Origin of the sequence: Photorhabdus bodei (genome assembly GCF_003287735.1) — a bacterium.
Lineage (GTDB): Bacteria > Pseudomonadota > Gammaproteobacteria > Enterobacterales > Enterobacteriaceae > Photorhabdus > Photorhabdus kayaii.
The window spans coordinates 57,672-115,342 of record NZ_NSCM01000004.1 but is presented as its reverse complement, the minus strand read 5'-3'; the positions used below and the strand labels follow the sequence as shown (position 1 = coordinate 115,342).

Below are 57,671 nucleotides of genomic sequence, written 5' to 3'. Positions count from 1 at the left end.
AACTTTGTCACGGCCTAATGCCCAACCATTCGAACCAATGGAATAACCATTATTCCTTGATGTCTGTGAAGCCAACTGTTTTTGATCATCTTTATTGGGATCAGCAGCATAATAATCAGCAAGAAATTGAGCAGAACCAGGAAATACCGCTATAGAAAACACATATGCCAGTACATCCTCACGTTGAATAGGTACTACCCACTCCTTATCTCGACAAGCTTTTGGTAAGGTATAACGCCCTTCCTTTACATGGGACAGGTAGGTATTATAACCTGCAACAAACCCATCAATAATTACCTGTGAATCAGTACTTAATTGCGGCCATTTCTCACGCGCCTGTTCCACCAAAGCTAAAGTTTTATAACCGAAGTCCTGAATTAAATTCAGTGAATCCCCCTGCTTATCTCTATCAGCACCAAAGAAACGCGCACGCTCTCCCCGAATGCGTACATAATGATCCGCCATGATGCATATATTATCTTGTGCCTGAGCATAGGCATTGCCAAAACTCAGGCTTCCCAAGTCTTGCGCATAAATATGTGGGACACCATAATGAGTACGAACAATTTTCGCTTCAAATGCTGTCGTCGTCTTTTCTGAATAACTTTTAAATCCGCCACAACTTATTGTCAACAGAATAGTTGACAGTAATGTGATTGTTTTAAATAATACTGTTTTAAATGATGTCATTTTTATTTTGCCCTTAAAGTGCCTGTATAAAAGCAATCTCTGGCTTTGAATTTTGATTCCAATATTAATGCTCTGAGTAACCAACGATCATAACCATCGTATCGAGGTTCATATTCGCTACGCGCATGAGCGACTTTACGGTTATCAAATAGCAACATTTCTCCAGGAGATAATATAAAAGCCTCTCTATTTTCATTAATACACTGATTCAACTTTTCCAACGCGGCTTCTGCCTTTGGTGTTAAACAACGCATATAAGCTGGATCAAATATCATTTCTGGCTCTTTATGTTGACTTAATATGGCAACACGACGGCGACCACCAATATTCGACATAAAGGTCGGATCGACATCGATCTCAAAGTTTGGTTCTTGCAATTCAGCAATGGTTTCAGCATCCAAATGAATATTCTTTGTTTGAAATAAGTAGGTTTCGGCATTTTTGTCGCCACGCAAACAATATAAAGCAACCCAGTCTGCTTTTGCATCATGGAAACCATCTTCAACATGCCATTCCAAAAACTCTTTATTTGTGCCTAATTGCACATTCTTATATTGTTCCATTGGAAAAACATCATCGATAAAATTAAAGTTCTTTTTATTGACAAACGAATAAATATACCCAATTCGAGATAATATCGTTGATATCAAAGTACGAACACCCGCTACCTCAGAACTATTTGTTTGTTCATAAGATAAAGGCGTTAAGCCGAGATCATCAGGGACAGGCAATCCCTTTATCAACAAATAATTTTCATTTTCTAACGCTCGAAAATCAAATAGTTTTTTCTGTAAACGCACAGGTAAATTAAATGATTGATAAAAACATTTCCAATAAAAATATTCGAAATTATCAATGTCATATTTTAGAGAAGACTTTAAAAATGCCTGCTTTAAATATGTCTGTTCTGCTGAGTCAAGCTCAAAAATGAAGTCATCAAACTCCTGAATATCAGACACGATGCACTGCCCTTTTCTATTCATAATAGGCTGTCCTTTTAAACTGTGTTGCCAATAGCCAGCAACACATACCTAGAAAAATATACCCGTTATCTTTCAAGTTGCCTCTTTGTTGGCTGCACTCACCCCGGTCACATCGTTATCCATGCTCCCGGGGATTCGCTCCCTTGCCGTCGCGATCCATCTTGAAATCCATAGGGCATAAACTAACCAAAAAGTTTACGAATACCGGTAATGATCAAAACCAGTGCTTCTCGTTCTGCAAATGATAAATTGGGATGCCAGATATCCATTAATAAACAAATTCTATGTTTATCTGAACGGTTATAAGCTTCATGCTGATAAGAGTAATCAAAAAGTAAACACTCACCTTCTTTCCAACATCTGGCTTCATTCGCAACGATGATCTCACAATTGCTAGCAGGAATATCGACCGCAAAATGTAAATTAAGGGTGAAATTCCATAAATCACAATGCGGTTTAATCACCGTACCCGGTTGCAACACCGAAAAATGAACTTCCAATAGAGGACAATGCCAATCCCGTAATTCATTATTAAAAATATGCCATGTAGCGGGCAAAATATTGGCAACGGCGTTATTAGGTTGACCATTTTTAAATAAATATAATGCTTTCCAATCTTTTTGAGTTCCCAAATAGTGCTCATAATCGGTGATATATTGGGACTCACCACTGATGACTGCGTTAATTTCCTGTTTTATTTTACCCGCATTATTCATCAATGAGGTGACTAACGGCTGCAATTGCGGAAACGAATTCGTATCCAACCACGGCGTGGTAGAAAGACCGGGCATGATATATTTGGCATCTGCTTGTAATGGCGCTCTTTGTTGTAGTAAAGGATAAAACATATCCTCTACTCTTTTTAAACAGTCACTCCCATATTTTTCTCTAATTCCAGCCAATTGATCTTCAAATAGTTCCAACATTATAACCTCCTGATATTTATGCTTTATACCCGTCATCTTTCAAGTTGCCTCTTTGTTGGCTTCACTCACTCACCCCGGTCACATCGTTATCTATGCTCCCGGGGATTCGCTCCCTTGCCGCCGCGATGCATCTTGAAATCCATAGGGTATATTATGATTACATCTTAGCAATAGCGGGCTATAAAGCCGCATTTTCTACTTTATCGGGGTGTACATTGATTTCAATATTATCTACTAAACCATTATCCATCGTGATAACTCTGTCGGCGATATGAAAATATTTATCATCATGGCTAATAACAATGATAGTTTTTCCATTGCGCTTCATTTCAGGAAGTAATTCATGATAGAAAAATCTTCTATAATTAGGGTCTTGATCGGCTGCCCATTCGTCAAACAAATAAATAGGCGCATCTTCCATATAAGAGATAACCAGCGCTAAGCGCTTACGTTGACCATGAGAAAGCTTAGTTGTGGATAATTTGCCATCTTTAACCGTGACTTTTGCTGCTAAATCCAATTTTTTCAGATATTGACGAGTTAATTCATCATCGGCAAGTTCACCTTTTCGATTAATTACCGTATCAAATAGATAAAAATCCGAATGAATAACACTGTACATATTCAGATAATTCTCTCGGTTATCTTTATTAACCACCTTATCATCTATGAAAATATCACCTTCAGATTTATTCAATAAGCCAATCAACAATTTGGCAAAAGTTGACTTACCACTGCCATTACCGCCTTTAATAAGGATAATTTCGCCGCGCTGAATATCCAGATTAATCGGCCCAACAGAAAAACAGCTCCCTTCACCGGCATACTTAAAACTAATGGAACGCAGGGAAATTCGAGACCACTCTTTAAATTCTTCTGTGTTGGTTAACCTTGGCTCCATTGATAAGTTTTCAGAAAACCTCAAGCGATCAATCTTACGCAGAGATATAAGCGCTTTTACTATAGTTTCCTGGGATGATAAAATAAAATCAACAGGCCCCAGTAAGAATGTCATTATAAAGATAAAGGTAAGAATATCGTTACTTTCCCCTATTCCCCACATAATATGTGAAAATAAAATAGCCCCAAGAACCAAGAATAATAGTACTTGACCCCAATTTTCATTCAGTTTCCAGAAAATTTCCGATCTAAGATCAGAATCATTAATCTTTTCTAATGATGGTAAAACACCTCGATTAAAAAACGATTTTTTTCGTCTTTCATTGTTATTCAGCTCTTTAACCCCATCCACCAGACTTTTAAACTGCTCATGAAGATTATCATAATCATCACGATATATATCATCATAAGCTTCGGCTTTACTGATGAAATAACACGAAACCAAAATTCCTAATGGGAGAATAACCAAGATGACCACAAAAAGACCAATCGATTTGAATGCCAAAAAACCCAAACATGCAATCACAGTAATCACATGATAAATAAACTGTGGCATAGTAGAAATAGCCCTGGAAATATCACTGACATCAGATGTTAAGCTGGCCTGAACTTTATGTCCTCCAATCCTATCCAAAATGGCATAAGGGGTATTCAAGATTCGTTTTACTAAGGCACTACGAACCTCAAAAATAATTTTCACACTTAACTTTGTCATTAAGTAATTAGCAAAAGAACTTACAATAAATAAACAAACCAGCCCACTGAAGAACTTAACTGTCCATGATAATAAATCAGCACTAATCTGTTCCAATGCATCATCGGTAATTAAGGAAATTAGCCAAATACTAAAGAAAGCACTAAAAGCACCAACAATACTATTAAGAATAATTTTTAACCGATTGGCTTTAACCAAATCAGAGATCATCGAGATTAACTCCTAAATAAGATTTTACTATTGCCAGACTTTAACAACCTTCACTTTGCCATAAAGTGATATTCCACCCCCCCATAAAACCCTGGGCAATTTTTTTTGGCGTTAACCAAAGACAGTGCTGATAAATCGCATTATCACCATTAATTTGCAAAATAAAAACCTTATAGCCTTTGTCATAAATATCTGTTTTTAACCGCCCTAGCAGTTGTTTAAGCTGATCATCAAAAAAACGATCAAAATTATAAATAACCACATTGTTTTCATTAAATTGATAATTATTTACCTCGGTCTGTATTATCTCAATGTGGTTTTTTTTATTTATAACGTTAATATTTTTCTGTGCAATTAACGCCAATGATTCAACAATTTCTACTCCGGTAATCTTGCTAAAATTGTAATTAGACGCACATATAATCGCCCGCCCTTTACCACACCCCAAATCGACAAATTCAAAGTCACTGTACTCGATCGGCAGAGATATTAATGCCTTATGAATCACACTGTAATGAGCAGGCATAAAGTAAGTGCCATCGTAAGAATTGATATGACATTTATCGTCAAAAGCAATTCCATCAGTTTGAACACCTAAATATTGATCTTGGCTATCTTGTTGATCAATCCAGTTAAAAATTTCATCAGGTTTCGTGATGCCAAAAATAATCCATAATAAGTGATATAGCTCTTCTCCTTGTTGTACCTGAATTTTATGATCCAATATCGCCTTAGCGATAGCGATTGCGGGTTCCTCGCTGGTTACGCACGCCATTAATAAATCCGCGCTGATTTCAATCTCACTATAAAAATCATATTGTTCATACATTGCATCATCAGCGTTGAAATCAATATGTACACGGCCATCCGCTATTTCAATAAACCAACACCCGACCTGTGATATTCTCACTCGGTGACAATGATTGATGTCATTTACAGGCCGATAAATATCGGCCCGATATTGCACAATGTCGAGCAACTCTTGATAGGTTAAATTCGATTTTTTGAATGAAGGCTCTGGCCGGTAACGTTGTCGCAATATAGCCTCAGCCAGAGATTCAACGTCACCCGGTTTTAATACTGAATAATGATCACCACTTACCATGCCACAAATAATCGGTTGTGTGACATAATCTTGTAAGGATGCAATAATTTTCTCTTTTTCTGCCCGTAGTTGTATAGAAGTTTCGCAATAAATGAATGTCATCTTGCCCTTTAACCTAGCCGATGGCACATAATTGCAAACCATCATAGAGTTGCGTTTATAAACTTCAATAAAACTTTCCAGAGCGTCATCTTCAATGCCTTGAGCTAACTTGGCAGTCACTTCATCGATCTCCTCGCGGGTATAAGGCTGTTGCTCATAGGCGGTCAGAAAACTATCAAGCGTTATCAAGTCAACCGTTTTTCCTTCATTTTCCAACAATAAAGCGACCTCGAAAGCAACACATGCCCCCACACAATCACCCATCAATCGATAATGCGCTTGAGGATAAGTTTGCAAAAGCAATACCGCATAACGTTCAGCCAATGTTTTGACTGTCACTGTTTTCCCTTCCAAGAATAGGGAAGTTGCGTCAAATACCTTGAGGCAGAAATCGTTTTTTATTTCTCGGGCTAAATCAATAAAAGATGATACTGGAGCAGCTGCGCCAGGAACCAAAAATAATGGCGTTCGGTCAGCGCCCAATGACACCAATTTAATGGCGTCATTGGGCACTAAAAAAGCAATAATTTCAGCTTTATTGGCAATCACTAAGTTTTTTAGTTCAGGGGTAAAAACGCAACCTGACATGACTTTAAAACCTAATTTGCCGTGCTCAACAAATAACCGCACCCCCGCAGCCGAAGTTTGCCGAATAATATCAACGATTCGTATTATTCCACCTGATTTATCCGCGTCTATTTTTATCATCATAACCAGCCTTCTTCCGCCACAGCGTTATGTCCCTGATTGGCTTGTTCAACCTGTTGCAACTGCTTACGCTCAATTATCAATGCCAGCATGGCTAGATCACTGGCCGTCATGATATCGGCAACGCTTACCGCTACAGTAAAAGTCTGTTGCATCTGATGTAAAAGCCTCAACAAGGTTAAGGAGTTCCCTCCCAACTCGATAAAAGACGCGGTTAAATTCACCATGCTTAACGGTAATTTCAGTGCATCGGCACACAGTTGCACCAATTGTTTTTCAATTTCAGTTTCCGCAACACGCTCTAACCCACGCGTAATGCAAGGTTTTGGCTCAGGTAAGGCAGCAAAATTCACTTTACCATTAGCCGTGGTTGGTATAGCGGCTATCACGGCATATAGGGTTGGCACCATATATTCTGGTAATCGTGTTTTCAGTTGTTCTCTTATCAAGGGGATGACAGCATCCGTTTCGGCGCCCTCTGGCATCACTAGCCAAGCACATAGCTGTTTTTCGCCGGTTGCATCGACAGTCACTCGCACAATACTTGTCGCCACGCCATCAATCGCTGACAGTGCTGACTCTGTTTCGCGGGTTTCGATACGAAAACCTCTGATCTTGACCTGATTATCAAGACGACCGACATAAACCAGTTCACCCTCGTTATTCCAATAAACACGATCACCGGTTTTATATAAGCGTACTGTTTGTTCCGGCAAAATAGCCATTTCAATAAACTGTGCCGCATTTTGCTCTGGGTTATTCACATAACCTAAGCTTAAAGCATCACCCGCAATGTAGAGTTCACCTATAACATCTGGCGGTGCCAATCCACCCTGAGAATCCAAAACATAGGTCTGACAATGCGCCAAAGGACGTCCTATCGGCACCACTGAGTTTGTTGAGGTATCGAGCTGTGTAACATCGATGGCGGTTGCCACAATGGTTGTTTCTGTCGGCCCATACGTGTTGAATAAACGGATCTTTCCGTCTGTTTTTTGTTGCCATAGCGCCAATAACTCCATTCGCATGGCTTCACCACCCACGATGCATATCTTCAAATGCTCAACCAGTTGTTCAACATCGTCGGCAGTTAACTGATACGTCCACTCATGCCATAAGGCTGTGGGTACTGAAATCAGTGTGACTTTTTGTGCATCAATGATCTGACATAACTGTTTAACGCTATACGCTGTTTTATGGCTATCCAGAACCAGACAACCACCGGAAAATACCGACAACATTAATTCTTCGATAAAAATATCAAAACCAATGTTGGCAATTTGCAATACACGGGCAGAATTTGTCGGATAACAGCGTTGAACCGCCTCATAATAGCTCAGTAAATTGTGATGACTGATCTTAATGCCCTTAGGCGTACCCGTTGAACCCGAGGTATACATGATGTAAGCAACACGCTCTTGCGCTGATAATGCCACGTCTTGTGTCACAACCGCAGTATCAACCGATTCAATCTCATCAACCATAACAATACGCTGTTTATCAACAGGCAAAGTGTGGCTTTCAGAACGTTGTGAAACAATAAGCTGAATATCAGCATCATTAATAATATGGGCAATGCGTTCTGTTGGATAATCGGTTGCCAATGGCACAAACGTTGCGTTCGCCTTCAAAATAGCCAAGACACTCATCACCACCTCAGGACGACTTGATAAATAAATACCCACCGTATCATTTACCCCGATACCCCGCGCGGCAAGGAGTGCCGCCAGCTTGTCAGCCGCTAACGCCAACTGAGCATAATTCATGCTTCCCCAAGGCCCTGACAAGGCCACTTCATCAGGTATCTGATGCACAACTCGGGCAAATAATTGCGTCAGAGATGGGCAATCATTAGCAATAGATGACGGATTATGGGCTAATTGTTGCAAGTGTTGGATTTGACCTGATGCCAGATAATCCGCATGCCCCAAGCGATGATGTTGTGAAACTAACATCGATTTTATTGCCGTTTCATAATAGGCTAATATTTGACCTGCCTGATGTGCTCCAAACACCGATTGTGTCAACGCTAATTGCAGAACCAGAAAACCATTAGCTGAACTATGATGGCAAACAAAATCATAACCATAGTCAACTCGTTCATATTCATGATCATAAGCCTGCTCAGGCTCAACATCTTGCGTTGTCTGTAACTCATCAGACACATGAAAATCGACATAGTTAAACAAAGCGCCAGAGTAATCACACTTGAATTCCTCTTGCATCATAGCAACCGGATAATGCCGATAAGGCCAGCTTGCAGTGCTATATTCGGTTAATTGCTGAATCAACGATGCCCAGGTTTGTTGATGGATATCGGCATTAACCGGCGGCGTATTTAAGAATAATCCAAGACAAGATTCAGCGCCTTCTACTTCAAGTCTCCCGTGGCTTACCACCGAACTGGTTATGGAATCAGTGCCATTGACTTTCGCCAATACATAAACATGTACCGCCAACAGCAATGTGCGCAACGGCACTTTTAAACGCGTCGCAAGTTGTTGCAAATCGTCATGTAAATAAGATAGCTCAAGACGAACAGAATAATGTTGTGTTGACCCTTTGCCGGTCCAGTCAGGCAATACCGCAGCGTTGGCTATGTTCTGCCAATAGGCTTTGTGTTCAGGATCATCAATAGCAGCCAGTTCTTCAGCAATGTATTCACCGTAATGCGGTAAGTCAGCTCTTGGTGGAATAGAACCGCCAGACAGCACCGATAAATAGTTCTCCATAAACTCAACTTTTAGGTTGGCGACACTCCAACCATCAAGAATGGCATGTTGATGGGACAAAACCAGAGCAAATGTATTATTAGCATCAATAAATACATTAACTCGCCACATTAATTCATTTTCAGCAAAAAAGTGGCTATTTTCCTGTGCTAAACAGTGCGCTAATTGATGCTCAAATTCCTGCACGGAAAGGTGGCGACAATCATTAAGCGTAACCGGCAAAGCAATCGTTTTATGAATATATTGCAATGCTCTTCCTAATTCGAAGTTGTATGTCGCACGCAATAACTCATGGCGCTGTACTATGGCATTAAATGCCTGACGAAACGCTTGTTCACTCCATACAGCATTAATCGAGTAATGTTCTACAATGTGGTAACTTTCATCTTTTAGCTGATGATAAATAGACCCCATTTGCAAACTCGACAATGAATATGCATCATCCAATGCGGATGGCTCCTTTAATGCCGCCCGTTCATCATCTGTGAGTAATGAAAAAGCGTGATAAACATCTTTAGAAGAGACATTTTTGTTGTTTAAATCAGGTAGCTGCTGCGTTATTTCATGAATACTTTGATAGGCCAAAATATCTTTTACATTGAGTGCCAACCCCGCCTGTTTAGCCATTGCGACAACACGCACAATTAATATTGAGTCACCCCCCAAAGCAAAGAAATTATCGTAACGACTCACTTTCTCCTGCTTCAAAACAACCGCAAAAATAGAGGCTAATGTTCTTTCAACGTCATTTTGTGGCGCAACATATTCAGTACTGGTAAAAGCGCTGGCTTCCGGTGCAGGTAGTTTTTCTTTATCCACTTTTCCGGTAATAGTCATCGGGAAAGCATTCAGGCATACAAATGCACTGGGGATCATGTAATGAGGTAATTGATGCCGTAGCTGTTCTCTGATCTGTTCAACCAATAACGGTTGTGGCGTTTGCAGATAAGCAATAATTTGTTTATTACCCTGCTCAATTTCCCGCACCACGGCAATAGCATTCTGCACATCAGGCAATGCACGAAGCTTGGCATCAATTTCAGCCAGTTCAATACGAAATCCACGCAGTTTTATTTGATCATCATTACGCCCTAAAAACGCCAGCGTTCCATCAGATTTTAATTTAGCTTGATCACCTGTGTGATAAATGTAACCACAACGACCAGAAAGGTTGTCTTTAACAAATTTTTGTTGCGTTAATTCGCTATTGCGGTTGTAACCTCTTGCCAAACCAGGGCCGCCTACCGCAATTTCACCCACCACTCCCACAGGCACAGGCTCGCCATAAGCATCAAGGATATAGATGTGGGTGTTGGCAAACGGCGTACCAATGGGAACATAGGCATCATCAGGCAAAGAGAGATGGGTCACATCACTGTAACTGGCATCAATCACTGATTCTGTTTGTCCATAAATATTGAAACAACGGGCATCGGTATGCATCAGTTTTTGCAAACGGTTCAAATCACGACCATACCAAGCTTCGGAACCCACTAATATATGGCGCAGTGAATTCAATCGGACCCTGTTTTGTTCAGCATAATCGAGTAAATTTCTCAGAATGACCGGCACAAAGTCACCAAACGTCACTTGTTGTTGTTCGATAAGCTGATACAAAGCCTCTGTGGTAATTAAATCCGACTTGCGGCAAATCACCAAGCGGCCACCGGTGGTCAGACTTTTAACGATGTCTCCCAGAAAAATATCCACAGCCAAACCCGCCATTTGTAATACGGTTGGCGGCTTCTGGAATAAACCAAATACTGCATCCCAACCATACAAACGCGCAATCATCGCCGTGTGCTCAACCATCACGCCCTTGGGATGACCCGTTGTTCCTGAGGTGTAAGTCATGTAAGCCAAATGGGTCGCGGTTGAATGACTCTGCGTCGCCGCAATATTGGTCTCAATCCGTGACTGGTTTAATATTTCATCCAACCTCCAAACGTTGTACGCCGAAGCCACCTCAGTAGGCAAACGCTGAATATCATCAACCACAACCAATGGCGCACCGCTATTTTGAAGAATGTATTCAATCCGCTGCAATGGCTGATCAGCATCAAATGGCACATAGGCTAAACCCGCCTTCAAGATGCCAAGTACGGTAATCACCGAGGCCGCAGTTCGCTCCATACAAACCGCAATAAAGGAATCCGAGGTATAATCTTTGCCCAACAAAAAGTGAGCGACCTGATTCGCTTGAGCATTCACTTGCCGGTAAGTGAGATGAAGCTCGCCGTCAATAACCGCTGTTTGTTCTGGACTCCGTTCCATTTGTTCTTCAAACAATTGATGAATGCACTTATCAGCCGGATAAGGCTGCCAATTGTCATTAATATCGACCAACAGATATTGTCTTTCCTGCTCAGTTAATACCGGCAGTTTAGTCAAAGGAGCCGTTTGATATTGCTCACTCACTAATGCAGACAATAAAGTCAGGAACCGTTGGCTGAATCGGGTTATTGTCGACCGTTCGAATAGTTCACAGTTGTATTCAAAACTAAAATCAAGAGTGTCCTCACTTTCACTGGCATCTAAGGTCAAATCGAACTGAGCCGTGACATGTTCGCTATCAAGGTACTCAAATTCGACGTCGCTCAATTGCAATACCTTGGATTCATTGGTATCCATCGAGAATACAATTTGGAATAGCGGCGAATAACTTGTACTCCGCTCCGGCTGCATTTTTTCAACCAACAATTCAAACGGCAGTAACTGATGCGCTTGAGCATCAATATTAACCTGGCGAATATGTGACAGATATTCAGCAAAAGTGAGATCGGCTTGGTATTGGGTGCGCAGCACTAGCATATTGACGAAAAAGCCGATAAGCGGCTCAACTTCCGCCTGCAAACGATTCGCAACCGGCGTCCCGATGACAATATCCTTGCTTTGTCCATGACGGGCAAGTAACAGGGTAAATGCAGCATGCAATACCACAAACAGGCTCGTATTATGTTGACCAGCAAGTGATTTAAGCCCAATCAAAAGAGACTTATCAGCACTAAATTCAAATAGCCCACCACGGCTGCCAAGTTGTAATGGACGCGGGTAATCCAACGGTAAGTCGTGTACCGGAGGCAATTCATGAAGCTGAGTTAGCCAGTAGTTAAGATCCGTTTGTAACGTTTCACCCTGTAGTTGTTGCCGTTGCCAGACAGCATAATCTTTATATTGAATGGGTAGCAATGGCAAAGCCGGTTGCTGACTGCCCTCAAGCAGTTGGCTGTATATGTCGACAAATTCATCAGCAAGCACTTTGATTGACCAACCATCTGATGCAATATGGTGCATGTTGAAGACCATAACACATTGATCTTCGGCTATCTTCAGATAGGCCGCTCGCAGCATGACATCGTTAGCTAAATCAAATGCCTGCTCCGCGTGCTGCTGAATAAATTCTTGCACCTGCTGCTGACAACTTTTTTCTCCAAGGCTTTGATAGTCAATCCGGTCGATCTTCACGGTTACCTTGTCCAACACTTCCTGCCACGCACCGGCGGTATCATGCCGATAGACAGTTCGCAGCACCTGGTGGCGTTGGACAATCATGTTTATCGCACGTTCAGCAATAGCGAGATTGAAATCCCCTTTGACGGTTAATGCCAGCGGCATATTATATTGAGGCGTTTGCCCATCTAACTGGTCAATAAACCAAAGCCGTTGCTGGGAAAACGACAATGGAAGCCGCGCCATTTCAGCTACAGGCGTAATTGGCGCTATCGCTGCATTGCCGCGAGTTGCTCTTTGTTGTTCAACAATTAATTGTGCAAATTCAGCCAAGGTTTGGCTTTCAAAGACTGCCCGAACAGAGATCTGTACAGCCAAGGTTTTCTGGATTTCCGATACCAACTTAATCGCCAACAGGGAATGTCCCCCTAGTTTGAAAAAGTTATCGGTACGGCTCACTTTAGGATGGCCTAACAACTGCTGCCACATATCAGCCAGTTGCTCCTCCAGTTCCCCTTTCGGTAGGCAATAATTCTCAGGCAACGGTTCTTGCGTCTCTACACTCAGTAACGCTTTGTAGTCGATTTTACCGTTGACCGTCATTGGAATACTGGCTAGCGAAATAAAGGCATTGGGGACCATATATTCCGGCAAGGTTTGGCTGATTTGTTCCCTCAGCTCGGCTGGCTCCAGCGGCACATCAGCAACGTAATATGCAATCAGTTGTTTGTTGCCGTTAAGCTCATCAACCGTAACAACTGCCTGCCTTACCCCATCAATCGTAATAAGTTGATTCTCAATCTCACCTGGCTCAATACGGAAACCTCGAATTTTTATCTGACTATCCTTGCGCCCAATATATTCAATCTCACCATGAACATTAAACCTCACCAGATCGCCGGTTCGGTAAAGCCGCTCAACCTCACCGTCGAAAAAAGCAACCTGAATAAAACTTTTCTGCTGCTCCTCAGGTTTGTTTAAGTAACCCCGGGAAACGCCTTTACCGCCAACAACTAATTCACCAATGACGCCTTGTGGCACCAAATTCAAACGCTCATCAACAATATAAGCTTTAACATGACCACATACCTTGCCAATGGGAACCGATTGCTCAATCTGCAACGCAGATTCAATCAGGTAGTAACTCGCCAAGACTGTTGTTTCGGTCGGCCCATAGGTATTCATCACCGGAGGACGGTTTGCTGATGCGAACCAATGTCTGACAATTTCAGCATTAATTGCTTCACCGCCAACGATAACCAACCGTAGTGTGTCGGGCACCAAAGCGTCTCCACTACTCACCTGATGCCAAAAGGCGGTGGGTAAGCTCATTACAGTGATGTTGCGCTGACTACACTGTTGCCAAAATAGGTCAGCGCTGTCGAGCCAATCATCGTTCCTCAATACCAGAGTGGCCCCTGCACTTAGGGTGACAAAACACTCTTCAATGGAAATATCAAATGCAAATGAGGAGAACTGTAATATATTGTCGTCAGGTTTAACGGCATACATTGCCAATGCTGCCGCAACAAAATGGCTCAACTGCGTATGCTCTACCATGACCCCTTTAGGTTTGCCCGTCGATCCGGAGGTATACATGACGTAGGCAAGTTGATTCAAACTATGGTTGATATTTGGATTATCCGATGCAGCCCCTGAAAACTGTTCCATTTCCGCGGTTAACCGCTCAACAATGACATTCAGTTCAGCAAACTTGTCTGCATATGTGTTGTTGGTCAACACGACCGCCGGCCGGCAATCCGCAATAATGTGATTAATTCGGGATTGAGGGTTGTCAACGTCAATGGGGGTGTAAGCGGCACCTGCTTTCAGTACAGCCAATATACTGACAATCATCTCAGGGGAACGAGGTAAACATAACGCGACAATATTGCCCGGCCCAACCCCCTTTTCGATTAGGTGATGCGCCAATCGGTTAGCCCGCTGGTTTAACTCGCGATATGTCAGGGTTTGCTTTTCTCCTGCAACCTGCCATACCAAAGCAGTAGCATCAGATCTTTGTGCTGCCTGACGTTCAAACCGGCATTGCACAGATTCTGTCGTTGTTGCGATAGAAGACGGTATCGCCAATTGTTGACCTAAACGGCGCTTCTCGTCTTCATCTAACAACGCTAAAGAGTCTAATGTTTTATAAGGATTTTCGGCTATATCAATCAACAAGACTTCAAATGATTTGAGTAACCTTGCAATCGTGTGTTCATGGAATAGGCTACTGTTGTATACCACTTCAAACAGAATCGTGTCACTGTCATCAATCGCATCGAGTTCCAAATCAAATTTAGAGAATGATTCACCCGAAGATACCGGCGTAAACACCACGTCATCCAGTCGCGATTCACTGGCCTCAGTCGTATCCATTGTGAACATGAACTGGAATATAGGTGAATAAGCGATGTTCCGACTCACCGCCAATTTCTCCACGAGAACATCAAACGGCAAATCCTGATTCATTTGTGCTTCAATGTTGACTTGCTTTACATGCTGCATAAACTGCATGAAATCAACTTTGCCCTGATATTCGGTTCTCAGCACCAGCGTATTGACAAACAACCCAATCAGTGGCTGCAACTCTTTTTGTTTACGGTTGGTGGCCGGCGTACCAATGACAATATCCGTTTGCTGGCTATAGCGAGCAATAAATACTGAGAATGCAGCGTGCAATAACATAAACAGGGTCGCACCGGCATTGCCTGCATGCTTACGCAACATTGCCGAAGATTGCCGATCCAATCGGAATCGCACCTTAACACCATAGTTTGTCTGTTTTACCGGCCGCTGAAAATCTAATGGAAATTGGTGAACTTGCGGTATATCCGCTAATTTTTGTTGCCAATAATCAAGTTGCGCATCAAACACCCCATCAGCAATCCATGACTGCTGAGTGTAAGCATAATCTGCATATTGTACGGGCAATACCGGCAAGGATTCCGGCAGATTTTGCTTAATCGCTTGATAATGAGCGACAAATTCTTCCATCAATAGAGAGAAAGATAATCCGTCTCCCGCAATATGGTGCAAATTGATGATAAGGAATTGCCGTTGAATATCAGTGGTAAAAAAGTCGATCCGAACCATTAGATCTTTCTGTAAGTCAAACTGAGCAGAAACATACTGATAAAGTATCGCTTTGATCTCGGCAGGTTCACATGTCAAGTGCCGAACATTGATTTTTGCCTTAACATTTGACTGAATCTCCTGCCATACTTCTCCCTGTTCTTCTCGGTAAACTGAGCGCAACACTTCATGGCGTTCGACAATTCGTTGCATGACTTTTTCAGCAATCGTTAAATCGAATGCGCCACTCACTTCCAACACCGTCGCCATATTGTAATGTTCGCTGCTGCCAAAGAGCTGGTCGATGAACCACAGGCGTTGTTGTGCAAAAGAAAGAGGTAATCGAGTCAGCCCTCTGTCGACAATCTTGATCGGTAATGGATTTAATTGTTGCCCTTGCAGATACGCAATAATTTCTACCTTATGCGCTCTCAACTCAGTCAGCATATCTTGCGATACCGCGCCTTTAGGCGCGTTTAACTTAAGCGAATCAGATTCAAGGTATACCATAATGTCTTGCTGTTTTAAGTCAGCTAAAAATGCGGCGATATTCACAGTTCAACGACCTCCCTTTCTTCCCCACTCTGTTTCTGTTGTTCGGCAAGCTGCTGCTCAACATACTGTGCTAAAGCAAACAGCGTGTCATAGACGTAAAAATCCTTCACGGACAGTTCGATCTTCAATTCTTCGCTGATGGCACTGCCGAGTTTGATAAATTGCAGTGAGTGAATACCGAGCTGTACAAACCGGGCCCCAATATTGATTGGCGTCAACCCAAGCTCCCGATGGAACAATCCAGCTAACCGCTTTTCAGTTGCCGTTTCTGGTGATGTAAAAGGCTCCTTAGCGATATTTTCCATGCTTGGCGCAGGCAAGGCTTTACGATTAACTTTGCCATTCTCAGTCAATGGCATTTCCGGCAATAACACATAGAAGCTAGGCCACATAAACTCCGGCAAGATGCGCTCGACTTTATCGCGCCGTGCACGTATGTCGAGCATCGACGGAGCCACCAAATAAGCCACCAAGGATTGCCGCGGCTTGTCATCCTGTCTCACACAAACCACAACATCCGCCACATCAAAATTAGCGCGGATACAGTTCTCAATTTCACCCAATTCGAGACGAAAACCGCGCAATTTCACTTGAAAATCATTTCGACCAATGTAAGCAATTTCGCCTGATGGCAACACTTTCACTAAATCACCGGTGCGATATAGCCGTTCGCGGTTACCTTTAGAGTCCATATGATCAATAAAACGTTCAGCCGTCAGTTCTGGACGGTTCAAATACCCTTTTGCGAGTCCGACACCACCAACATGCAGTTCTCCAACTACACCAACCGGACATTGGGAGCGATCTTTTGCCAACACATAAAGTGACACATGGGGAGCGGGACGACCAATCGTGACTGGCTCAGTCGCCTTTTCAAAGAGTTTCAACGAAGACCATACCGTGGTTTCCGTTGGCCCATATTCGTTGACAAGCGTTGCCTGAGGCTGATATTGGAAATGTTTTGTCTTTACGTTGTCCGACAAATTTTCACCGGCGCAAATCACCTTACGTAGTGAATGTCCTGCAAGGTAATCAAGAATGGCATCGTAGAAACTGGGAATAAAAAGAGCGTGGCTAATTTGTTGACTGTCTATAATCTTCGCCACATGCGATGCATCTTTCGCATCCTGAGGGGCCATTAAATGCACCGCTGCACCGCTGCCAAGCCCCCAATATATAGCCGGAACCGATGAATCGAAAGCAAATGATGAAACCAGTAAAAATTTCTCCGGCACTATCGAGTATGAATTAAACCGCCCAACAGTGGATGCGCTCAACGCCCCATGCTGGATCATCACCCCTTTAGGATTACCCGTCGAACCCGAGGTATAAATGACATAGGCGAGGGACTCCGCTGTCACACTTGAGGTCAACATCGGTTCAGTACAGGACTGGGCGGCAATTTCAGTATCATCAAGCAAGATAGTACAAACGCGACCCGTTGGTAAATCGACCTTATCGATACTCTTGTTATCGACGATAACCAAACCAACATTGCTGTCAGCCAAGATAAAATTTAACCGCGCCACAGAATAAGTGGGGTCCAATGGCAAATAAGCACACCCTGCTTTCAATATCGCTAGCATGCTGACAACAAAGTCAATGCCAGGTGCCATCAAAATCGCAACCAACGGGTTGTTGTCGGCACCTTTAGTCAATAATAATTGGGCGATCTGATTAGCCCTTGCATCAAGTTCAGCAAAACTAAGGCTTTGATCCTGATAGCAAATTGCCACTCGCTCAGGATACTCAGCCGCCCGCTGTTGAATAAGCCGATGCACAAAAGGTTGCTCCTCAGGCAGTTGCCAAGCTGATTGATGAGATTTGTCCAACACAGCTTGTTCCTGCTCACTGACGATCGCCAATTGATTAATTGGCCTATCACCATTGAGCGCAATGTGCGCTAACAACAACTGCATATTTTCGGCAAAACGGGCGATTGTGTCTGGATTAAACAGCCCTTGATTAAACTCAAAAATCAGCGACAGTTCGTCCTTATCTTCTGCTGCGGTTAAGGTCAAATCAAACTGCGTTTGTCCCCTTTGCTCCATAACCTCTTCAAATTCAACATCAGCAAGTTCTAGCTGTTGAGATTCATAATTTTGCATTGAGAAAAGCACTTGGAATAAGGGAGTAAACGCAGTGCTTTGTTCAGCTAACAACTTCTCAACCAATAATTCGAATGGAATGGCTTGATTGCTCTGTGCATCAAGGTGCACCTGCCTTGCACTCTTCAACAACTCATTGAATGTCAGCGTCGATGTACAATCCAAACGCAATACGAGCGTATTGAGGAAACAGCCAATTAGCGACTCCAGCTTCTGTACCGGTCGACTTGTAATAGGTGTCCCAATAACCACATCCGGGTTATCACTGTAGCGAGCCAGCATCACCGCAAAAGCGGTATGCAACAGCATGAATAACGAGGCATTTGAATCCACGGCTAATCGCTTAAGTTTACTCACCGTCTCCATGGGTATCTTTTGCGTGTGCATTGCGCTACGCATATCCAATTTTTGAGGGCGAGCATAATCCAACGGCAATTCATGAACCAATGGCAAGTTGGCTAGCTGTTGTTGCCAATATTGCAACTGCTCGTCAAACATTTGCTGAGTTTCAGCTTGATTCTGCCAGTAGGCATAGTCCGAGTATTGCAGTTCAAGCTCAGTCAACAAAGCAGGTTTACCATGAACAATTTGCTGATAAAGAAGGGTAAATTCATCAACTAATATCGCCAAAGACCAACCATCAGCAGCAATATGGTGCAAATCAAAAAACAATACGCCGGCCAACGGTTTATCAGATGTATCTGATTTTAGATCAGATGCCAGATAAGCCACTCTTAGCGGCAAATCCCTACTTAAATCAAATATTCTCTGTTTCTGTCCCTCTAGCCAATCCTCTATGTGTTGCTGTTGGTCAACATCATCGGCAAGGGTGTCTTTGTCTATCTGGAAAACATAGTCGCCCAACACGACTTGTTCGAGCATGCCCTGCGATTCCCGATAAACAGTTCGTAAAATTTCATGTCGCTTAAGAATGGCATCTATCGCCTGGCTTGCGGCTTCCAAGGAAAATTGACCATATAAATTGAACGCGGTTGAAATCTTGTACTGACGTTCAACAGTAGAAACCTGTTCAACCAGCCAAAAACGGCGCTGTGCAAAGGATAACGGTGCCTTGGTAAGGTGCCGACATTGTAATAACGAAAACTTCTGTTGCCCCCCTACTTCTGCATGAGAGAGAAAATCAATAATTGCTTGTTTGTTTTGTTTAATAAATTTTCCCTGTTCAGGTGTGATGGCACCCGGAGCAGACTGAGATTTTAGCGTCCCATTTTCAACAAAAAGACGAACTTCCTGCTCGGACAATCTATCAATAAAGCCTTTTAGGTTCATAATCACCACTCGGTTACCTCATATTCTTCCACTACAGCCCCAATTGACTTGTTACGTTGAATAACCATTTCTTTTTCAAGCCAATCACATAACTGTTCTAATCTTGATCTCTCAAACACGATCGCAATCGGTACGCCAACGGAAAATGCCTGTTCAATTCGAGAAATTAGCTTCATAGCTAATAAGGAATGACCACCTAAATCAAAAAAGCTGTCGGCCATGCTTACCCTGTCTTGCTGCAACAACCCCTGCCAAATTTTCGCAACGCTTTGTTCCAGTTCAGTCACTGGCGCGATGTATCTGGCTTTTACAAAGTTTTCCGCTCCAGGTTGTGGAAGACGGCTGCGATCCACTTTGCCATTGGTATTCAGCGGAAAAGCCGCCATCCGCACATACGCAGATGGCAACATGTAATCAGGTAAGCTAGCCGATAAATAGGTTTTAATTTCGGATAAATCCAATGGGTTAGCCGCGATAAAATAAGCGATAAGCTGCTTATCACCGGCTTCTGTATCAATAGCAATGACTACGGTTCCGGTTATTCCATCGAACTTACTCAATTGGGCTTCGATATCACCGAGTTCAATTCTGAACCCACGGATTTTGACCAGATGGTCGTTGCGGCCAAAGTAGTTGATTTCACCGTTTTGATGAAAGCTGGCTAAGTCCCCGGTTCGATACACTCGTTTCCCAAGAACCCAATCGCAATCAAGATAACGCTCTGCGGTAAGCTGGGGCTGCTGATAATAGCCTCTTGATAAGCAGTCCCCAGCCAAATACAGTTCGCCGATGGCACCCATCGGGACAGGCTGCAAATACTCATCCAAAATATAACCGGCCACGTTAGGCAATGATCGGCCAATCGTCGGCAAATCAGGCCATGAAGCAGGTTCTCCCTGTAATGTCTTAGACGTTACGACATGAGTCTCTGCCGGGCCATAGTGGTTCACTAACGTACAGTGACGATGTGTCGTGAAAAATTGTCTGATGGCCGCCGTGATTTTGAGCCTTTCAGCGCTCGAAACAATCACCCTTAATTCGGGGAACTGTAGCCCATTGACACCGCTATATTCAGCCAAATTCTGCAATACCACATAAGGTAAGTTCAGAACTTGAAGTTGCGCCTGCTGGATTTGCTTCGCGAGCAGCCTAATATCCAACTGAGTCGATTTATCAATAAGCTGTACTGAACCCCCGGACAACAGCGGCATGAATATGTCTTCAAAACTGAGATCAAAACCGATTGATGAGAATTGTAACCAACGGTTCGGCCCCGCAAGCGCGGGTTCAAGCTGGCTAATACCTTGTAATAAATTGCTCAGCGCCCGCTGTGGCATTTCAATCGCCTTAGGCTTACCCGTTGAACCTGAGGTATAGAGCACGTAACCGAGGTCATCCAGAGAGGATTCGATAGCCAAATTACTGATTGACTGTTTGTCCAGTATCTCTGCTGTGCAAGGGTCATCCAATAACACCATTTTCTGGTGTTTTACCGCAATCCTATTATTCAAGGCGCACGTCGTTACTAAGATCTCATCAGACAGATCACTAAGAATGATGTTTAAGCGTTCTGTCGGTAATGAGGTATCCAGTGGCACATAACCGGCACCAGTTTTTAAGATGGCGATAACAGTGATGACCATCTCGAAGGAGCGTTCAATGAACATCACGACGGGAGTATTCACTTTCGCCCCACGGTTCAGGAGAGACTGCGCGAGTTGATTGGTTCGCTGATTTAACTCACGGTACGTCATCGTCTCGCCATTAAAATTCAACGCAATCTCATCGGGAGTCGCCTCAACTTGGGCTTCGAATCTATCAATCAGAGTTTGTGAGTTGTCATACGGTAATACCGTTTGATTTAACGAATGCAGCAGGAACGCTCGTTCCTCAGCATCAAGGATGTCGAGTGACAGTGCGGCAACCTGTTCCTGACTTTGTAAAGCAGCAACAAGTTGCCTGCTAGCATTGATGAGATACGCCACCAAGCGTTCAGCATCAAATCGACTGTCAATTTGGGCTGCAACAGAAAAATCATCACCAAAATCGTCAATGGATAGGGTAATCGGGTAATTGGTACGTTCTTTTACATTAACTAACTCAATGCCGGTTTTTTGCCAAAGCTGGTTAAGCTCACTTGTCTCGCCACTCACTTCGGAGTGACGGTAATTCAAGATACTGTCGAATAAACGGCTAGAACCGGCCAATTTGCTACACTGTTCAGCAATCGCAGTCGGTACTTGCTCGAATTGTAGCAAGCTAACCAGTTTCTGTTGCATTTCCTGCATTAACTGATCAACGCTCAACTGACTCAAATCAACACGCAGTGGCAAGGTATTGACGAATAAACCAACGACTCGCTCAACATGATCAACCCCCTGCAAGCGACCAGATAATACAGTACCAAATATGACATCTTTAGTGCCGCTGGTTTTTGCCAGAACCAACGCCCATGCCATGTGAAAAATAAGCGCAGGGCTTATCCGCCATGCAGAAGAAGACCGACGAATCTGTGCGGATAAATCCGCGGGCAAGCCAACTTGGATTTCAGTGAATAAGTTATTGTCAACCATTCCACTTGTGATCCCAAAGGGTGCCGTGATTTCATCAACCCCAGCCAACTGCTCGGTAAAAAACCGCCGCGCCGCTTTCGTGTCGGTTTGGCTGATAGCGTTTAGGACAAACTCCCGATAACTCAACGCTGCCGGCAGTGATTTTTCATCACCTGCCAAGATAGCCAGCAACTCTTCTTGAATAATCTCCAATGACACATGATCACTTATCAGGTGATGCTCCTGCACCATAACATAGCGCTGCTTTTGCTGGCGGTCGATAAACCGGGTTACTCTGACCAACGGTGCCTGGGTAACATCCATCCATTGTTGTGATGGTTCCATAAACTGCGCTAACTGCTGCTGGATATCAACATCATCCCCCAAATCGATGTCAACCACCGGCAATGGTGCCTCTTTGTAGATAACCTGCACCGGTTCATCAATGCCTTTCCAAAAAATTCCGGTTCGCAGCGCATCATGCCGCTGTATTATTTTATCCAATGCGCCAATAAAGCTTTCCATCGCGGTGTTTGACGGAAATGAATACAGCATCGGCGTCACATAAAGGTCAGATTGCTCACACATCATGTGATGGAACAAGATCCCTTCCTGTAATGGTGCCAAAGGATAAATGCCAACAATATTTTGCTCACCTCCCGGCGACTGAGATACGATCAAGGCCCGCTCAGTTTCCGACAGGGAAACTCTACTTTCCAGTGCTTCATGGGCTGTCAACAGCGGTGATTCCTGCTCAATTGCCTGTAGTTGTTTCGCCATATCCCGCAATTTCGGGTATTCAAATAAGGCTCGAATATCCAATCGATAACCCTGCTTTTTAAGATGGGATAGCATCTTCATGCTCAACAACGAGTGTCCACCCAACTCAAAGAAGTTGGCAACAGCACTGACTTGCACCAATCCAAACAGTGTTCGCCAAATTTCAGCTAGCAGTGTCTCCTGTTCAGTGGCCGGCGCGATATATTCAATTTCCCCCTGAGCAACAAAATCTGGTTTAGGGAGCGCTTTACGATCCACTTTACGGTTGGCGGTAAGCGGTATCTCCTCTAGCACCACAAAAGCGGCGGGGACCATATAGCTCGGTAATTGCTGACTTAATAGGTGTCGGATCTCAGCAATTTTCTGCTGACCATCAAGGGTGATATAGGCCGCCAGATACTTGTGAGCCGGCTCATCCTCCTGAGCAATGACAACCGCATCGCGAATCGTAGGCAGGCTGCGCAACCTTGTTTCTATTTCCCCTAGCTCAATACGGAATCCACGGATCTTAACCTGATGGTCATCACGCCCGTAATATTGGATATCCCCTGCCAGAGAGTAACGCCCCAAATCGCCGGTTCGATAGAGCTTTGGATAACGGCTTGTAAAAGGATTATCAATAAATCGTTCACGGGTTAATTGCTCTTTGTTGATATAGCCCCGCGCAACGCCGTCACCCGCGACACAAATTTCCCCAACAGCGCCAAAAGGCACAAGCTGTTGGTTTTTGTCCAACAAGAAGATGGCCGTATTTTGAATTGGCCGCCCGATACTGAGGGCGTCTCCCTGAAAATCGTAGGCAATGCAAGTATTGACCGTGTATTCCGTTGGCCCATAGGCATTGACTAAACGGGGTAAATGCCCCGGTCGCCGGTACCATGCAACCACTTTATCCGGCTTAATCTGCTCGCCTCCGACACTGATTTGGCGAATATGCTCAGGGACCAATACCGTCTCTTCACTGACTACTTCGTGCCAGAACGTGGTTGGCAAATTCACCGCGCTGATCTGGTATTCCCGGCATCTTTGCCAGAAAGTGGCGACATCCATCAACCAATCTTCGCCACGTAAGACTAAAGTACTGCCATTACCAAGGGCGCCAAATATCTCTTCGATAGACATATCAAAACTGAGGGCGGCAAATTGCAGTACCCGATCCTGCTTTGAATAAAGATAGGCATCCGCAAGCCCCACCACTAGATTCACCAATGCCTGATGTTCAATCATCACACCTTTCGGCATGCCCGTAGAACCTGAGGTATAGAGAACATAGGCCAAGTGGGTAGAACACAAACTTAATTCAGCGGCGGGAATATTATCGGTTGAGAGCCCGGCAAACGAGGTTGTCGTCACATCAATGCTAAATGGACTATTTTCAGGCAATAATTTCTTGTTATGGCTGTTGGTTATCACCATCAAAGGCTGTGCATCATCAATAATATAAGCAAGCCTTTCTTGCGGATAGGCAGGATCGAGCGGTAAATAAGCACTACCCGATTTCAAAATGGCAAGTACCGACACAATCATCTCAATACTTCGTTCAATACATATCGCAATCATTGAATCCGGTTTGGCACCCTGAACAACCAAATAATGTGCCAACTGATTGGCTCTGGCATTAAGTTGTGCATAAGTCAACTGTTGTTCACCAAAGACCAACGCAATGGCATCCGGCGTTTGTTCAGCAAACGCTTCTATCCGCTCATGGATACATTGGCTACGGTCATACTCCACTGCTGTCTGGTTCAAACGATGCAGCAGGTAATCCTGCTCTTCCGGTGGCAACAGATCCAAATTGCCAAGCTTTTCGGATGGTGAAGCCACTATGCTCATCAACAAGGTCGTAAAACGTACCACCAGCCGCTTTATTGTCTCTTCTGCAAACAAATCCGTGTTGTACTCGAAATTAAAAGTCAGACCTTCCTCTGTTTGGCTAGCATCCAGTGTCAATTCATACATTGCATTGCGGGTCTGCTCCGGCCTCGGACACAAACTGACCTCTTCCAATTGCAGCGCCACACTGTCATTCGTATTCATAGAAAACATGATTTGGAACAACGGTGAATAACGGGTGCTACGTTCCGGCTGCAACCGCTCCACTAATAACTCAAACGGGACATTTTGATGCCGCTGGGCAGACAGGTTTACCTCCCGGACCGATCTCAGGTAATCGATAAACGATCGCTCCAGCTCACACTCGCTGCGCAATACCAGCGTATTGATAAAGCAGCCTATCAACGGCGTTAATGATGTCTGCAAACGGTTAGCTATCGGGGTTCCCACCACAATATCTCGTTGCCCGCCGTGACGACCGAGCAGTACCGTAAACGCCGCATGCAACACCATAAAAAGAGTGCACCCTTGTGTCAGCGCCAGTTGCTGCAACCCTTTGCTAACCTCATTGTCCAGACTAAATTCATAACTGCGGCCATGACTGGTTTGGTTGGCTGGTCGCGCGTAATCCAGAGGCACTCCGTGTACCGGGGGTAAATCCGATAACTGTTGCTGCCAATATTCTAACCCTGCCGCTAATTGAGATTCTCCTTCCGCACTGTGTTGCCAGACCGCATAATCGGCATACTGAATCTCCAGCGCCGGTAACGGGTTAGTTCGGCCTTGACGATAAGCCAGGTACAAACTCGTAAATTCCTTAACCAATACCCCCATTGACCAGCCATCAGAAGCGATATGATGCATGTTAAATAACAGCACACCTTGCTCCATCGAGGTGCTGATGTAGTGACAACGCACCATCACATCCTGTGCCAAATCAAATCGGTAGGTCATTTCATGCTGAATGGCCTGTTCAATCCGCGCTTCTTGCCCGGCTTTGCCTATATCACTGATATCCGATTGAGCTATCCCAAACGACCACTCCGGCTTGATAATCTGCCAGGTTCCATTTTCATCGCTGTGGTAAACAGTACGCAGCACTTCGTGCCGATCTATGATGGTTTGCAGAGCCCGATTCGCGGCCGCCAGTTCAAATTGACCGCTTACCGTATAGGTTGACACCATGTTGTAGGCGGTGCTATCACCGCCAAACTGCTCAATAAACCAGATCCGTTGTTGAGCATAAGATTGCGGTAATAAATTTGTCTTGCGTTCAATAATAGGAATCGTCTGATAACGCTTATCCGACGCTGCATAAGGCACTCTTTCTGCAAGTAAAGCCACTGTTGCAGCTTCAAAGATATCTCTTACCTGTAAATGGCATTGACACTGCTCATTAATCTTTGTGATCACCTTAGTCGCAATTAATGAGTGGCCTCCAGCCATAAAAAAGTTGTCATCCCGGCCTATTTGCTCAATACCGAGCATTTCGCACCAAATAGCCGCCAGTGCTTCTTCTGTTTCGCCGATAGGTGGCGTACTGGCTTTAATAGCGATATCACTGTCTTGCGGTGCCGGAAGCGCTTTGCGATCAATCTTGTTATTTAACGTCAGTGGCAATGTTTCGAGCTGAATAATTGCCCTAGGCAACATGTAGGCCGGCAATTTCTGTTCAAGATGTTGACGTAGCGCATCAATATCAATTTGTTGCTCGGCGACCACATAACCCGCGAGATACTGTTGTGTTTGCTGATCGTTTAGCGCAACCACAACAGAACGGGTTATTTGTGGAAACAGGTTAATAACCTGTTCAATTTCGCCAAGTTCAATTCGGTGACCCCGTAATTTCACTTGGTAATCATTTCTGCCCAGATAGACAAGTGAACCCTCGGTAGTGTAACGGGCAAGATCACCCGTTTTATAAACCTTAGCGATTAAACCGTCAGAGAATGTCAGGTTAATGAATCGCTCAGCAGTCAGATCTACTCGTTTAAAATAGCCTTCAGCAAGCCCATCACCGCCGATGTATAACTCTCCCTCCGCCCCAAAAGGCACCGGCTTTAATTGTTCATCAAGTAAATAAATCGTGGTGTTGTTTAACGGTAACCCGATAGTAACAAGTTGCTGCTCAAGCCGTTGGGCGTCCAGTTTCGCAATGGTTGACCAAACCGTGGTTTCCGTCGGTCCGTACATATTCCAGAGCGCGTTGCCTTTGCTCAATAATGCCGTTGCTGTCGCTAATGGCAAGGCCTCGCCACCACTGATCATTTTTAACGACGAGCGCCCCTGCCAGCCTGATTCAAGCAACATATTCCAAGTCGTTGGCGTGGCTTGTAACAGTGAAATGTTATGTTGTTCGAGTAGCGCAATCAGCCTGGCGGGATCAGTCACATCCTGCTGCGCCGCCACTACACAAGCGGCACCAGACAGCCAAGGCAGATAGAGCTCTAACACTGCAATATCAAAGGAAATCGTCGTGATGGCTAAAATATTGTCCTGTGCCACACACTGCAAGTTATCTTGCATTGAGATCAAGAAGTTATTAACCGCAGAGTGGCTGACCATAACACCTTTGGGCTTGCCCGTAGAACCCGAGGTATAAATCACGTAGGCCAGAGCAGATGCTGCTAAACCAATCGACTGTTTAGGAATATTTGTGGTGGGTGATTGGCTAAGATCAAGGTGATCCAGTAAGCAGGTGAGTTCCGCAAAACCGACTAATCGTGATGCACATTCGCGGTTGCTTATAATACATTGTGGCTCCGCATCCCTCAGCATATACCGCACTCTGTCGGCAGGAAAGCTGGGATCAACCGGAACATACGCAGCTCCTGCTTTCATCACTGCCAATAGTGCGGTAACCATGTCGATGCCTCTGTGCAACAACACAGCAACTCGTCCACCCGTTGAAACGCCCTGAGCTCTTAATTGATGCGCTAACTGATTAGCGCGGGCATTGAGTTGAGCATAAGTCAACCGTTGGCCGCCAAAGATCAGCGCAATGGCATCCGGCGTTCGTTCAGCAAATGCTTCTATCCGCTCATGAATGCATTGGCTACGGTCATACTCTACTGCGGTCTGGTTCAAATTGTGCAGCAGATAATCCTGCTCTTCCGGCGGCAACAGCGCCAAATCGCCAAGCTTTTCGGTCGGAGAGACCACTATGCCCATCAGCAAAGTCGTAAAACGCGCCGCCAGCCGCTTTATTGTCTCTTCTGCAAACAAATCCGTGTTGTACTCGAAACTAAAAGTCAGACCTTCCTCTGTTTGCTGGGCCTCTAACGTCAATTCATACATCGCATTGCGGGTCTGTTCTGGCCGCGGCTGCAAACTTACCCCTTCCAGTTGCAATGCCACACGGTCATTCGTATTCATAGAAAACATGATTTGGAATAACGGTGAATAACTGGTGCTGCGTTCCGGCTGCAATCGCTCCACTAATAACTCAAATGGGACATTTTGATGCCGCTGGGCAGTCAGGTTTATCTCCCGGACCGAGCCTAGGTAATCGATGAATGATTGTTCGAGATCACACTCGCTGCGCAACACCAGCGTATTCATAAAGCAGCCTATCAACGGCGTTAATGATATCTGCAAACGGTTAGCTACCGGGGTTCCCACCACAATATCCCGTTGCCCGCCGTGACGACCAAGCAGTACCGTAAACGCCGCATGCAATACCATAAAAAGCGTGCAACCCTGCGCCTGCGCCAGTTGCTGCAACCCTCTGCTAACCGCGTTGTTCAGGCTAAATTCATAACTGCCGCCATGACTGGTTTGATGGGTTGGTCGCGCGTAATCCAGAGGCATCCCGTGTACTGGGGGTAAATCCGACAACTGTTGCTGCCAATATGCTAACCCTGCCGCTAACTGAGCTTCTCTCTCCGGGCTGCGCTGCCAGACCGCATAATCGGCATACTGAATCTCCAGCGTCGGTAACGGGTTAGCCCGACCTTGGCGATAAGCCTGATACAAGCTCACAAACTCTTTAACCAATATCCCCATCGACCAACCATCAGAAGCAATATGATGCATGTTGAATAACAGCACGCCCTGCTTCATCGAAGTGCTGATATAGCGACAACGCACCATCACATCCTGAGCCAAATCAAATCGGTAGGTCATTTCATCCTGAATGGCCTGCTCAACCCACGCCTCTTGCCCGGCTTCGCCTATATCATGGATATCTGATTGGACTATCTCGAATGACCGCTCCGGCTTGATAACCTGCCAAGTTCCATTTTCATCGCTGTGGTAAACAGTACGCAGCACTTCGTGTCGATCTATGATGGTTTGCAAGGCCAGATTCGCCGCCGCCAATTCAAATTCACCGCTTACCGTATAGGCTGACACCATGTTGTAGGCGGTACTCCCACCGCCAAACTGCTCGATAAACCAGATCCGTTGCTGTGAAGAACTTAGAGGCAACTCTTGGGTTCGAAGAGCCGGTTCAATCACCATTTCATTGCCAGGGATATCCACTCTGCCTTTATCGAGAAAATCAATCAGCTCAGCTTTGTGTGCTTTAATCCTGGCTTTTAGTTCATCGGGGAAATCAGCTCCCTTTAGCTTAAACCCTAACTTACCCTCTTTACTGAATAGCAATACACCCTGCTCATAAGCGTCTTTAACTAATTTAAACATGTCCATCATAACCACCCCTCTTCACCTGCCGTTTCAAGTTCACTTTGGATTTGTCCTTGTAATTGCTGGTTGCAGATTAATTCTGCAAGCTCATGCAAGAGAGGTGTCTGGAAAACCTGCATAGCACCAAGCTCAATGACAAATGCAGCATTGATTTCCGTGACTAATTTGATTGCCAATAATGAGTGACCGCCTAGTTCAAAAAAGTTATCGTTACGCGATATTTGTTTGACATTCAGTACCCTTTGCCAAATTGCCGCCAAAGAGATTTCCGTTTCACCAACCGGTTCAATAAAATTATCGCTTTTATCATGTTCTGTATTGGGTTCAGGCAGCCTCTTACGGTCAACCTTGCCATTAGGCGTCAACGGCCATTCTTCAACCACCACCATGACTGACGGTATCATGTAGTCTGGCAAGGATTTGGCTAATGCGGATTTGATACCCTGAATAAACTGAGTTTGAGCCTGCTGCCATTCTTCTGCACGCGCTCTCTCATTCGTCAGCTTATCCGATACCTGTTTGATATAGGCAACCAGTTGTTTGTCGCCTGTCAAAGTTGTCTTGACCAGCACCAGAGACGAGTTCACTCCGGCCTGCTGATTGAGTTGATACTCAATCTCACCCAACTCTATTCTGAAACCACGGATTTTCACCTGATCATCAATACGACCAACGAACTCCAAATTACCGTCTGACAGGTAACGCACCAAATCGCCGGTTCTATACAAACGCTCACTACTATTGATATTGGTCAGATCATGCAATGGGTTGGCAACGAAGCGTTCCTTCGTGAGTTCAGGACGATTGAGATAACCACGGGCTAAGCCCGCGCCGCCGATATAAAGCTCCCCCGTAGAGCCGTAAGGCACAAGTTGCTGCTCTTTATCCAAAATATAAGCCTGACTATTGCTAATAATCCTGCCAATAGCCGGTGTGGTGTGCACGGGAGAATCCAATTTCGCCCAAGTAGAATATGTCGTATCCTCTGACGGCCCATATAAGTTATAAACTGTTACACCTTGATTTTTCTTATATATTGCATCGACCAAATTTGCAGATAACGCCTCGCCGGCCAAATTAATAACCCGAGTCCCCCTCGGTATCGCATTTTGTTCAACCAGAGAGTTCATTGCCGAAGGTACTGTATTTATCAGAGTCACCTTGCGGTCAATGCCTTGATGTAGAACCAGAATATCCTCAACAATACACGCCCGTGTACCCGAGACTAAAGGTAAAAATAGTTCAAATATTGATAAATCAAAGTTCAGAGACGTTGACATAAGAACACAAGCAATGTCCTCCTTGGTATATTGCGAACGAGCCCAACTGAGCATGGCAATTGTATTACTATGCTCAATCATCACCCCTTTAGGTTTACCCGTTGATCCCGAGGTGTAAATTACATAAGCCAGATGACCGGCAGTCAACGCCAATGAATGCTTATCCAGATTAGTGATAGGGTAGTGGCGGTATGCCGTGCTGATTTGACCACTCACACAGCCAAGGTTATCTAATATCACCCGATGACCATTGAAGCCTGATAGTACCTGCTCCAGATGTGATTGGATCAGCACCACCTCAAGCTGAGCATCTTCCAACATGTAACCCAAACGTTCCTGAGGATATCTTGGATCCAGCGGCACATAAGCTCCCCCCGCCTTGAGGATCGCCAAAATGCCAATTACCATCTCCAGTGAACGCGCCACGCATAAACCTACTAGCGTATCCGGTTCAATAGCGTGGCGTTCCAACAGATAGTGCGCCAACTGGTTGGATTTTTCATTGAGCTGCCTGTAAGTCAATTGGCGATCACCGCACTCCAGCGCAATGTTATCGGGGTTTTCTTCGGCCTGTTGTTCAAACAGCTCATGGATACATTGGTTCTTTGGATATTCTACATAAGTATCATTGAGAGTATGCCGCAGGTACTCGATCTCCACATTTGACAGCATCGGCAAACTGGCAAGCGAAACCCGTGTATCGTCATCGGCCTTCGTCGCTTCGGCCAGCCCTACCAGTAAACGTGACAGGTGATCATTGAGCTGCTCAATATGTTCATGACTGAACAAGCTAGTGTCATAGACCCAGTACAAATGCAATCTATGCTCACTAATACTCAAGTCAATATTGAGATCAAACTTGGTTTGGATATGGTTCGGAGCTATTGAATTCAGCTTCATTCCCGGCAGGCTGAAGGTAACCTCGCCAACGTCACTAGTCAGTCCATAATCTGTATCGGTCGTCAACATGATTTGGAACAATGGCGTATATGCTGTACTCCTTGTTACTTGTAACTGTTCAACCAGTTGTTCAAACGGCACGTCTTGATTGGCCTGAGCATCCAAATGCACCTGTTTGACATGAGAAAGGTAATCACTGAGCATCGCGTGCCTAGTATCCACTCGTAATATCAAGGTGTTGACAAAGAAGCCAATAAGCGTTTCCAGCTCTGCCTGCAAACGGTTCGCCACCGGCGTACCTATCACAATGTCATGGCTGTTGCTGTGACGAGATAGTAATAATGCCAATGCAGCATGGAACAGCATGAACGGAGTCAGTTGATGTTGTTTGGCCAAACTGACAAGTGCTTGCGTCGTCTCCTCCGGCAATGAGCCTGTCACCACGGCACCTTGATGTTGTCTTACCTTCGGCCTCGGTCTATCCAGCGGTAAACCGTGTACTGGTGGTATCTCATCCAACTGCCGCTTCCAATAGCTGATCTGCGACGCTAAATACTCACTTTGCAACCTGTCACGTTGCCAAACTGCAAAATCAGCATATTGAATATCAAGTTCCTTTATTTCGACATTATTCCCATTGCGTAAAGCATCATAATAAGCAATAAACTCATGGGTAAGAATATCTTCAGACCAGCCGTCAGACGCAATATGATGAGCATTAAATAGCAATACGCCATTATTGACTTGACGTTGAATAAAAGTGGCCCGAATCATTAAATCGCGGCTTAGATCAAAAATTTGTCTAGCGTCTTTTTCCATTAATTCAGCTACATGCTGACTTTGTTGCTCCTTAGGCATACAGGTCAAATCAATATAATTAAGCGTCAGGTTTCTCCCAGATAAAATTTTCTGGAACGGTTTGCCGTCTTTCTTAATGTAGACCGTACGTAATATTTCATGACGCTCGATGATTTGATTAAGTGCGAGTTCAGCTACGCCAACATCAAATTCGCCCTCAACAGCAAATGCAATCGGCATATTGTATTCCGCGCTACTTTGATCAATTTGGCTAAGAATCCACAAGCGCTCCTGCGCGAATGACAGAGGCAGTAACTCACCGGTTCGTGGCTGTTTGGGAATCGAATCCACTGTCGTCACCGCCCGCTGTTCAAGCATAACCGCAAGCTCGGCAAGCGTTGGATGATCAAAAATAGCTTTAACGGCAATTTCCCGTCCAAGTTCTGCACGTATTTTTGAAATGACCCGAATGACCAATAAAGAGTGGCCGCCGAGGTAGAAAAAGTTGTCGTTTCGACTGACCCGGTTAACATTGAGTACTGATTGCCAAATACCGGCTAATGCTCGCTCGATCTTGTTGGCAGGTTCAACCCACTCAACGTGATGATTCACTAAACAAGGCTTCGGCAATGCATGGCGATTAATTTTATCCGCCGCATTCAATGGCATCTTATCCAGAATCTCATAGTAGCCGGGGATCATATAATCCGGTAAGTGATGGCTTAATCCCTGCTTAATGTTATTAATAATCTGCTCAACCTGAGCAACATTTGCAGTTAATACGAGATAAGCGACCAAGCAATTTTCACCCGTTCTGTCTTTATGAACGAGTACCGCGGCTTCCGCCACTTGGGGTAACTTCACCAAAGCCGACTCAACTTCCCCCAGTTCAACACGAAAACCACGAACTTTTACCTGATTATCAATACGCCCGATGAGTTCGAGATTGCCATTGGCGTTCCAATAACCTAAATCGCCGGTGCGATAAAGCCGGGCCCCATGCCCGTTCATGGTGTGGAAGGGATTATCTTTAAAACTTTCTGCCGTTTTTTCAGGTTTATTCCAATAACCTTTACCCACACCAACACCGGACACACATAATTCGCCAATAACATTAGTCGGCAGAATTTGCATATGTTGATCCAGAACATACATGGTCAGGTTTGGCAACGGCTTGCCTATAGGAATATTTTTAACCCGCTCTTCTAGCGGTTTGTCAATAATAAAATAGGTAATATCGTCCGATGCTTCGCTAGGCCCGTAACCATTCATCACCGGAATCTCAGGGTAATATTGCAACCAGCGATTAACCAAAGGCACAGGACAAGGTTCAGCAATAATCATTAACCATTTCAGATCTGGCAATGGCGTTGCTGCCTCACCCTGACTAAGCAAGTGTTCTAACAATATTTTCAACACGGACGGAGCGGTTTGAATCAGATGAATATGTTCGTCTTGCAACACACGAACATATTCAGGCAAATCCATCGCATCAGGCAGAATGACTGTTTTGCCCCCACTTAACAAAGGTGCCAGAAATTGCCACACGGATACATCGGAAGAAGCCGCCGCACTTTGTAGAAAGTTACGTGATAACAGTTGGTTATCACTCCCCATAAAACCGAGAACATCAAATTCGGCATCAATATGATTCAAAGCCCCGGCATGGTGCACCAACGCACCTTTAGGTTTGCCAGTAGAACCGGAAGTATAAATCATATAAGCCAGATCATCAGGATAACACTCAACCTCCGGGTGAGTATTTGGGTAATGATCCAATGAGGGCCAGTCCACATCCAACCGAAAACGTTTCTGACCATTGAAGGTTAACCCATTCAGATGGCTTTGCGTTAAAACCACATTAACCCCAGAGTCAGCCAACATATACGACAAACGCTCAGGAGGATTAGTGGGGTCCAAAGGAACGTAAGCAGCGCCGGCTTTCATAATGCCAAGCATGGCAATGACAAACTCAATGGAACGTTCGGCATAGATAGCAACAATATGATTGCGTACCACGCCTTGTGCTATCAAGTAGTGAGCTAGCTGATTAGCGCGCCGATTAAGTTCAGCATAAGTGATGCGATTTGTATTACATACTGCAGCAATGGCCGCCGGTGTTTTTACTACCTGATGTTCAAAGCGTTGATGAATCGCCACTGTTTTATCATAAGCAACGACAGGACTATTAAATTCATTAATAATCCGCTGCTGTTCGCGAATAGGCGTTATGGATAATGTCAACAATGGTGTTTGCGGAGCTTGACCAAGTGCATGAATAATCGCTTCCAATGCTGTTCTTATATACATCAGAACATTATTCGCCCCGACTTGTGACTCAACATGAACTTGGATTATGAAATCATCATCGAGTTGCTCAACGCCCATTTCTAATGGATAGTTGGTGTACTCTTTAGTGTCTATCATTTCAAAATGATGACTTTGGTTGGCAACAGCTAATTCGCTTTTATGACTGAAATTCAACAAACTGGTAAACAAGGGCGTGCCACCGGGCAAAGCGCTGTAACGCAACGCCTCGGAAAGCGGAAAATGCTCATAGTCAGCTAATTCAATGAGCTCATCATGAATCTGCTTTAATGCTTCGCTTACCGACAAATCCGCCAAATTGATGCGTATAGGCAACAAATTGATCAACATGCCCAGAATACGATCACTACCACGAATAGCTTGTTGTCGTCCTGACATCATGGAACCAAAAACAACATCGGATTTACCGCTGCATTTGGCAACCACCAACGCCCAAGACAAATAAAAAATATTCGCAGCGCTGATGCAGTGTTGAATAGACAGGCCAATAATCTGTTGCGCTAAACGCGGACCGACCAATTCTCTGACAGTCTCTATTTTCAATCCGTCGTTATAAACATCTAATAACCCGAAAGGCGCGGTGGTTTCAGCAACATCAGACAGTTTAGCTTTAAAGTAATCAACACCGCTATTGGATTGATTAGCGCTTAACGAATAAGCAACAAACTCACGATATTGAACCGGGGTAGGCAATAATACATTTGGATCTTCAAGCAAAGCGTGCATTTCTGCAATTTGCAATAAGACAGAAATATGATCACTTAATAAATGATGTTGCTTTAATAGTAGAAAACACGCGTCGGTCTTCGTATCTTTGGCCGCAATCGCTTGCATCATAGGCGCACGATCCAGCTTCATATGGTGGTGTTCAATAGCAGATAATTCCGCCAACGTTCCCAATGCCGAGAAACCTGGAGCAACAGCTTGCCATTGTAAAGGAACAGCAGCGGTTCGATGAACAACCTGAACTGGCGTGGTTAAATCATGCCAATGAATAGAGGTGCGGAAAATATCATGACGCGCCACTATCTTATCAAGCGTATGTAGAAATGCTGTCAGCTTTTGCTCATTAGTAAACTTTATCAGAATGGGAATGATATAAGTATCATGCTGTTCATTCATTCGATGGTGAAAGAAAATGCCTTCCTGCAACGGTGATAATGGGTAAATATCTTGTATGTTACTGGCACCGCCCTCAACTTGTTGGCAAATAACCGCGATCTCTTTTTCATTCAAAATCACCATATCCAACATATCAGGCGTGATATGTTCAACATGCTCCGCAAGCTTGTTAACCGCCACCTCTTGGTGGGTTAACGTTTCCTCATCCTTACGGACACAAGATAAATGTAATGCCAGTTCTGCCAGCGTATTAGTTCGGTAAATCGCGCGCATAGGCAGTTCATAACCACGTTGAGCCAACTCTGCTCGCATTGACATAATTAATAAAGAGTGACCACCCAGGGCAAAAAAGTTGTCATGGCGACTGACTTTATTTAAAGCTAATAGCGACTGCCACAGTTGTGCTAATACCCGCTCAGCTTCGCCTTCAGGGGCAACAAATCCCTGCTGACTATAATCTTGTTTTTGTGGTAGTGGTAATTGCTTAAAGTCTAATTTGCCGTTTTGTGTCAGGGGTAATTTTTCTAACTGCACAACGGCAACAGGCAACATGTAATCAGCCAGTTTGTTCTTCATCGCCAGACGAATGGCATTAATATTGATGGTTCCTTCAGCAACAACGTAAGCAATTAATTGCAGTCGATCATCAGAGCCAAGCTGTCGAGGATAGACAACCGCTTCATGAATGCCGGGATAATCCATTAATTGATTGCTGATTTCTTCCGGCTCAATACGAAAACCGTTTATTTTTACTTGGTTATCATTGCGCCCAATAAACTCTAAATTACCGTCGGGTAACTGACGTACGATATCTCCTGTACGGTAAAGTCGCCCCGAACCAAAAGGATTAGCCACAAAGTACTTCTCGCTATCTTGTTCACGATTAAGATAGCCACGTGTTACACCTGTTCCACCAATATATAATTCCCCCTGAAACCCTGAGGGGACACTTTTTAAATTCGTATCTAATATATAAAGCTGGGTGCCATAATTAGCTTTACCAATGGGAATCATCGCCGTGACATCAGCCAAGGATGTCATGCAGTAAGCAGACGCGGTTACGGTTGTTTCGGTCGGGCCGTATGTGTTGATAAGTTCGATAGCAGGACCACGCTCGAACCATTCGCGAGCACTAACGGATTTAACCATTTCGCCGCCTAAGATCACTAAACGTAGTGAAGAATCAATAGGTTGACGACTGTAATTCACCAGTTGATGCCAAAAAGCGGTAGGTAAACTGGTCACCGAAATTTCATGGTGTCGGCAAAATGCCCAAAATGCATCAAAATCGTAATGAATATCATCGGCTCGTAACACCAGAGTGCCGCCGTTGCATAAGGAGCCGAAACATTCTTCCACGGAAATATCGAAGCTAACCGAAGAAAACTGCAAAAACTTATCATGTTCAGTCAGTCTATAAAACTCTGTAATGTGTGCAACAAAATGATTCAACTGTTTATGTTCAACCATCACCCCTTTGGGCTGCCCCGTTGTGCCGGAGGTATAAATCACATAAGCCAGATGTTCCAACTGTAAGCCAATATTGCTTGCGGATATGTTTGCCACAGAACGCAAAGCCAAATGTTCATTAAGCTGAGCATCATCCAGCAATAGTGTTGTGATCTCGCATGCTGCGAATCGATACGCAATGGAAGACACGGTTATGCAAACAACAGGTTCAGCATCGGTCAGCATAAACTGCAAACGACCATCGGGATAATCAGGGTCCATAGGTACATAAGCAGCTCCGGCTTTCAGCGTCGCCAACATCGCCACGACCATCTCGCTCGAACGCGGCAAGCAAATAGCAACACGGCTATCAGGCCGAACCCCCTGCTCAATTAAATAGTTAGCTAACTGATTGGCTTTACTGTTCAATGCGGCGTAAGACATTTGTCGTTCGCCATCCACGATAGCAATGGCATCAGGATGCCGTTTTGCATATTGCTCAATTTGCTCATGCACTAATGTGATGGTCGGACAGACAGGTTTTTCTCCTGGCACAGCCGATTGACTAAGATGCCATAACGCCTGTTCAACGCCTTTACTCACCAGATCAAGTGAAGTTAATAACGCTTCAGGCTGTGCAACCATTTGTTCAACCAAAGTCATAATGCTTTGCAATAAATGTTCAGCCTGATGTGACGAGAAATAATCATGACGATAATCTAGTTGAAGCTGAGTGCTTTGCTTGTCACCGTAATCACATAATATAACGGTGAGAGGAATATCTTCACGTCCATGGCTAAGGTAATGAGTCTCCGTATCCAAGCCACTAGCACTGAAATCAAAATCAATCTGTTGATAGTTAAAAACAATATCAAAAAGACGTTCACGACCTTGAGCACGTAAAGACAAATCCTTATATAAGGCACTCGAAGGATAAGAGCGATAACGATAGCCACTTTTTATAGTACGTGCTGTCATTGCCACTGATTCAGCCACCGATATCTGCTCATTTTGCACGCACATCACCGGTAGCATCGATATAAACGAACCAACCATATTGCGTTGAGCTGATGTAGTACGATTATGTAAAGGCGTCCCGATAAGGACCCCATCACTTTGGTTGATACGGTTTACTAGAGAAGCAATAGCTGTAATAAAAAGTGGCGATATGGGTAAATTGCACTGACTCGCCTTGGTTAAAAATGACTGATATCTATCAGGTTTGATAAAGTGTACAAGCCTGCTATTTTTTCTTGAATCAGCAGTTCCAAAGCCTTCTTTCCTACATTGGAAAGGCACATCCGGCAAGTGGTGGAGTAACTCTTTCCAGTATTTAGCTGCTTTGGCGAGTTGCTGATTATAATTCTCCGGTAACGGTTGTGCAGCAAGATCGAGAAACCGTACTCCCGTGTTTTCTTTAGGCGTATTTCCCAGTTCCAATTGCTGGTAGGCGTCGAAAATACTTCGAAACCAGTTAGCATAACCGACACCATCAATGATGATGTGGTGAGAAATAAAGTATAGCCAGAAACGATTTGCAGCCAACTGAATTAAGCCGACTCGATAAAGCACATCCTGTGCTAATCTAAATGGCTCAGAGAATATCCGTTCAACAATAGCCAAAGCTTTAGATTCCGCCTCTTCTTCACCCGAAAGATCTAAATGAGACAGTTCAAAGTGATGGTCTTGAACAATATGAGCAAACTCAACTGTACCTTTTAGCGCATCCGAATCAACATGATGCGGCATTGAGTACTTATCAACTATTGAGCATCGAAGTACAGCGTGTTCTTGGATAGTGTATTTTATGGCGCATTCGAGATTCTTTATATTAATAGATTGTTTAATCTCAACATAACCACCTATATTGAACGCTGCGGTATCCTCTCTATTTATATGATCAAGATAAATTTCCTTTTGCTGTTGATTTAGTGGAATAACAAGCTGTTCAACTTTATCTAGAAACATACTATAATCCCTTTGAAAGATGTCATTTTTAGTTTTTATTATTTACAAGCTCATTAAAGTCATCTCCTAACAATAATTTCAGCCAGCATTTCCTCATATTCATCATAATAGCCCACTTCCACAAAACCAAAACGTTGATAAAATGATTTATGGCGTTCGCTAGTTTCGTCATAACAGACAGTAATCCTGTGACAATCAGGCTGCTGTTTCATTTCATCCAGTAATAACTGCATCGCCGCTCCTCCAATACCTTGGTTTTGGTAAGACTTATCAATCATCATTCGATACAGATTATATTCGTTGGGTTTGCCTTCATTAACGCAGCGCTCATACATTGCAAAACCCACCACCTCTTCGTCGTAGCAGATCACTCTTGCTCTGCAATATTCATTAAAATGTGATTCGACAATTGACTCTGAATTTGGTGCGACGAAAACTTCCTGTCCAGGTTCAACTTCAAGAGACATTACATCCTCATAGTTGTCTTTATCGACATCAATCAAAGATACTTTCATAATTAACCTACTCGCTTTCTAAGAAATATAATTAAGATACGGGCGGTACTTCTCGAAAAAATTTTCGCGCTTCATTAATCCCAAAAGTCCACATAAACTTAGCCAATTGTAATACAAATTTTCACTCGGCATTTTTTCTTTAATGCTCTTAAAACTGACAAAGGCCGAAGATCGAGTATGAAAATCGATATTAAAAGAAATGCTATCAGTCAACGTTCTTACATGATGAAGCATACCCGCTGGCATGATTAATATATCGCCTTGATGCACCTCAATCGTGGATTTGTTTATCTCACCCACATGCTGAATTTCAGGATTATACTCAAACCAGCGCCACCCTCGACGAGAACAAGCATCTCTTTCTTCCCAAGGAATAAAAGAGAATCTTTTACTTCCCTTTATCTGAAAAAATAGATTGTTCGTTCTTAAAGTATCAAAATGCAGTGGCGTTATAGCGCCGGCTGGAGACATAAAAAATTGAACAAATTTCCACCATTCATTTCGATAAAGCTTTGGCAAAATAGTTAGAGGAAAATCACCAACATCATCAAGTAACTGCTGAGCTTGTAAAAAGATAGGAATGTCATGACAATAGGGAATATCGTTACCCATCTCCCCTTTTTTATATGCATTCAGAATTTCTAAATAACGATACATTTTGGTTTGCTCAGAACGCACGCCATTTGCATCAAAAAATTTGATCACAATGTCAATTTGAGGACATTTATCTTGAAAGTATTTAGCATCCCATTGTCTTATCGCAGGCCAGTCTTGCAATAATCCTCGGTAAACAATTACGTATCCCCGAGCAAGTGTCTGATGAAATTCAAGCTGATTAAACTTAGTAAGTTCTACTACACGGCTCATAATTCTACACTCCTAGCTAATAATTGCTGCTAACCGGTAACCTTTGAACTTTACTTTCGACGTTATCACTGTTCCTCGCTTTTAAACTGGCGAAAGCCTGTTCTATAATCTTCAATCCTTTTACAAGTGTCTCTTCATCAATAGTCAAAGCAGGCATCAATTTCAACACTTCATCATTGGGGCCGCACAACTCCACAATCAAACCATTTTCAAAACAATGCTTCACCAAATACTGTGTTAATGAGGAATCAATCATTTCTATACCTTGCATGAATCCAATCCCTTTAACTCGCAGTACAAGTTCATGATACTCTTTAGCTAAAGCGTTCAAGTGCGTTCGGATTAATTCAGCCTTATACTGAATTATTTTCTGAAAAGAGCTGTCGCCCCAATATTCATTTAACATTGCTTTTGAAGCAACAAATGCTAAGTTATTACCTCGAAATGTGCCGTTGTCTTCTGCCGGTTTCCACACATCGATATCAGGAGAAATAAGCAGTAAAGACATAGGCAGCCCAATACCACCAATAGATTTGGAAAGACAAACGAGATCAGGTTTAATATTTGCGCGCTCAAAACTAAAGAATGTTCCGGTACGACCACAACCAGATTGAATGTCATCAACGATTAGTAGAATGTTGAACTCTTCGGTCAATTCTCTCAACGCTCTCAACCATTCAACAGAAGCAACATTTAATCCGCCTTCTCCCTGTACAGTCTCAAGAATTACCGCTGCGGGAAGATCAACCCCTGAACTGGAATCGGTAAGTAGCTTTCTAAAATATCCTATATAATTAAATTCTCCATCGATATAACCATCAAATGGTAAGCGCGTAATCTGAGAATATAACCCAGGTTGGCGATGATGTTGACTACCTGTTAAACTGAGCGACACCCCTGTCATACCGTGAAAGGCGTTGGTAAAACAAACAATATTTTCTCTTTTTGTATACTTTCTTGCTAATTTTACCGCAGATTCAATGACGCTCGTACCCGTAGGGCTGGTAAATTGTAAACGATATTCAAGCTGTCTTGGTTGCAAAATTTTATCAACAAATGTCGATATAAACTCCATTTTTGCTTCCGAGTACAAATCAAGCCCCATAATAATACCATCATCTTGAATATACTTAAAAATTTGTTGTTTTATGATTGTATTATTATGTCCATAGTTCAGCGCGCCAGCGCCACATAAAAAATCAATGTAACTGTTACCATCTATATCGATTAAGGTAGAACCTATACCACTTCTAAATACTACGGGAAATCTACGGCAATATGAACGAGCTTTAGACTCATAATTATTAAATATTTCTTCTATTTCCATAATAACTCCACAGTAATTCAGATAAAAGCCAAATTGATTTAAGTCGGAGTAATCTGTTTATATTGAGACAATCATAAAATAATAACTAAAAAAGTTATTTCTGTTGTAACTTTCTCATTATAATCTTTAGCTTAAAACCTATCAAAGTAATCGGGTATTTTCCTATTTTTCGACCATACATACAGCCCTAAATCCTCTACCGATAAATACAGGTTTGAAGCGCATTTCATCATATATCCGTCATCTTTCAAGCTGCCTCTTTGTTGGCTGCACTCGCTCACCCCGGTCACATAGTTATCTATGCTCCCGGGGATTCACTCCCTTGCCGTCGCGATGCATCTTGAAATCCATAGGGTATATCACTATTTTATTCCCTAATCTATATTTTCTAAAAAATAGCCATTTCTGCTATCTGTAATTGTTGCCTTTTATAATAGGTATGGATAGACTTGTATTCACATAATGGTTTTGTAAACATAGAACTCCGCATATTTCTAATATCTTTTTTATTCCACAATGCCATTTTTAAATCTACTGCGGTTATAACCCCATTCAAATTATAGCCAATTAGCTTTGTGCCATTTAATTCTCTACTTCGACATATGTTGAAAAATAATAGCCAGCCAACTTATGCGAAGGCAAAAGTAAAACACATCTTGAAATAATTTTTTATATTTAAAGTACAAAGGGAACATTAACATAGGCTGAACATTAACACAAACAAAACACTAATAAAAGCCAAACACTAATCAAAAAAAACGAATATATTAGAAAGAAACCCTCGGAGTTAATTACAAGAGTTATAGTTGTGCTCAACAAACGAAATCATTCAGATATTCAAATGCCACTTTCCTCTTTAGAAAATCAACAAGGAAAAATAAAAGTGCCGCAATATCATGACAAGCTATTTACTGAAACAGCTTCTCGAATGACATCCAGTGCAGTAGGATTTTCAATTAGGGCAAGATCACCGGGTTCACGCCCTTCACATATTGCCTGCATGGTTCGACGCAACATTTTTCCTGAACGTGTTTTGGGAAGCTGAGAGACAAAATAGACTCGTGCCGGACGGCCTACGCTACCAATTTGTTTATTTACCAAATCCATCAAAACCTTTTCCAAAATAGCAAAATGCTCGGCATTCTGGATCTCCCGCCCATCCTTGAGGACAACAAAAGCAACCGCGACTTGCCCTTTGATGGCATCCTTAATGCCAATCACAGCCACTTCGGCAACATCTTCATGGCTGGCGATACACTCTTCTATCTCCCGCGTTCCCAGACGATGCCCGGCCACATTAATCACATCATCCGAACGCCCCAAAATAAAATAATAGCCGTCACTATCACGGATACCCCAATCAAATGTGGAATAAACTGAATGATCGAAATGACGCCAATAAGTATTGATAAAACGGGTATCATCACCATAGATAGTTTGAATACAACCCGGTGGTAAAGGTCCTTCAATAACGAGCATACCTTTTTCGTTATTACCACACGCCTCGCCAGTCAGTTCATTGATGAGCTTGACATGAAAGCCATACATCGGGAAGCCAGTACTGCCAAATCGACTCGGCCTGTCATCCAGCGTACGGGCGATAGCCATAATTGGCCAACCAGTCTCGGTCTGCCAGTAATTATCAATGACAGGGACGTTGATAGCCTCGGCAATCCAGCGGGCGGTATGTTCATCAAGCGGCTCTCCCGCCAAATACAATGACTTAAGTGATGAAATATCGTATTTACCAATACATTCAACCGAATATTTTTTCAGTACACGAATAGCTGTAGGTGCTGAAAACATCCGTGTTACTTGATATTTTTCTACTATTTTCCACCAAATACCCGCATCTGGCCGTATCGGCACCCCCTCATACATAATCGTCGCCATTCCTGCAATTAAAGGAGCATAGACAATATAAGAATGCCCGACGATCCAACCAATATCTGAGGTGCTAAAAAATACCTCACCCGCTTTACCACCAAAAATGATATCCATAGATGTTGCCAGTGCGACAGCATAACCGCCAACATCACGCTGCACTCCCTTTGGCGTGCCCGTCGTACCGGAAGTATAGAGTACACAGGAGGTTTCATTTGATTCAAGCCAGGTTACGGGAATGTCAGCATCAAAGTACTCCTGCCGCAATGTCGCGAAATCGATATCTCTCCCCGGTACCCAAACCATTTCTGCCAGTCCACGATTAACCATCAGTACATGGCGGGGTTTGTGGTTCGCCAGTTCGATGGCTTCATCTAACAATGGTTTGTAAGGAATAATTTTTCCACCACGCGCTCCCCCATCAGCAGACACCACCAACACCGGTTCAGCATTATCCAACCGTGTGGCAAGGCTCTGGGAAGCAAAACCACCAAAGACAACAGAGTGAACGGCACCAATACGGGCACAAGCGAGCAAAACAAACAACGCTTCGGCAATCATCGGCATATAAACCAAAACTCTGTCGCCTTTTTTAACGCCCAGAGAGAGCATCATGGCAGCCGCTCGATTCACTTCCTGATGTAATTCCCTGAAAGTAAATACTTTCTCACTATGAGTTTCTGTTGAGATGGTGATGAGCGCCTTAGCATCAGGCTGGCTTTCCAGCCAGCGATCCAACGCGTTGTAGCATAGGTTGGTTTTTCCCCCGCAAAACCAACCAGCAAAAGGAGGATTGCTATAATCCAGCACTTGCTCAAAAGGATGTTGCCAGAAAATACGTTGCGCCTGCTCAGCCCAGAAAGCGTTGGGATCATCAATGGACTGCTGATAAAAAGCGTTGAATGACATAATCTCTCCTATGTGCTGCCGTAGATGATAGAGCGGCACTTTGGGAGAGCGACCGCCGATAGTATTGGAAATTCAGATAACGTATAAGTCGAGGTATTCGTTTACCGGCATGTTTTCTAGCAACGAACGGTCAAGGGAAACAGACAGGATTCTCCTCTGTTGCGTTTCAGGGAACTGACGTGCCAGGTTGGTTCTAAATTTTTTCAGCAATAATGGAATGCCTTCCTTACGGCGACGAGCATGGCCGATGGGGAATTCAACTTTAACTTCATCGAGCTGGCTGCCATCTGTAAACGTAACAGTTAATGCGTTAGCAATAGAGCGTTTTTCCGGATCATGATAATCATGGGTAAAATCAAGATCTTCAACACACACTACTTTTTCCCGCAGTGCATCAATGCGAGGATCTGCCGCAACGCTATCTTCATAATCCGCCGCAGTAAGATGACCAAAGATCAAAGGAATCGCAACCATGTACTGAATACAGTGGTCTCTGTCCGCAGGATTGTTTAACGGGCCTTGCTTATCGATAATCCGTATACAAGCTTCATGGGTACGAATAGTGATTTTTGTAATATCATTGATAGTTTTATCGGCGTCTTTCAGTTGTTGATGCAGGCTCATTGCCGCTTCCACCGCAGTTTGCGCATGAAATTCCGCCGGGAAAGCGATCTTGAACAGCACGTTTTCCATCACATAAGAGCCATAGGCACGCTGGAATTTGAAAGGCTGACCATTGAATAAGACATCATAGAATCCCCACGTTTTTGCGGTTAATACCGAGGGATATCCCATTTCACCCTTTTGCGCCATCAGGGCCAAGCGAACCGCGCGGGATGTTGCATCACCGGCAGCCCAAGATTTACGTGAGCCGGTATTGGGAGCATGGCGGTAAGTTCGCAGCGATTGACCATCAACCCAAGCCAATGATACCGCACTCAGGATCTCTTCTCGATTCAACCCCAACATTTCAGCAACAACAGCGGTCGAAGCCACTTTTACCAGCACGACGTGATCTAAACCGACTTTATTGAATGCATTCTCCAGTGCAAGACATCCCTGTATTTCATGTGCTTTAACCATACCCGTCAAAACATCTTTGATCGTGAGCGGCTTTTTCCCACCAGCAACGGCATTTCTTGATAGCCAGTCAGCCACTGCCAAGATGCCACCGAGGTTATCGGATGGATGCCCCCATTCAGCAGCAAGCCATGTGTCATTGAAATCCAACCACCGGATCATCGTACCAATGTTAAATGCCGCCTGTACGGGATCGAGTTGAAACTGGGTTCCCGGTACCCGCACGCCATTGGGTACCACTGTCCCCGGCACAACCGGCCCTAGTAATTTCTTACAGGCCGGGTATTCCAGTGCCTCTAACCCACAACCCAGCGTATCCAGAAAGCAGTAATAAGCCGTTTCATAGGCAACGGATGATGTGATGGCGTATTCCATGACATAATCCACAATATCCACAATGACCTGATCATATTCAGGATGATTGCTTGCAACAGAGGTAGACATAATAATTCCTTGTTAAAAAAACACCCATGCAGGAATCTCTGCATCAAAAATAGCGTTACCCACGTTTACCTATTGGCGTAAATACTCGATTTTCTGGCCCGGTATAGTTGGCTGAAGGACGAATAATTTTGTTATCAATACGTTGTTCAATGATGTGAGCAGCCCATCCTGCGGTGCGGGCAATTACAAACAACGGTGTAAACATCGCCGTTGGCACGCCCATCATGTGATAGGAAACCGCTGAGAACCAATCAAGATTTGGGAACATTTTTTTATTGGCCCACATCACCGCTTCTAGTCGATCCGCGATATCAAACATTTTGGTGGTTCCTGCCTCTTTAGAAAGTTGCAGAGCCACATCTTTAATCACTTTGTGACGGGGATCAGAAATAGTGTAAACCGGATGACCAAAGCCAATAATGACCTCTTTTCTCGCCAAGCGCGCTAGAATATCACTCTCTGCTTCATCAGGATTTTCATAGCGCTGTTGAATTTCAAAAGAGACTTCATTTGCTCCACCGTGTTTTGGCCCTCTCAGTGCACCAATCGCCCCGATGATGGCGGAGTAAATATCTGTGCCAGTTCCTGCAATAACCCGGCTGGTAAATGTCGAGGCATTAAATTCGTGTTCCGCATAAAGGATTAGCGAGGTATGCATGGTTTTTTCCCACGATTCACCGGGTTTTTTACCATGCAGGAGGTGCAGAAAATGCCCGCCTATCGACACATCATCAGTTTCCACCTCAATGCGGCGTCCATTGTGGCTATAGTGATACCAATAGAGCAACATGGAGCTGAGAGAGGCCAGTAATCTGTCAGCAATATCACGCGCTCCCGCGAGGTTGTGATCATCTTTCTCAGGCAATGTACAACCCAGAACGGAGACGCCGGTACGCATAACATCCATCGGATGGGCGGCCGCGGGTAATGTTTCCAGTGCAGCCTTTACGCTACCCGGCAGACCTCGCAGTGCGGTTAATTTCGTTTTATAGGCAGCCAATTCAGCACGGGAGGGCAACTTTTCGTGGATCAGTAGGTACGCAACTTCTTCAAATTCACACTGGGTTGCAAGATCAAGAATATCGTAACCACGGTAGTGCAGATCATTACCGGTTTTTCCAACGGTACAAAGTGCCGTGTTACCCGCACTGACGCCAGAAAGGGCTACCGATTTTTTAGGCTTTAAAGTGGTTAACTCAGTCATCGTGTTCTGTTCGCTCATGGGTATCACCTCTACTGTTTTTATGCCATATAAAACGACGAAATTAGGTGGGGATGTCCGTCATTGAGATTTTTTCTGGGAGAAAAGCAGATCCAGTTTTTGTTCAAAATCGTAGTAATTGATGCTTTCATATAACTCGTTGCGAGTCTGCATCATGCTGATCACACTCTTCTGTGTCCCTTCTCGGCGGAGTGTGGTGTAAACCTGCTCGGCTGCCTTATTCATTGCACGGAAAGCAGAAAGTGGATAAAGCGCAATAGAGACATCCACACTTTTCAACTCTTCAGTCGTGAAAAGTGGAGTCGCACCAAATTCAGTTATATTGGCTAATACAGGAACCCTGGTTGTTGACGCAAATGCTTTATACATATGTAATTCAGTGATCGCCTCAGGAAACAGCATGTCCGCCCCGGCTTCGATATAGGCTTTTGCCCGATCAAGCGCCGCTGCTAATCCTTCAACAGCCAAAGCATCAGTGCGAGCCATAATGACGAAATTTTTATCAGTACGGGCATCGACAGCGGCCTTGATGCGATCAACCATTTCCTCTTTGGATACAATCTCTTTATTCGGACGATGACCGCAACGCTTCGCACCGACCTGATCTTCAATATGCAGCCCCGCCGCCCCCGCTTTAATCATGGAACGCACTGTGCGAGCCACATTAAAGGCAGAAGAACCAAAACCGATATCAGCATCCACCAACAATGGCAAATCGCATACGTCCGTAATACGACGAATATCTGTTAACACATCATCCAGCGTTGAAATTCCCAGATCAGGCATACCCAACGAACCCGCCGATACACCGCCACCAGAAAGATAGATAGCTTTATAGCCCGCCCGTTTTGCCAGCAACGCATGATTCGCATTAATGGTACCGACAACCTGTAGCGGGGATTCAGCTTCTATAGCCTGACGAAATGCCAAACCGGCAGAGGAAAGAGTCATATAAGACCTCATTGTTATTATAATGAAACACATTTGTTATATAGCAATATACGTACCAATAAAGTAAAAAATAGCTGATAGTTTTAAAAAACAAATACAATAAAAAGTTAACACTTTGTTTTTAATTTAAAAAATAGCAATAAAAATATTTATTATTTTGTAGGAAAGTACCATTGATAGAAAAACTCATCTGTTCCATAATGAATCAATTACGTTTTATGAAACATGAATGAAACAATTGTGAAACATTGAATTATTGTGATGGGAAAAGCGAATAAAGTTCAGCTAAGAAAAACGAAAACAGCACACAGATGAGGAATCGCATGGCAGAAGCACCATCAGCAGAACGTGATAACCGTGATAAACCAGTCATTTGGACAGTCTCTGTTTCCCGTCTTTTTGATCTCTTTCGTGATATCACACCAGAGTTCGATCATCAGGCCAATATCACGCCTATCCAACTTGGGTTTGAAAATGCGGTTCAGCATATTCGTCAGCGGTTAACAACTGAATGTTGTGATGCCGTGCTCTGTGCCGGCTCTAATGGCGCCTATCTTAAAAGCCGTTTGTCAGTACCAGTCATCATTGCTAAGGCCAGCGGTTTTGATTTTATGCAGGCATTGGCCCGTGCACGACAAATCAGCTCCCGTATTGGTGTTATCACCTATCAGAATACATTACCCGCGCTAGAAGAATTTCAGCAACGGTTCAACTTGCGTATTGAACAACGCAGTTACGTAACGGAAGAAGATGCACGGGCCCAAGTCAATGCACTAAAAGCCATTGGCATTAAAGTGATTGTCGGTGCCGGGCTAATTACCGACCTCTCCTATGAAGCTGAATTGGTGGGTGTTTTTGTCTACTCTGCTGATTCTATTCGACAGGCATTCCATGACGCACTGGATATTGCCAGAATGACCAAGCTCAGCCAAGCTTCAATTTCTGCCTATCCAACCGAGAATAGTTTACGTACCCGCCATACTCTCAATGATATCCGGGGAGATTCAGCGGTAATGGAACATGTGCGCAACACTATTATGCTATACGCCCGCTCGCCTGCCACAGTGCTAATACAGGGGGAAAGTGGTACAGGGAAGGAGCTGGTGGCACAAGCCATTCACCATGAATATGCCCTGCGGTATGGTCAGATTACAGGTAAACATCAACGGCCGTTTGTCGCCGTTAACTGTGGCGCCATTGCTAAATCCTTACTGGAAGCTGAATTGTTTGGTTATGAAGAAGGCGCTTTCACCGGATCTCGGCGGGGAGGTCGTGCAGGTCTTTTTGAGGTTGCGCATCGAGGCACGCTATTTTTGGATGAAATTGGTGAAATGCCACTGCCTCTTCAAACACGGCTATTGCGGGTACTGGAAGAAAAATCCGTTGTCAGAGTAGGAGGACACCGCCCTATTGCCGTTGATGTTCGGATCATCTGCGCCACACATTGCGATTTGGATACCTGGGTTCAAGAAGGGCGTTTTCGCACAGATCTGTTCTATCGCCTAAGTGTATTGCGCATCAACATTCCGGCCCTCAGGGAAAGAGGTCATGATATTGGTATATTGGCGCTGGAATATCTGCGACGAGCATTTGCCGCATTAAATTTGCCGGTATCACAATCAAGAGTGCGAGAGCTCGCTGCTTGTCAGGAGGCATTGCAAGCCTATCATTGGCCCGGTAATGTCCGAGAACTACGTAATCTTATGGAGCGGCTCACGTTATACCTTAGTGCCCATCCTGAGCATACCTTAACACCAGAATTGATATTGGCGCTTTCACCGGAGCGCCAATCCACACTCAAGCTGGCAGAACAAAGTATGAAGTCTTTTCCCTCTTTAACTCAACAATCTTCACTTGTTGCACCACTTTCAGCTCATGAAACCTTGAAACGATTTTCTGGCAATCACCATGCAACCGCGGAATATCTGGGGATTAGCCGTACTACGTTGTGGCGACGATTGAAGAAGGAGATGGCAGGGAATAAATAGCTAAAATGTTGCCTTGAAATGCTTACGGTAGTCCTGTGGAGTGCTACTGAACGCCCGGAAGAAACTGCGGCGTAAAGTATCTTCACAGCCGAAACCGCAACGGGAGGCTATGCACTTGAGCGATAGCGTGGATTCAACCAAAAGATGACGCGCCGCTTCTAGGCGGAATCGCTCCACCGCTTTGGCTGGCGTAATCCCTGCATGTTGGCCATAGTGGCGCACGAAGCTACGTTCACTCATATTGGTACGAGCGGCCAAAGCTGCCACTGAAAGGTCTCCCGCCAAATTGTTAATCATCCAAGCGTGCAGATCTGCAAATTTACTCGTACTGCTTTGTAATGCCAGTGAAGCACTAAACTGTTCCTGTCCACCAGGACGTTTGAGAAACATAACGAGATCCCGCGCAACATCCAGTGCCAGTTTATGACCGAAATCTTCCTCCAGCAATGATAGAGCCAAATCGATTCCTGCGGTGACACCAGCAGAAGTCCACACCGGGCCATCCTGAATAAAGATAGGATCACATTCTACCCGCAACTTACTGTAACGCCGGGCCAGTTCGGCACAGCTATTCCAGTGCGTAACGACTCTGCGGCCATCAAGCAACCCGCAAGCAGCCAGAATGAATGCCCCGCTACATACAGACACAATACGCCTAGCCAGCGATGCATGTCCCTTTAACCAATTACGCAATGGCGGATGATTCGCCGCTGACTCAACGCCAATGCCCCCTGCAACAATCAGAGTATCGGCGGGAGAATCCAACTTAGGTAAAGGTTCTGCCTGCACAGTTATTCCAGCCTGTGTCATTACCTGTCCGGGATCACAAGCCACGACTTTTATGGCATAAAGCCGTTTTTGACCAGACTTCTCTGCTAGCTCATTAGCTGTGGTAAAGACCTGCAATGGCCCTGAAAGGTCCAGCAGATTTACGTTGGGGAAGATCAGAAAATAGAGAGTCTTAATGTCCATAAGGCAATTATGGCACTTGGCGTAAATCGTCGCAATATTGGCATATACGCCAATTAGTTTACGGTTACAGTTGTTCCATCAATTTGCTACCGGAATACAAATATTCAGCGCTCGCTAAAAATAGCGGCATATGAATGTCAGTTCTCTTTTCAATCTCGATAAGGAAAACTTCTCCATGAAAAACACATCTAAGGAACATCCTGCGGCATTATCTTCGTTAATGAAAGCATCGTCTGGAGAAAAACCCACTCTCGCTTTTGTCGTTTTCCCAGGCATGACGCCACTTGATATGATTGGTCCCGCGACAGTTCTTGAAGTAGGAGGATGGTTAAATATTGAATATGTCTGGCGCGATTTACTTCCGGTGCGTACTGAGCTGGCACATATATCATTTTCGCCGAGCACTACATTTGAGCAATTAGATAAAGTGGATATTTTGTGTGTTCCCGGTACAGGAAATCCTTATGCTTTGCTTACCAAATTAGACATGCTTGATTGGATACATAAAGTGGGAAATAAAGCGTCTTGGGTCACAAGCGTGTGTACAGGATCGATCCTGTTAGGAGCCGCAGGCTTGCTGAAAGGGTATAAAGCAGCGACTCATTGGTCGATGATAGACGATCTCAACGAATTCGGTGCAATACCGGTTAATAAAAGAGTCGTTATCGATAGAAACCGAGTCACAGGGGGTGGAGTCACCGCGGGTATTGATTTCGGTTTAACATTGCTTGCTGAAATCAAAGGTGAAGAATATGCACAAGCAGTCCAATTGGCAATGCAATATAGCCCAGAACCACCGTTCAATAGCGGCATGCCAGAATTCGCCGGCAAAGAAATAACCCATGCCACGCTTCAAGCTATATTTTCCAATGTGGAAAAACAGACGCCTGATTACAAAGAAATTTTAATTAAAAGCGCCAAGAGAATATCAGATATCTACTGAATCTATTTTCATATTATGCCTCAACTCAACCTGTTTCAGCGTTCGCTTATTTACCAATAACAGAAATATTTTCTATTCTGAGAACGACTAATTCATAGGTGCATATACCTGTCATCCTTCAAGTTGCCTCTTTGTTGGCTGCACTCACTCACCCCGGTCACATAGTTATCTATGCTCCCGGGGATTCGCTCCCTTGCCGCCGCGATGCATCTTGAAATCCATAAGGTATAAATCCAGATTTGTTTTTTTAGATTAAACGGTATAGGCAACCAATCCGGTTGCCGCTTCCAAGAGAAAATTTATCGGATTACGATGTTTCGAATATTATATTTGAGGAATATTCTTTAATTATTCAAATACTATTTCAATTAAAAATCTTAATACCCGACAGAAAAAGTATGATTTCAAATTTATCCGAATAATATACCGCTTATATGTAAAGTTTTGTGCACCTATTATATTACACGAATTTTCATGCCAATAAGGTGTCAGCATAAGTTAATCGGCTATTTGTTCAATCTTACTCCGACTCATCACAATGATTTTAATTATCGTTTCATGGTCTATACCTGTCATCCTTCAAGTTGCCTCTTTGTTGGCTGCACTCACTCACCCCGGTCACATAGTTATCTATGCTCCCGGGGATTCGCTCCCTTGCCGCCGCGATGCATCTTGAAATCCATAGGGTATATACCATTGTCTATCATTGCATACACGATTTTCACAAGCGCCAGTTTTCCACCTATCTGTAATCCTTTTCTGTATCCTTCTCTATATCCTTCTTGGTATGCTTTCTGCGTTAGTTTCTGCGCTATTGTCATCAGTACCTCCTCATATTTCAGGGACTGTTCTGCCAGTCGCCAGACAAGCCCCTCTTTTAACACGAATCGTTAAATACCGATTCAGGCTCTCAGCACGAATCAGTGATGTATTTGTTCAAGTTCTTTCTGGCTCAACCCTGTACTTTTCATTATCGTTTCATGATCGATACCATTATCCATCAACGCACGCGCGATTTTCAGACTCGCCCGTTTTTCACCTTTCTGTAATCCTTCTTGATGTGCTTCTTGGCATTTTTGAAGTCCTTCTTGAAGTCCTTTATGTTTCAATTTCTGCGCTATTGTCATCAGTACCTCCTCATACTTCGGGAACTGTTCTGCCAGTTGCCGGATAAAACCTTCTGGATCGGCGGTATCTCCCACCAGTAATATGTAGTTTAGCATGCTTTTTAGCTGCTCATATGTATAATAATCATACGCAAACAACATGGTCAGCTCTTGACGTAACTCCGCCATATCACGTTGCCGGATATGTTTTTGTACTATTTCCAGTAGTGCGACCCGTTTGTGCGTCAAGATTTCATCATCCGGGATTACCGTCACACCTACCAGCGGAAATGCGCTGGAATAGATCTCTTCCGCCAGAGCCGAAGCATCGAAGCAGTCGAGCCAGTTGGTACTCCACGGATATGGCCGCGTTTTCCCGTGATAGAACAACACCGGAATAACCAGCGGCAATTTTTCATGTCCCTGCTCCAGATGCCATTGCATCGCTGAAATACTGTAACGCATCAGCCGGAATGCCATCATCTTATCCGGGGAACTCTGGTGTTCAATCACGCAATACACATAACTCTCACCCTGAGTAGTTTTTAATGAATACAGGATGTCGGAATAATGTACCCGCAGATTGTCCTCAATAAATGATCCCGATTCCAGTCGCAGTGTATCAAGATCACAAACTGCCCGTAATGTGGCAGGTAAGTGTATCTCTAGAAAATCTCTGGCGGTATCAATATGACTTAAAAAATTTTTAAAAATAGCATCATGTGGCGTCGGTGTATTTTTTCTTTTCATAAGAGGATAGTAACATATTTTTTTATATTGAAGGAATATTAAATAAATACCGTTTGCGGCTTGAGTGCCGAAACGGTATTTAATCTAATAATTAATGGACTCCGGTTAAATAATTCAGTAATAGAACATTTTTAAAAAATACACTTAATTAATCGAATCAATCCTAATTAATTATCTTACGGAATTAATTAACTGTTTTTCTTAATATGATCTTACAGCAGATTTTAATGCCTTAATATCCGAAGCACAGAGATAAGGTTTTAAAGTATTAAATTTCTCTTCTGACCAATCATATATTTCTAACGCAAGTAGCTCATTGATAATGTGCGGCTCAAAGCGATATTTAATTAATTTCGCAGGTGTTCCAGCTACAACACTATATGGCTCAACATCTTTAGTGACGACGCTATTAGCAGCAACGATAGCACCTTCTCCAATAGTGACACCTGGCATAATCATTGAACGCATACCAAGCCACACGCCATCATGAATATGCGTGTCACCTTTGCCTACATAGGCCTCTTCGATATATTCCATGAATGGATATAAACAGAACCAATCTGCTCTGTGTGTATTGTTTCCACCCATAAGAATGATAGTTTCAGCGCCGATGCAAACATAATCGCCAATATACAATTTATCAATTGGCCACTTAGACTCCCATTGAAGACTGATCTTATCACCATACAAATAGCGAACGACAGATTCTTCAAAACCGCCACTCCAGCAATCGCTATAATAGCTATGGGTTCCTTTGATGACAATACTTTGATTAGTTATAGCTTCATGTAAAAATTGGATTTTTGACCAATGTTTTTCTTTCATGGTAAATAGTCTCTATTGATTATTCATTTACCATAGAATGCTTTCTATGGTGATGTATTCGCATTCAAAATACATCACGCCTAGCTGATTCGAGGTTGATTTAATAACGGGATTCTTTTCATATTAAACGATGCGCTAATTATTAACTTATATTGATTATCATTCGTAAATTCTTTTGATTTAATTTACATCATATCAAAAGGTATATTTTCAATGCGACAGCATTTTCTAGAAATAATACAGAACTGGAGCGAGCGAAGGGAATCGAACCCTCGTATAGAGCTTGGGAAGCTCTCGTTCTGCCATTGAACTACGCTCGCTTGGGGATAACATAAATTATTATAGCGACTTCGTTGGTATCAGCAAGCCATTATCTGTTTAAGTTGCCTATATTTAAGGCAGTTGAAAATAAAAACTCCCCTGGCAGTTATGCTACAGGGGAGTTGGAATTTGAAACTTAGTTCAAGCTGTTATTTCTGTGGACGCATTGCCGGGAACAGAATGACGTCACGAATGGTATGGCTATTTGTCAGCAACATAATCATACGGTCAATACCAATACCCAAACCGGCGGTTGGTGGCATACCGTGTTCCAAAGCCGTTATATAATCTTCATCGTAGAACATGGCTTCGTCATCACCTTCGTCTTTCTGGCGAACCTGTTCAGCAAAACGTTCCGCTTGATCTTCGGCATCATTCAATTCCGAGAAGCCGTTGCCAATCTCACGTCCACCAATAAAGAATTCAAAACGGTCAGTGATAAACGGATTTGTATCATTACGACGCGCTAGCGGAGAAACTTCTGCCGGATATTCAACGATAAAAGTGGGTTGAATCAGGTGGCTTTCCGCCGTTTCTTCAAAGATTTCACACTGAACACGGCCAAGGCCCCAACCTTTTTCCACTTCAATACCAAGAGATTCAGCGATAGCCACCGCTTTATCCATATCATCCAAATCAGCCATGTTGGTTTCAGGACGATATTTACAAATGGCCTCTTTCATGGTCATTTGGGCAAATGGTTTACCGAAATCAAATTCCTGCTCGCCATATTTAACCAGGGTATTCCCTAAAATATTCTGCGTCAGGGTACGGAACAGCTCTTCTATCAGAACGATCAGATCTTTGTAATCCGCGTACGCCATGTAGAGTTCCATCATGGTGAACTCAGGGTTATGGCGCGGAGATACGCCTTCGTTACGGAAGTTGCGGTTAATTTCAAACACACGCTCAAAACCACCAACAACCAGACGTTTCAGGTAAAGTTCCGGCGCAATACGCAGATACATATCAATATCCAGCGCATTGTGGTGAGTAATAAATGGACGTGCCGAAGCACCACCAGGAATAACCTGCATCATTGGTGTTTCCACTTCCATAAAGCCTTTACTGACCATAAAGCTACGCAGGGCCAATAAGACTTGAGAGCGAATTTGGAAAGTTTTGCGCGATTCTTCATTCGCGATTAGATCCAGATAACGCTGGCGATAGCGAGTCTCCTGATCAGCCAAGCCGTGGAATTTATCCGGCAATGGACGCAGCGCTTTTGTTAGCAGACGCAATTCAGTACAGTGAATGGAAAGTTCACCGGTTTTGGTTTTAAACAGTTTGCCACGAGCCCCCAGAATGTCTCCCAGATCCCATTTTTTAAACTGTTCGTTATAAATACCTTCCGGCAGATCGTCACGGGCAACATATAACTGAATACGACCGCCCATATCCTGTAGCGTGACGAAAGAGGCCTTACCCATGATGCGGCGCGTCATCATACGACCGCCAACCGTCACTTCAATATTCAGTGCTTCCAACTCTTCCTGAGTTTTGTCGTCGTATTTCGCGTGTAGATCTTCTGAAATATTTTCACGATGGAAATCATTCGGGAATGCAGTTCCATTCTCCCGTAAAGCTACGAGTTTTTCGCGGCGAGTTTGCAGTTCATTATTTAAATCGGGAGCCTGTTCCGCACCCTGTTGTTGTTGTGACATTTTAGTTCCTCATAAGCCAGCTTTAAGGCTTGCTTCAATGAATTTGTCCAGATCACCATCCAGCACCGCTTGTGTATTACGAGTTTCAACGCCGGTGCGCAAATCTTTGATGCGTGAATCATCCAGAACATAAGAGCGAATTTGACTACCCCAACCAATATCGGATTTATTCTCTTCCATTTCCTGTTTATTAGCGTTCTGTTTCTGCATCTCCAGTTCATACAGCTTCGCTTTTAGCTGTTTCATCGCCTGGTCTTTATTTTTATGCTGAGAACGATCATTTTGACACTGAGTCACAATGTTGGTTGGAATATGGGTAATACGCACCGCAGATTCTGTTTTGTTAACGTGCTGACCACCCGCACCGGATGCGCGGTAAACATCGATACGTAAGTCTGCTGGATTAATTTCAATATCAATATCATCATCCACTTCAGGATAGATGAAAGCAGAACTGAATGAAGTATGGCGACGACCGCCAGAATCAAATGGGCTTTTACGTACCAACCGGTGAACCCCCGTTTCAGTACGCAACCAACCATAAGCATAATCGCCCATGATCTTAATCGTCGCTGATTTCAGACCAGCAACTTCACCGTCTGATTCTTCAATGATTTCCGTTTTAAAACCTTTGGATTCAGCCCAACGCAAATACATACGCATCAGCATACTTGCCCAATCCTGAGCTTCAGTACCA

At 43.9% G+C, this 57,671-nt stretch carries 27 protein-coding genes and 1 tRNA gene (2 of these 28 cut by a window edge); 3 read left to right on the top strand and 25 right to left on the bottom strand.

The features are described 5' to 3' along the window. Together CKY02_RS04860 and CKY02_RS04855 are read right to left on the bottom strand one after the other, a co-directional pair. A protein-coding gene (locus CKY02_RS04860; protein ID WP_112894431.1) for an acylase crosses the window boundary here: on the bottom strand, positions 1-690 show its start. Its footprint begins 1,719 nt before the window's first position; 690 of the gene's 2,409 nt are visible here — the first part of the coding sequence; its start codon is at positions 688-690; its stop codon lies off the left edge, out of view. Positions 691-692: 2 nt separating this feature from the next. Continuing rightward, complete coding sequence (locus CKY02_RS04855; protein WP_192880988.1) at positions 693-1,673, bottom strand: TauD/TfdA family dioxygenase; 981 nt, start codon at positions 1,671-1,673, stop codon at positions 693-695. Between the two features lie 21 nt (positions 1,674-1,694). Between CKY02_RS04855 and CKY02_RS25140 the strand changes: the two genes are divergently transcribed. Then, positions 1,695-1,838 carry a hypothetical protein gene (locus CKY02_RS25140; protein ID WP_193493047.1) on the top strand — a complete coding sequence of 48 codons (144 nt, stop codon included), beginning with the start codon at positions 1,695-1,697 and terminating at the stop codon, positions 1,836-1,838. A 17-nt stretch (positions 1,839-1,855) separates the two neighbouring features. Here CKY02_RS25140 and CKY02_RS04850 read toward each other — a convergent pair whose 3' ends face one another. From CKY02_RS04850 to prpB, 15 genes are all read right to left on the bottom strand, one after another. Beyond that, positions 1,856-2,599: an aspartyl/asparaginyl beta-hydroxylase domain-containing protein gene (locus tag CKY02_RS04850; protein WP_112894430.1), complete on the bottom strand. Its 744-nt coding sequence runs from the start codon at positions 2,597-2,599 to the stop codon at positions 1,856-1,858. A gap of 178 nt (positions 2,600-2,777) precedes the next feature. Next, a complete protein-coding gene (locus tag CKY02_RS04845) occupies positions 2,778-4,424 on the bottom strand; it encodes a cyclic peptide export ABC transporter (RefSeq protein ID WP_112894429.1) in 1,647 nt (548 codons plus the stop codon). A gap of 40 nt (positions 4,425-4,464) precedes the next feature. Next, positions 4,465-6,342, bottom strand: coding sequence for a thioesterase domain-containing protein (locus CKY02_RS04840; protein WP_112894428.1), 1,878 nt, complete (start codon positions 6,340-6,342; stop codon positions 4,465-4,467). Beyond that, on the bottom strand, positions 6,339-16,151 hold the full coding sequence (locus CKY02_RS04835; RefSeq protein WP_112894427.1) for a non-ribosomal peptide synthetase: 9,813 nt from the start codon (positions 16,149-16,151) through the stop codon (positions 6,339-6,341). The genes CKY02_RS04840 and CKY02_RS04835 overlap by 4 nt, the downstream gene beginning before the upstream one ends. Further along, positions 16,148-19,549, bottom strand: coding sequence for a non-ribosomal peptide synthetase (locus tag CKY02_RS04830; protein WP_240002005.1), 3,402 nt, complete (start codon positions 19,547-19,549; stop codon positions 16,148-16,150). Before CKY02_RS04830 ends, CKY02_RS04835 begins: the two co-directional genes overlap by 4 nt. A gap of 2 nt (positions 19,550-19,551) precedes the next feature. Next, the gene (locus CKY02_RS04825; RefSeq protein ID WP_240001994.1) at positions 19,552-29,367 is read right to left on the bottom strand and encodes a non-ribosomal peptide synthetase; all 9,816 of its coding nucleotides are present in this window, start codon (positions 29,365-29,367) and stop codon (positions 19,552-19,554) included. After that, positions 29,364-39,206, bottom strand: coding sequence for a non-ribosomal peptide synthetase (locus CKY02_RS04820; protein WP_112894425.1), 9,843 nt, complete (start codon positions 39,204-39,206; stop codon positions 29,364-29,366). The genes CKY02_RS04825 and CKY02_RS04820 overlap by 4 nt, the downstream gene beginning before the upstream one ends. 59 nt (positions 39,207-39,265) lie before the next feature. Further along, positions 39,266-39,721, bottom strand: coding sequence for a GNAT family N-acetyltransferase (locus CKY02_RS04815; protein ID WP_112876702.1), 456 nt, complete (start codon positions 39,719-39,721; stop codon positions 39,266-39,268). A gap of 18 nt (positions 39,722-39,739) precedes the next feature. Beyond that, positions 39,740-40,588, bottom strand: a complete 849-nt coding sequence (locus CKY02_RS04810) for a cupin-like domain-containing protein (RefSeq protein ID WP_112894424.1) — start codon at positions 40,586-40,588, stop codon at positions 39,740-39,742. Between the two features lie 16 nt (positions 40,589-40,604). Beyond that, on the bottom strand, positions 40,605-41,915 hold the full coding sequence (gene ectB / locus CKY02_RS04805) for a diaminobutyrate--2-oxoglutarate transaminase (protein WP_193493045.1): 1,311 nt from the start codon (positions 41,913-41,915) through the stop codon (positions 40,605-40,607). A gap of 131 nt (positions 41,916-42,046) precedes the next feature. Then, complete coding sequence (locus CKY02_RS24325; RefSeq protein WP_162120074.1) at positions 42,047-42,205, bottom strand: hypothetical protein; 159 nt, start codon at positions 42,203-42,205, stop codon at positions 42,047-42,049. Between the two features lie 604 nt (positions 42,206-42,809). Then, positions 42,810-44,708 carry a propionate--CoA ligase gene (locus CKY02_RS04800; protein WP_112894423.1) on the bottom strand — a complete coding sequence of 633 codons (1,899 nt, stop codon included), beginning with the start codon at positions 44,706-44,708 and terminating at the stop codon, positions 42,810-42,812. Between the two features lie 72 nt (positions 44,709-44,780). Continuing rightward, the gene (locus CKY02_RS04795; protein ID WP_112894422.1) at positions 44,781-46,232 is read right to left on the bottom strand and encodes a bifunctional 2-methylcitrate dehydratase/aconitate hydratase; all 1,452 of its coding nucleotides are present in this window, start codon (positions 46,230-46,232) and stop codon (positions 44,781-44,783) included. Between the two features lie 55 nt (positions 46,233-46,287). After that, positions 46,288-47,454 (bottom strand): bifunctional 2-methylcitrate synthase/citrate synthase, encoded by a 1,167-nt coding sequence (prpC, locus tag CKY02_RS04790; protein WP_112894421.1) that lies wholly within the window; start codon positions 47,452-47,454, stop codon positions 46,288-46,290. Between the two features lie 60 nt (positions 47,455-47,514). Further along, a complete protein-coding gene (prpB, locus tag CKY02_RS04785) occupies positions 47,515-48,405 on the bottom strand; it encodes a methylisocitrate lyase (protein WP_112894420.1) in 891 nt (296 codons plus the stop codon). Between the two features lie 323 nt (positions 48,406-48,728). On the opposite strand from prpB, the gene prpR reads away from it, so the two are divergent. After that, positions 48,729-50,393: a propionate catabolism operon regulatory protein PrpR gene (gene prpR / locus CKY02_RS04780; RefSeq protein ID WP_112894419.1), complete on the top strand. Its 1,665-nt coding sequence runs from the start codon at positions 48,729-48,731 to the stop codon at positions 50,391-50,393. Here the strand turns inward: prpR and CKY02_RS04775 are convergent, their stop codons facing one another. Further along, entirely contained in the window at positions 50,394-51,365 is a 972-nt protein-coding gene (locus CKY02_RS04775; RefSeq protein ID WP_112894418.1) for a GlxA family transcriptional regulator, read from the bottom strand. It abuts the gene before it with no gap. A gap of 175 nt (positions 51,366-51,540) precedes the next feature. Here CKY02_RS04775 and CKY02_RS04770 point away from each other — a divergent pair, with 175 nt between their 5' ends. Continuing rightward, on the top strand, positions 51,541-52,308 hold the full coding sequence (locus CKY02_RS04770; protein WP_112894417.1) for a DJ-1/PfpI family protein: 768 nt from the start codon (positions 51,541-51,543) through the stop codon (positions 52,306-52,308). Between the two features lie 92 nt (positions 52,309-52,400). On the opposite strand, the gene CKY02_RS24320 is transcribed toward CKY02_RS04770, so the two are convergent. The 7 genes from CKY02_RS24320 to prfB all read right to left on the bottom strand — a co-directional run. Then, positions 52,401-52,577, bottom strand: a complete 177-nt coding sequence (locus CKY02_RS24320; RefSeq protein ID WP_162120069.1) for a hypothetical protein — start codon at positions 52,575-52,577, stop codon at positions 52,401-52,403. Positions 52,578-52,864: 287 nt separating this feature from the next. Beyond that, positions 52,865-53,005: a hypothetical protein gene (locus CKY02_RS24315; protein WP_167405265.1), complete on the bottom strand. Its 141-nt coding sequence runs from the start codon at positions 53,003-53,005 to the stop codon at positions 52,865-52,867. A gap of 223 nt (positions 53,006-53,228) precedes the next feature. Further along, the gene (locus CKY02_RS04765; RefSeq protein ID WP_112894416.1) at positions 53,229-54,164 is read right to left on the bottom strand and encodes an Rpn family recombination-promoting nuclease/putative transposase; all 936 of its coding nucleotides are present in this window, start codon (positions 54,162-54,164) and stop codon (positions 53,229-53,231) included. A gap of 201 nt (positions 54,165-54,365) precedes the next feature. Beyond that, positions 54,366-54,989, bottom strand: a complete 624-nt coding sequence (locus tag CKY02_RS04760) for a CatB-related O-acetyltransferase (protein ID WP_112894415.1) — start codon at positions 54,987-54,989, stop codon at positions 54,366-54,368. Between the two features lie 246 nt (positions 54,990-55,235). Further along, positions 55,236-55,309, bottom strand: a tRNA-Gly gene (locus tag CKY02_RS04755). 150 nt (positions 55,310-55,459) lie between these two features. Next, positions 55,460-56,974 carry a lysine--tRNA ligase gene (gene lysS / locus CKY02_RS04750; RefSeq protein ID WP_112894414.1) on the bottom strand — a complete coding sequence of 505 codons (1,515 nt, stop codon included), beginning with the start codon at positions 56,972-56,974 and terminating at the stop codon, positions 55,460-55,462. A 9-nt stretch (positions 56,975-56,983) separates the two neighbouring features. After that, positions 56,984-57,671, bottom strand: a protein-coding gene (gene prfB, locus CKY02_RS04745) for a peptide chain release factor 2 (protein WP_112894413.1) (it continues 411 nt past the right edge of the window). Within the gene, positions 56,984-57,671 belong to an annotated coding region that runs on past the window's edge; the region does not span the whole gene.

Excerpts from the sequence above, each read along its gene's own strand:
- CKY02_RS04855 (WP_192880988.1), bottom strand. The coding sequence starts at position 1,673 with ATGAATAGAAAAGGGCAGTGCATCGTGTCTGATATTCAGGAGTTTGAT.
- CKY02_RS04850 (WP_112894430.1), bottom strand. The coding sequence starts at position 2,599 with ATGTTGGAACTATTTGAAGATCAATTGGCTGGAATTAGAGAAAAATAT.
- CKY02_RS04845 (WP_112894429.1), bottom strand. The coding sequence starts at position 4,424 with ATGATCTCTGATTTGGTTAAAGCCAATCGGTTAAAAATTATTCTTAAT.
- CKY02_RS04840 (WP_112894428.1), bottom strand. The coding sequence starts at position 6,342 with ATGATGATAAAAATAGACGCGGATAAATCAGGTGGAATAATACGAATC.
- CKY02_RS04830 (WP_240002005.1), bottom strand. The coding sequence starts at position 19,549 with ATGAACCTAAAAGGCTTTATTGATAGATTGTCCGAGCAGGAAGTTCGT.
- CKY02_RS04825 (WP_240001994.1), bottom strand. The coding sequence starts at position 29,367 with ATGATGGACATGTTTAAATTAGTTAAAGACGCTTATGAGCAGGGTGTA.
- CKY02_RS04820 (WP_112894425.1), bottom strand. The coding sequence starts at position 39,206 with ATGTTTCTAGATAAAGTTGAACAGCTTGTTATTCCACTAAATCAACAG.
- CKY02_RS04815 (WP_112876702.1), bottom strand. The coding sequence starts at position 39,721 with ATGAAAGTATCTTTGATTGATGTCGATAAAGACAACTATGAGGATGTA.
- CKY02_RS04810 (WP_112894424.1), bottom strand. The coding sequence starts at position 40,588 with ATGAGCCGTGTAGTAGAACTTACTAAGTTTAATCAGCTTGAATTTCAT.
- ectB (WP_193493045.1), bottom strand. The coding sequence starts at position 41,915 with ATGGAAATAGAAGAAATATTTAATAATTATGAGTCTAAAGCTCGTTCA.
- CKY02_RS04800 (WP_112894423.1), bottom strand. The coding sequence starts at position 44,708 with ATGTCATTCAACGCTTTTTATCAGCAGTCCATTGATGATCCCAACGCT.
- CKY02_RS04795 (WP_112894422.1), bottom strand. The coding sequence starts at position 46,232 with ATGTCTACCTCTGTTGCAAGCAATCATCCTGAATATGATCAGGTCATT.
- prpC (WP_112894421.1), bottom strand. The coding sequence starts at position 47,454 with ATGAGCGAACAGAACACGATGACTGAGTTAACCACTTTAAAGCCTAAA.
- prpB (WP_112894420.1), bottom strand. The coding sequence starts at position 48,405 with ATGACTCTTTCCTCTGCCGGTTTGGCATTTCGTCAGGCTATAGAAGCT.
- prpR (WP_112894419.1), top strand. The coding sequence starts at position 48,729 with ATGGCAGAAGCACCATCAGCAGAACGTGATAACCGTGATAAACCAGTC.
- CKY02_RS04775 (WP_112894418.1), bottom strand. The coding sequence starts at position 51,365 with ATGGACATTAAGACTCTCTATTTTCTGATCTTCCCCAACGTAAATCTG.
- CKY02_RS04770 (WP_112894417.1), top strand. The coding sequence starts at position 51,541 with ATGAAAAACACATCTAAGGAACATCCTGCGGCATTATCTTCGTTAATG.
- CKY02_RS24315 (WP_167405265.1), bottom strand. The coding sequence starts at position 53,005 with ATGGTATATACCCTATGGATTTCAAGATGCATCGCGGCGGCAAGGGAG.
- CKY02_RS04765 (WP_112894416.1), bottom strand. The coding sequence starts at position 54,164 with ATGAAAAGAAAAAATACACCGACGCCACATGATGCTATTTTTAAAAAT.
- CKY02_RS04760 (WP_112894415.1), bottom strand. The coding sequence starts at position 54,989 with ATGAAAGAAAAACATTGGTCAAAAATCCAATTTTTACATGAAGCTATA.
- lysS (WP_112894414.1), bottom strand. The coding sequence starts at position 56,974 with ATGTCACAACAACAACAGGGTGCGGAACAGGCTCCCGATTTAAATAAT.